This is a genomic window from Umbribacter vaginalis (genome assembly GCA_001552935.1).
GTDB lineage: Bacteria > Actinomycetota > Coriobacteriia > Coriobacteriales > Eggerthellaceae > Berryella > Berryella vaginalis.
In genome coordinates, this window is sequence record KQ959705.1 from 90,198 (window position 1) to 147,868 (window position 57,671).

46 protein-coding genes and 3 tRNA genes (1 of these 49 only partly in view) are annotated in these 57,671 nt (G+C 47.7%); 39 read left to right on the forward strand and 10 right to left on the reverse strand.

The window, feature by feature from the left end; translation table 11 throughout:
* The 8 genes from HMPREF3190_RS05055 to rarD form a co-directional block, all read left to right on the forward strand.
* On the forward strand, nucleotides 1-589 hold a 589-nt coding region (locus HMPREF3190_RS05055; protein WP_449676266.1), incomplete at its 5' end, for a ribosomal RNA small subunit methyltransferase A.
* A 580-nt stretch (nucleotides 590-1,169) separates the two neighbouring features.
* Complete coding sequence (locus tag HMPREF3190_RS07315; RefSeq protein ID WP_082715177.1) at nucleotides 1,170-1,691, forward strand: Veg family protein; 522 nt, start codon at nucleotides 1,170-1,172, stop codon at nucleotides 1,689-1,691.
* Nucleotides 1,692-1,846: 155 nt separating this feature from the next.
* Nucleotides 1,847-1,922 (forward strand) — tRNA-Ala (locus HMPREF3190_RS05070).
* A 421-nt stretch (nucleotides 1,923-2,343) separates the two neighbouring features.
* A complete protein-coding gene (locus tag HMPREF3190_RS05075) occupies nucleotides 2,344-2,598 on the forward strand; it encodes a hypothetical protein (RefSeq protein ID WP_066780993.1) in 255 nt (84 codons plus the stop codon).
* Between the two features lie 57 nt (nucleotides 2,599-2,655).
* Entirely contained in the window at nucleotides 2,656-2,880 is a 225-nt protein-coding gene (locus HMPREF3190_RS05080; protein ID WP_066780995.1) for a hypothetical protein, read from the forward strand.
* Between the two features lie 239 nt (nucleotides 2,881-3,119).
* On the forward strand, nucleotides 3,120-4,964 hold the full coding sequence (locus tag HMPREF3190_RS05085) for an NAD(P)-binding protein (RefSeq protein ID WP_449676268.1): 1,845 nt from the start codon (nucleotides 3,120-3,122) through the stop codon (nucleotides 4,962-4,964).
* A complete protein-coding gene (fdhF, locus tag HMPREF3190_RS05090) occupies nucleotides 4,957-8,160 on the forward strand; it encodes a formate dehydrogenase subunit alpha (protein ID WP_082715178.1) in 3,204 nt (1,067 codons plus the stop codon). Before HMPREF3190_RS05085 ends, fdhF begins: the two co-directional genes overlap by 8 nt.
* A 704-nt stretch (nucleotides 8,161-8,864) precedes the next feature.
* Entirely contained in the window at nucleotides 8,865-9,755 is an 891-nt protein-coding gene (gene rarD / locus HMPREF3190_RS05100; RefSeq protein ID WP_066780999.1) for an EamA family transporter RarD, read from the forward strand.
* A gap of 44 nt (nucleotides 9,756-9,799) precedes the next feature.
* Here rarD and HMPREF3190_RS05105 read toward each other — a convergent pair whose 3' ends face one another.
* Nucleotides 9,800-10,462, reverse strand: a complete 663-nt coding sequence (locus HMPREF3190_RS05105) for a phosphatase PAP2 family protein (RefSeq protein WP_066781001.1) — start codon at nucleotides 10,460-10,462, stop codon at nucleotides 9,800-9,802.
* A 45-nt stretch (nucleotides 10,463-10,507) separates the two neighbouring features.
* Here HMPREF3190_RS05105 and HMPREF3190_RS07665 point away from each other — a divergent pair, with 45 nt between their 5' ends.
* The 3 genes from HMPREF3190_RS07665 (at nucleotide 10,508) to HMPREF3190_RS05125 (ending at nucleotide 17,571) form a co-directional block, all read left to right on the forward strand.
* Nucleotides 10,508-10,804: a hypothetical protein gene (locus HMPREF3190_RS07665; protein ID WP_449676271.1), complete on the forward strand. Its 297-nt coding sequence runs from the start codon at nucleotides 10,508-10,510 to the stop codon at nucleotides 10,802-10,804.
* 52 nt (nucleotides 10,805-10,856) lie between these two features.
* Nucleotides 10,857-13,535, forward strand: a complete 2,679-nt coding sequence (gene leuS, locus HMPREF3190_RS05115) for a leucine--tRNA ligase (protein WP_066781307.1) — start codon at nucleotides 10,857-10,859, stop codon at nucleotides 13,533-13,535.
* Nucleotides 13,536-13,851: 316 nt separating this feature from the next.
* Nucleotides 13,852-17,571 carry a cell wall-binding repeat-containing protein gene (locus HMPREF3190_RS05125; RefSeq protein ID WP_066781006.1) on the forward strand — a complete coding sequence of 1,240 codons (3,720 nt, stop codon included), beginning with the start codon at nucleotides 13,852-13,854 and terminating at the stop codon, nucleotides 17,569-17,571.
* Between the two features lie 169 nt (nucleotides 17,572-17,740).
* Here HMPREF3190_RS05125 and HMPREF3190_RS05130 read toward each other — a convergent pair whose 3' ends face one another.
* Entirely contained in the window at nucleotides 17,741-18,574 is an 834-nt protein-coding gene (locus HMPREF3190_RS05130) for a YdcF family protein (RefSeq protein ID WP_066781007.1), read from the reverse strand.
* A 75-nt stretch (nucleotides 18,575-18,649) separates the two neighbouring features.
* Nucleotides 18,650-18,724, reverse strand: a tRNA-Val gene (locus HMPREF3190_RS05135).
* A 323-nt stretch (nucleotides 18,725-19,047) separates the two neighbouring features.
* On the opposite strand from HMPREF3190_RS05135, the gene cpaB reads away from it, so the two are divergent.
* The 13 genes from cpaB to HMPREF3190_RS07465 all read left to right on the forward strand — a co-directional run bounded on the left by cpaB (nucleotide 19,048) and on the right by HMPREF3190_RS07465 (nucleotide 31,232).
* A complete protein-coding gene (cpaB, locus tag HMPREF3190_RS05140) occupies nucleotides 19,048-19,884 on the forward strand; it encodes a Flp pilus assembly protein CpaB (RefSeq protein WP_066781008.1) in 837 nt (278 codons plus the stop codon).
* Nucleotides 19,885-19,919: 35 nt separating this feature from the next.
* The gene (locus HMPREF3190_RS05145) at nucleotides 19,920-21,773 is read left to right on the forward strand and encodes a nucleotide-binding protein (protein ID WP_066781009.1); all 1,854 of its coding nucleotides are present in this window, start codon (nucleotides 19,920-19,922) and stop codon (nucleotides 21,771-21,773) included.
* Nucleotides 21,774-21,780: 7 nt separating this feature from the next.
* Entirely contained in the window at nucleotides 21,781-23,109 is a 1,329-nt protein-coding gene (locus HMPREF3190_RS05150; protein WP_066781016.1) for a CpaF family protein, read from the forward strand.
* 95 nt (nucleotides 23,110-23,204) lie between these two features.
* A complete protein-coding gene (locus tag HMPREF3190_RS05155; RefSeq protein WP_449676274.1) occupies nucleotides 23,205-24,134 on the forward strand; it encodes a type II secretion system F family protein in 930 nt (309 codons plus the stop codon).
* 14 nt (nucleotides 24,135-24,148) lie between these two features.
* The gene (locus HMPREF3190_RS05160) at nucleotides 24,149-25,270 is read left to right on the forward strand and encodes a type II secretion system F family protein (RefSeq protein WP_066781020.1); all 1,122 of its coding nucleotides are present in this window, start codon (nucleotides 24,149-24,151) and stop codon (nucleotides 25,268-25,270) included.
* 171 nt (nucleotides 25,271-25,441) lie between these two features.
* The gene (locus HMPREF3190_RS07460; protein ID WP_156425728.1) at nucleotides 25,442-25,741 is read left to right on the forward strand and encodes a class III signal peptide-containing protein; all 300 of its coding nucleotides are present in this window, start codon (nucleotides 25,442-25,444) and stop codon (nucleotides 25,739-25,741) included.
* Nucleotides 25,741-25,953 carry a hypothetical protein gene (locus HMPREF3190_RS05170; RefSeq protein WP_066781027.1) on the forward strand — a complete coding sequence of 71 codons (213 nt, stop codon included), beginning with the start codon at nucleotides 25,741-25,743 and terminating at the stop codon, nucleotides 25,951-25,953. The genes HMPREF3190_RS07460 and HMPREF3190_RS05170 overlap by 1 nt, the downstream gene beginning before the upstream one ends.
* A 19-nt stretch (nucleotides 25,954-25,972) precedes the next feature.
* Complete coding sequence (locus HMPREF3190_RS05175) at nucleotides 25,973-26,503, forward strand: TadE/TadG family type IV pilus assembly protein (protein WP_066781028.1); 531 nt, start codon at nucleotides 25,973-25,975, stop codon at nucleotides 26,501-26,503.
* A gap of 8 nt (nucleotides 26,504-26,511) precedes the next feature.
* Entirely contained in the window at nucleotides 26,512-28,656 is a 2,145-nt protein-coding gene (locus HMPREF3190_RS05180; RefSeq protein WP_156425729.1) for a hypothetical protein, read from the forward strand.
* Between the two features lie 255 nt (nucleotides 28,657-28,911).
* Nucleotides 28,912-29,307 carry a hypothetical protein gene (locus tag HMPREF3190_RS05190; RefSeq protein ID WP_066781032.1) on the forward strand — a complete coding sequence of 132 codons (396 nt, stop codon included), beginning with the start codon at nucleotides 28,912-28,914 and terminating at the stop codon, nucleotides 29,305-29,307.
* Between the two features lie 264 nt (nucleotides 29,308-29,571).
* Nucleotides 29,572-30,243: a hypothetical protein gene (locus tag HMPREF3190_RS05195; protein WP_449676277.1), complete on the forward strand. Its 672-nt coding sequence runs from the start codon at nucleotides 29,572-29,574 to the stop codon at nucleotides 30,241-30,243.
* Nucleotides 30,236-30,739, forward strand: a complete 504-nt coding sequence (locus HMPREF3190_RS05200) for a DUF192 domain-containing protein (protein WP_066781036.1) — start codon at nucleotides 30,236-30,238, stop codon at nucleotides 30,737-30,739. The genes HMPREF3190_RS05195 and HMPREF3190_RS05200 overlap by 8 nt, the downstream gene beginning before the upstream one ends.
* Nucleotides 30,732-31,232: a hypothetical protein gene (locus HMPREF3190_RS07465; RefSeq protein WP_156425731.1), complete on the forward strand. Its 501-nt coding sequence runs from the start codon at nucleotides 30,732-30,734 to the stop codon at nucleotides 31,230-31,232. Before HMPREF3190_RS05200 ends, HMPREF3190_RS07465 begins: the two co-directional genes overlap by 8 nt.
* A 533-nt stretch (nucleotides 31,233-31,765) precedes the next feature.
* Here the strand turns inward: HMPREF3190_RS07465 and HMPREF3190_RS05215 are convergent.
* The 5 genes from HMPREF3190_RS05215 to HMPREF3190_RS05235 all read right to left on the reverse strand — a co-directional run bounded on the left by HMPREF3190_RS05215 (nucleotide 31,766) and on the right by HMPREF3190_RS05235 (nucleotide 37,634).
* A complete protein-coding gene (locus HMPREF3190_RS05215) occupies nucleotides 31,766-32,116 on the reverse strand; it encodes a winged helix-turn-helix domain-containing protein (RefSeq protein WP_066781041.1) in 351 nt (116 codons plus the stop codon).
* A gap of 468 nt (nucleotides 32,117-32,584) precedes the next feature.
* Entirely contained in the window at nucleotides 32,585-34,309 is a 1,725-nt protein-coding gene (gene thrC / locus HMPREF3190_RS05220) for a threonine synthase (protein ID WP_066781043.1), read from the reverse strand.
* A 192-nt stretch (nucleotides 34,310-34,501) separates the two neighbouring features.
* Entirely contained in the window at nucleotides 34,502-36,040 is a 1,539-nt protein-coding gene (locus HMPREF3190_RS07670) for an ABC transporter ATP-binding protein (RefSeq protein ID WP_449676280.1), read from the reverse strand.
* Nucleotides 36,041-36,093: 53 nt separating this feature from the next.
* Nucleotides 36,094-36,834, reverse strand: a complete 741-nt coding sequence (locus HMPREF3190_RS05230; protein ID WP_066781045.1) for an energy-coupling factor transporter transmembrane component T — start codon at nucleotides 36,832-36,834, stop codon at nucleotides 36,094-36,096.
* Between the two features lie 209 nt (nucleotides 36,835-37,043).
* Nucleotides 37,044-37,634 (reverse strand): MptD family putative ECF transporter S component, encoded by a 591-nt coding sequence (locus HMPREF3190_RS05235; RefSeq protein ID WP_066781047.1) that lies wholly within the window; start codon nucleotides 37,632-37,634, stop codon nucleotides 37,044-37,046.
* Nucleotides 37,635-37,953: 319 nt separating this feature from the next.
* Here HMPREF3190_RS05235 and HMPREF3190_RS05240 point away from each other — a divergent pair, with 319 nt between their 5' ends.
* The 15 genes from HMPREF3190_RS05240 (at nucleotide 37,954) to HMPREF3190_RS05320 (ending at nucleotide 55,489) form a co-directional block, all read left to right on the forward strand.
* Complete coding sequence (locus HMPREF3190_RS05240; protein ID WP_066781049.1) at nucleotides 37,954-38,205, forward strand: FeoA family protein; 252 nt, start codon at nucleotides 37,954-37,956, stop codon at nucleotides 38,203-38,205.
* Nucleotides 38,206-38,910: 705 nt separating this feature from the next.
* Entirely contained in the window at nucleotides 38,911-39,156 is a 246-nt protein-coding gene (locus tag HMPREF3190_RS05250; protein ID WP_066781054.1) for a FeoA family protein, read from the forward strand.
* A gap of 394 nt (nucleotides 39,157-39,550) precedes the next feature.
* The gene (gene feoB / locus HMPREF3190_RS05255; RefSeq protein ID WP_066781056.1) at nucleotides 39,551-42,097 is read left to right on the forward strand and encodes a ferrous iron transporter B; all 2,547 of its coding nucleotides are present in this window, start codon (nucleotides 39,551-39,553) and stop codon (nucleotides 42,095-42,097) included.
* A 194-nt stretch (nucleotides 42,098-42,291) separates the two neighbouring features.
* The gene (locus HMPREF3190_RS05260) at nucleotides 42,292-42,522 is read left to right on the forward strand and encodes a hypothetical protein (protein ID WP_066781063.1); all 231 of its coding nucleotides are present in this window, start codon (nucleotides 42,292-42,294) and stop codon (nucleotides 42,520-42,522) included.
* A 1,057-nt stretch (nucleotides 42,523-43,579) separates the two neighbouring features.
* Nucleotides 43,580-43,978, forward strand: a complete 399-nt coding sequence (locus HMPREF3190_RS05265; protein WP_066781065.1) for a metal-dependent transcriptional regulator — start codon at nucleotides 43,580-43,582, stop codon at nucleotides 43,976-43,978.
* 246 nt (nucleotides 43,979-44,224) lie between these two features.
* On the forward strand, nucleotides 44,225-45,490 hold the full coding sequence (locus tag HMPREF3190_RS05270) for a hypothetical protein (RefSeq protein WP_066781069.1): 1,266 nt from the start codon (nucleotides 44,225-44,227) through the stop codon (nucleotides 45,488-45,490).
* Nucleotides 45,490-46,779 (forward strand): Ppx/GppA phosphatase family protein, encoded by a 1,290-nt coding sequence (locus HMPREF3190_RS05275; protein ID WP_066781071.1) that lies wholly within the window; start codon nucleotides 45,490-45,492, stop codon nucleotides 46,777-46,779. Before HMPREF3190_RS05270 ends, HMPREF3190_RS05275 begins: the two co-directional genes overlap by 1 nt.
* Before the next feature lie 25 nt (nucleotides 46,780-46,804).
* Nucleotides 46,805-46,889: transfer RNA gene (locus HMPREF3190_RS05280), tRNA-Leu, on the forward strand.
* Nucleotides 46,890-46,978: 89 nt separating this feature from the next.
* Nucleotides 46,979-48,031, forward strand: coding sequence for a polyprenyl synthetase family protein (locus HMPREF3190_RS05285; RefSeq protein ID WP_066781073.1), 1,053 nt, complete (start codon nucleotides 46,979-46,981; stop codon nucleotides 48,029-48,031).
* A gap of 178 nt (nucleotides 48,032-48,209) precedes the next feature.
* Nucleotides 48,210-49,118 carry a peptidoglycan-binding domain-containing protein gene (locus HMPREF3190_RS05290; protein WP_449676284.1) on the forward strand — a complete coding sequence of 303 codons (909 nt, stop codon included), beginning with the start codon at nucleotides 48,210-48,212 and terminating at the stop codon, nucleotides 49,116-49,118.
* Nucleotides 49,119-49,130: 12 nt separating this feature from the next.
* Nucleotides 49,131-51,170 carry an ABC-F family ATP-binding cassette domain-containing protein gene (locus HMPREF3190_RS05295; RefSeq protein ID WP_066781075.1) on the forward strand — a complete coding sequence of 680 codons (2,040 nt, stop codon included), beginning with the start codon at nucleotides 49,131-49,133 and terminating at the stop codon, nucleotides 51,168-51,170.
* A gap of 7 nt (nucleotides 51,171-51,177) precedes the next feature.
* On the forward strand, nucleotides 51,178-51,885 hold the full coding sequence (locus HMPREF3190_RS05300) for a hypothetical protein (RefSeq protein ID WP_066781077.1): 708 nt from the start codon (nucleotides 51,178-51,180) through the stop codon (nucleotides 51,883-51,885).
* Nucleotides 51,886-52,290: 405 nt separating this feature from the next.
* Entirely contained in the window at nucleotides 52,291-54,177 is a 1,887-nt protein-coding gene (gene hcp / locus HMPREF3190_RS05310) for a hydroxylamine reductase (RefSeq protein WP_066781081.1), read from the forward strand.
* A gap of 111 nt (nucleotides 54,178-54,288) precedes the next feature.
* Entirely contained in the window at nucleotides 54,289-54,867 is a 579-nt protein-coding gene (locus HMPREF3190_RS05315; RefSeq protein ID WP_066781082.1) for a hypothetical protein, read from the forward strand.
* 130 nt (nucleotides 54,868-54,997) lie between these two features.
* Nucleotides 54,998-55,489, forward strand: a complete 492-nt coding sequence (locus HMPREF3190_RS05320) for a hemerythrin domain-containing protein (RefSeq protein ID WP_066781083.1) — start codon at nucleotides 54,998-55,000, stop codon at nucleotides 55,487-55,489.
* A 226-nt stretch (nucleotides 55,490-55,715) separates the two neighbouring features.
* Here HMPREF3190_RS05320 and sufU read toward each other — a convergent pair whose 3' ends face one another.
* Nucleotides 55,716-56,150 carry a Fe-S cluster assembly sulfur transfer protein SufU gene (gene sufU, locus HMPREF3190_RS05330; RefSeq protein WP_066781088.1) on the reverse strand — a complete coding sequence of 145 codons (435 nt, stop codon included), beginning with the start codon at nucleotides 56,148-56,150 and terminating at the stop codon, nucleotides 55,716-55,718.
* On the reverse strand, nucleotides 56,140-57,671 hold the 3' portion of the coding sequence (locus tag HMPREF3190_RS05335; RefSeq protein ID WP_449676287.1) for an aminotransferase class V-fold PLP-dependent enzyme. 34 nt of this gene lie beyond the right edge of the window; only the last 1,532 of its 1,566 coding nucleotides appear in the window; the start codon falls outside the window, past its right edge; the stop codon is at nucleotides 56,140-56,142. The genes sufU and HMPREF3190_RS05335 overlap by 11 nt, the downstream gene beginning before the upstream one ends.

Consider the following 57,671-nt stretch of genomic DNA (forward strand, 5'->3'; position numbering starts at 1 on the left):
CGCGAACACCGATGAGCTTCTCAATCAGCTTCCCAACAAGCTGATCAGCAATTTGCCTTACGCGGTAGCTGCCACGATTGTGCTTGATTATTTCACGCGATTTCCGTTGTTGCGCAGTGCTACCATTATGGTGCAAAAAGAGGTTGCGCAGCGTATGTGCGCGCAGCCGGGCACCAAGGCTTATGGGGCGTACACTGTTAAGTTATCCCTGCTTGCGCGGCCTGTTGGCATGTTTTCTGTGGCGCCGTCAAACTTTTTCCCCGCTCCTCATGTGGAAAGTACGGTCATTCGCCTTGATCGGTTGAGTGTGCATGATGCACCCTATCAGCCTTGTGAATTGCCTGCCATTCAGCGCGCAATTGAAGCGGCGTTTGCAAACAGGCGTAAAACTGTTTTTAATTCAATGCGTACTTTTTTTGCTGGGTGTAACAACAGTGCCAGCAAAACAGATGCGCGCGGTGTACTTGCAAATAACTTGTTAGACGCGTTGCATGTTGCCAACATTGCACCTGATGTTCGTGGGGAAACGCTCTCTTGCGAGCAGTTTATTACGTTGGGAAAAGCCTTGTTAAGCTGTGGTGTTGTTTAGTAGTTATGCTTCCTGCATTGTTAGCGCGCATTGCTACTTTTTATGCACGATTTTTAAGCTTGCACTAAATGTTTGTACACGGTATTATAAGTGCGCTCCTAGCGAGTATGCGCGCGCCTAGTGCTCCTAGCGAGCAGGTGCTGTTTTTTGATGTTCAGGTTAAAAATATCATTCATGAAATAATGCTGGTTTACAGTGTTGCAGGTTTACCAACACTGCCATACATAGCTGTACCTGCTCTATGATTATCTCAGTTCTATGCAGGTATGCTTCCAATATGTGCAGAGGAAGTGAAGTATAGGTACGCAATTGGTGCGCTCGTTAAAGGTAGGTATGTGCTCGTTTTAATGACGCGTTCATGTAATTATCGGCTTATCATACGATACAAGCATTTGTAAAAGCGCAGGAACAGCTTATATATGCGCAGCTGCGCACTCTTTGCACCTATTCCTTTCTTGTTTCTGTTCGTTGTTTGTGTTATGTGGTAAAATAATACGGCTATTTTTGTAGGGTAGCTCATAGTGTGTACACGCACTGCGCCTTGCATAAACATATCTCTTCTTGAAAGAAAGTTTTACCTATGAATTTGGAAGAACAAGCTAAAATTATCGACACTATTCACGATACACTTGCTACACATCTTGGAGAAAAACTGCAGGTACGAGCTAATATGGGGCGTTCAAAAATTGTAGAACTTGAAGGCACGCTTGCTCAAATTCATCCTCGTTTGTTTATTATTGACGTTGAGCGTAAGCGCGGACGTATCGCGCGCCAATCGTACCAGTATGTTGATATTTTGACTGGTATCGTGCAATTGTATCAAGATGATAAGGCGCTCTTTGAACCATTTGTTGACGATCAAAGCGATATGGGTTCGCATTTGGTACAGTCGCTGCTTGAAGCCGATTTAGCTGATGATAGTTCTGATTTGGATGATGAGCCTGATGAGGCTGATATGATGAGCGATACCGATGCACTTGATGTTGATGATAGCATTGATGACGATGCTGATGTTGATGTTGATGCGGATGATGATACCTCAGATGAGGATACGAGCTTTCATGATGATGCTTCTGCTCATATTCGTAGCAGAAAAAAATAAGGCTATTTTGCATACTTGCGCAAAAGGTAATTGACAAATTGCGCTGTAATGCAGAAAATACTAGTTACGCATTCGAGCATGCGTGCGTTTAATCGTCTGAGTGTTTATTATTTGGGTGTTTGAGCGTTGTTTTTGTAAGCTTGAATGTAGTTTGTGGGGATGTAGCTCAGTTGGGAGAGCATCACGTTCGCAACGTGGGGGTCGTGGGTTCGAATCCCATCATCTCCACCACAACTTCTTTAATCTTCTATTCATTTGACCTGCGTAAATATTATTTGTAACCATACTTTCTATCGTTGGATAACACTCATCGTAACTGATACTGGAAGTAATACTTAACGGACGTGCTCAAAGGCTTTACATGTGTGCCTATGCCTAATTTTTTAGTAAAACGTGCTTAAGACAACGCAAGCATACGAAGATGGTGCACGCGCTGTAATTGGTTTTACCAGGTAAAAGGCTATTTTGGCGATGTGTTTAGTACTAACAATATAAAAGGTAAAAATCCATTTTTTTGAATCTCAGGTTAGCAGAGCGTATAATCCGAGCAAAGTTTTAAGTGGTGTCAGATACGATTCAGTCAGAACTATGAAGACCTCTCATCTAAGAATCAGTGATAGAGCTAAAAATCCGTATGGGCGATAGGGTAGTCATGATTTCTTTTGAACAAGCAAAGAAAAAAGCACAAGATAGCGTGAGTAATTTTCAGGAATTTGATTTGTGTGTCGAGCACGATAACGCTTTCGTGTTTTACAGTGGCAGCGATTGCGAAGATGAAAAGCCTGTTATTGGTGGCTACACCTCACCCTTTATTGTTTGGAAAAAAGATGGGTCTATCGATTTTGGTTTTGCAGCAGCGATGTTTGATGATACGTTAGGCAACGAATTAAAAGAGACGAAGCTTTAACCATTAACCTTTGAAGGCACTTAGCCGAGAATGTGTTTTAAGGTTTAGGAGGTAATCATGGTTAATTATGAGCAAGCGCTATCTATTGCAAAAGACCTTTTAGGGAAAGTCGATACATATTGTGAGTATAAAGACTATTATGTGTTTTCCTATCACACTCCCGTAGAACAGATATCAGGTGCGAATGTTGTTGCTATAGAGAAAAAAACTGGGGAAGCCTATAGCTTTATTGGAGTAATTACAAAGCTTGGGAAAATACTTCGCGAAGGCAAGGTGCGCTAAGCTTGGAAAAACGCTTCGCGAAGGTAAGGCCTTGTTGTTCGGGCTGATGTTCGGCTTATTGCGCCTACACTCTGCTTCATCATAGATATTGCTTAGCAATCTATACCCATTTCTGCATACTACGCATAGGGTAGGTGACCACAAAATGCCAAATCGGCACCAATTCCGCGGTCGTGACCGTATTCCGCAGTTCAATATGGCACAATATAGCGCATAGAACCAAAAACCAGGGAGGGGGTTTGACATTGGCTCAGCTTTCTATTGCGCCACAATCGCCTGATGATGCGCAGATTGCGCAATTTTTAGAAGACTTCGAGCGCCGCGTTCAAACAACTCCTCCAGGCATGTGCCCTGTTCAGCTGCAACTTAACCAGGTGCAAGCCGGTGCCGCGCAAACGTGCGGCAAATGCATTCCGTGTCGCGACGGATTGCCCCAGTTAGCAGCCTTGTTGCACGACATTGTTGCGTGCACGGCTAGCCCCGAAACGCTTGATCAGGCGCGCGAGCTGGCGCAGCTTATCAGTGAAACGTCCGATTGCGCTATTGGGTATCACACAGCCGACGTGTTTCTGCAAAGTCTTCAGGCGCACGAATCGGAGTTCAACGCGCACGTTCAGCAGCATGCGTGCCAGCCTACTATCGAGCAGAAAGTTCCCTGTGAGGCACTTTGTCCTGCTCATGTTGATGTTCCAGCATATATTGCGCTGGTGGCACAGGGAGATAACGCCGCTGCGGTAAACATGGTTCGCAAAGACAATCCGTTCCCGACAGCATGTGCGCTGGTCTGTGAGCATCCGTGCGAAATTCGCTGCCGTCGGCGGCTAATCGATGCGCCTCTTAACATTCGTGGCATCAAAAAGTACGCGTGCGATAATGCGCGTTGCGATACGGTGCCTACTCCCGTGCGCAATGTTGAAACGGGGCGAAAAATTGCCGTCATTGGTGGAGGTCCTAGCGGGATGACCTGTGCTTATTTTGCATCGTTGATGGGGCATCGCGTAAGCGTGTTTGAGGCGCGCAAATCGCTGGGCGGCATGATGCGCTACGGCATTCCGGCGTATCGCTTTCCACGGGAACGTCTTGACGAGGATATTCGCGGAATTCTAAAGGTTGGCGGTATTGACGTTCACTATGAAACACCTGTTGATACGCCTCTTTTGCATGAATTAGCGCGCGATTATGACGCGTTGTACGTTGCCATTGGCGCGCAAGCAGGAAAAACGCTCGATTTGCCCGGTGCGGATGCGCAGGGTGTATTCTCGGCGGTGCAGGTGCTGGAGCGCATTGGCGATGGAGATTATCCAAACTACCAGGGGAAACGTGTTGTTGTTATTGGTGGCGGTAATGTTGCGATGGACTGCGCGCGTACGGCACTTCGTGCGAAGGCGTCTGCGGTAACGGTGGTGTATCGTCGCAGGCGAGAAGACATGACCGCACTTCCTGAAGAAATTGATGCAGCTGCTGCTGAAGGTGTTGAGTTGTTGATGCTGGCGGCGCCTGTTGAGATTTCCGTTGATGAACAGGGTGCATGCAAGGCGCTTATTGCGCAACCGCAGATGATTAGTACTGTGAAGCGTGGTCGCCCGGCGCCCGTTACTGCGCTGCGTCCGCCGCTTACCATTCCAGCTGACGTTATTTTAATTGCTGTTGGGCAAGATATTGTAAGCGCGCCGTTTGAAGCGTTCGGTATGACTGCTACACGCGGTCGTTTTACTGCCGATGAACATCTTTTGGCGCCAGGGCTTCGTAATGTGTTTGTGGGCGGCGACTGCCAAACGGGGCCCGCAACCATTATTCGTGCTATCGGCGCAGGTAAGGTGGCTGCTCGCAACATCGATCACGCGCTTGGGTACAGTCATACCCTGCCTTGCGACATTGTGGTGCCAACGCCCGCGCGCAACAATCGTACGGCAACGGGGCGTGTGAACGTGCCCGAGCGGTTGGTGCGTGATCGCAAGCACGATTTTCTTGAAGTTGAGCTTGAGAACACTGAGCAGGAAATTTTGCAGGAATGTTCGCGCTGTTTGCGCTGCGATTATTTTGGTTGCGGAACGCAAAAAGGGGGGAGGATTCGCTATGAATAACACTGTCTCAAAGGCAAACGAGTCGCGTGTGAGCAGCACTGGCGCGCTGTACAACGGTGTTGACGCAGTTGGTGTTGACGCAGCTGATGCTGGTGTCGCGGATGCGAAAACGTGTGCGGCTGATGCTGGTATCACAGGCGCGGCTGCTACTGGCGAAGCTGGTACTGCCAATTTGCCTGCTGATCAGGAAATACATGTGCGCGTAACAATTGACGGGCACGTGCTGGACGTTCCTTCCACAAGCACCATTGTAGACGCCGCTGAACGCGCGGGAATTTCCATCTCTACCTTGTGTTATTTGAAGAAGTTGAACGCGATAGGCTCGTGTCGCATTTGTAGTGTTGAAGTTGCGTTTGTGCGCGACGATACTTCCACGAATGCGCAACCTGAGGGCGTGCAGGCTTCCGTTCCCCAGCTTGACGAGCTGTTTGCGCACGCGCAGCTTATGCCAGCGTGCAACACTAAAGTGCAAAATGGGATGCATATCCGCACGCAATCGGCGCGTTTACAGAGGTATCGCCAGCAGCTGTTACGTTTGCTGCTGCGTACGTATCGTCCGAATCCGCAGCGTTTTGCGCACGATTTTGTGCCGAATGAGTTTGAGCAACTGTGCATGCGCGAGGGTATCGACATTTCGTATTTGTTTCCTGAACAGGTAGAACGTGGCGGCGTGCAGGTATGTGCCAGCGGCCAGCCCGAACTTACCACCAAGCAGGATAAACCCGCCTCTGAACAGAGCGAACCAGCGAAATCGTCCCACGAAGCCGCTTGCGTTCTTCCCTTTGAGCAGGACGCACATCCCCACGCTCACCACCAAGCTTCCGCAAAACGTCAGCCGTGCATTGACACATCGCCGTTTCTGTCGTTCGACCCCAACATTTGTATTCGCTGCCAGCGCTGTGTTGCCGCATGTAACGAAGGCGCGGGTAATCACATTTTAGGAACGCAGCATCACGGCACACGCACGTCAATTTTAGCGCCGTTCGGAAGCGATTGGAACACAAATACCTGCGAGAGCTGCGGTTGCTGTTCCGCGGCGTGCCCCACAGGCGCCATTTCTGAAAAAGCAACGCTGTCGTATGCGCACACAAAGCTTAAAAAAGTGCGCACTACCTGCCCACATTGTGGCGTTGGCTGCCAGTTCAATCTGATTGTGAAAAATGGTCGCATCGTCGATACCGAAGTGGTGTCAGGGCCTTCCAACCAGGGCTTTTTATGCATTAAGGGCCGCTCGGCGTCGTTTAATTTTGTGCATTCTGCCGATCGTCTTTCGACGCCACTCATCAAAGACAAGGCCACCAACACGTTTCGCAGCGCCACGTGGGACGAAGCTTTAAATTATGTAGCGGCGCGCCTTGGTAGCATTCGAGATGAGTACGGCGGCGATGCGATCGCATCTTTTGCCTGTTCACGTTCCACAAATGAAGACGTGTACATGATGCAGAAAATGACGCGAACGGTGTTTCACACGAATAATGTCGACAGTTGCGCGCGCGTTTGACACGCACCAACCGTTGCCGGTCTGGCAGCTACTCTTGGTTCGGGCGCAATGACAAATTCCATTCCCGATGTAACTGAACAAGCAGACGTCATTATGATGGTGGGAACGAATGCCGAGGAAGCGCATCCTGTACTGGGTATGCACATCCGCCGTGCCGTTGAGCGCGGTGCGCGTCTGATTGTTGTTGATCCGCGCACAATTCGCTTATCCGCGCGTGCTGATATTCATTTGAAGCTTCGACCTGGGACAAATGTTGCACTGTTCAACGGGATGACGAACATTCTTATTCAGCATAATTTGATTGACGAAGAATTTATCGCCCAGCGCACCGAAAATTTTGACGAACTGAAGCGTGTGGTTGCTGCGTATACGCCTGAACGTGTTGCCGAAATTTGTGGAATTGACCAGCGCATGCTTGTTGAGGCTGCACTGATGTATGGCCGCGCGAACACCGCTGCTATTATGTATTGCTTGGGCGTTACTGAACATACAACGGGAACCGCTGGCGTGCTTTCGCTGTCGAATTTGGCCATGGCAGCAGGCAAAATTGGGCGTCCAGGCTGCGGCGTGAACCCTCTGCGTGGGCAAAACAACGTACAGGGTGCATGCGATATGGGCGCCAACCCCGACAACTTCCCTGGCTATCAAAAGTTCACAACGCCGGGCGTGTTCGAGAAGTTCGAAAACGCGTGGGGCGTGTCGCTGAATCGTACGGTTGGGCATTACGCAACTGACCAGTTCAACCGCGCTCTTGAGGGTTCCCTGAAAGCAATGTATATCATGGGAGAAGACCCAATGCGCACCGACCCCGATATTGCGCATGTGATGAAAGCCCTGAAGGCGCTTGATTTTTTGGTTGTGCAAGAGCTGTTCATGACAGAAACAGCGAAGATGGCCGACGTAGTGTTGCCGGGGTGTAGTTATGCCGAAAAAGAGGGCACATTTACGAACACCGAGCGCCGCATTCAGCGCGTGCGAGCTGCGGTTCCTGTGCATGAAGGCGCGCGGCTTGACACTGACATTTTCATTGATGTGATGAACCGCATGGGGTATCCGCAGCCACATCTAACGGCAGCGGAAATTATGGATGAAGTGGCGCGTCTTGACCCTGCGTATGGGGGAGTTTCGCATGCGCGTCTTGACAGCGCTGCGTGCTATAACGATGGATTGCAGTGGCCTGTTCCTACGAAAACATCGCCCTCAACAGCAATTTTGCATGTTGGCGCTTTTACTCGTGGGCGTGGCCTGTTCAAGCCCGAGGAATATCGCGCACCTGCTGAAACAGCTGATGCGCGCTATCCGATTATCATGATGACAGGGCGCGTGTTGCACCAATACAATGCGTGTGCGATGACAGCGCGCACGAAAGGCATCAATGAGCTGGGCGATTCGTCGTTTATCGAAATCAATACCAGCGATGCCAGCCAGTTGGGCATTGAAGATGGCGACCGTGTGCGCGTGTGTTCGCGGCGTGGCTGCATTACGTCAAGCGCGCGTGTGTCAGACAAAACAACGCCCGGACATGCGTGGATGCCGTTTCACTATGAAGATGGCAACAGTAACTGGATTACAAACGGAGCTTTGGACGATCATGCTCGCGTGCCTGAATATAAAGTGTGTGCAATCAATGTTTCGCGCGCACCTCGTTCGGCGGCGCATGCTGGCGACAAGGCTCCATCCGTTCCCGCGCCATAAAAATTGTTCCCTCAACACTTTGAAGAAATGTCGATTTTCGGCAAAAATAACTTTGAAGAAATGTATGTTTTTGCCAAATGCTACTTTGAAGAAATGTCATTTTCGCATGTCATAACGGTGCATGTTCATGCATGATATAAGTGGCTTGTCGTTCATGCTTGAAACAAAGGGGAATATCATTGCTTTCCTATTCAGATATTGCATAAATGCATTGTTTGTGCACGAAATATAAGCTGGCTAATTGTGCTGTGAACAGGTATTTTTTTCCGTTGGGCAGGCGTGTACATTCATTTACTTGTCAACATTAAGGAGTGTTTGTATATGATAAAGGCGCACGGTCATACCTGTAAGAGACACATCCACCTGTATTTTCTATTAAGTGATCAGTATCTTTTATATGTCTAGAGGGGATCAACTCGTTTTTTCGCAAAAGTATGTTCCATTGATGTATTGCGTGTTTCTCGTGTATGAGCGGCGGAATTTATGTTAAAAAACGTTAAACGCTGTATGTAAGGCGCACCGCCTGCTGCTATCAACGAACATGTGCACTGCGACCAACGAGCATATACACCGCTTGTAACGCGCACTGACCGCTTCTTACAATGCACTTTTGCGCTGCGACCAACGTGTAGTACCCGCTGTTACCAATGAGAACGAAGTGACCTAAAACGCCAGATGAAACTAAACATATCGACCGTGGTTGCATGAGTAAGCAAGGTCTCATTGCTGGGTTTGCATGCTATTTTGTATGGGGCATTCTATCAATTTATTGGAAAAGCCTCGACGAAGTGAATTCCTACGAAATTATTGCGCATCGCATTTTGTGGTGCTGTGTGGTAACGTTTGTGGTGTGCAAGCTGCTTCACATTGACGTTCTGCGCCTGTTCAAGCAGAAACGCGCGTGGTGTATTTTGGTGCCTGCGGGCTTTCTTTGCGCTCTGAATTGGGGTTTGTACATCGCGGCCGTCAATGCTAATCATATCATTGAGTGCTCGATGGGCTCGTATTTAAATCCGCTGGTGAATATGTTGTTCGGCGTGCTGTTTTTCCACGAACGACTGAGTGTGGTAGAGATTATTGCTATCGTGCTATGCGGTGTTGGAATTTTGTATTTCACGGTTGATTATGGTTCATTCCCGCTGATTGCCATTGTGTTAGCGGTCACCTTTGGCTTGTATGGAGCGCTCAAGAAAAAAGGCGCGTATCCGCCTGTGAGTGCCATTGCGTTTGAGTCGTTTTCGGTAACGCCAATTGCGCTGGTTATTCTTGTATTTATGGCTCAGCAGGGAACATTGACGTTTTTATCGAGCCTTTCTACTCCGCACGATATAGTGGTGAACATCATGCTGCTGGGGGCAGGTGCTGTTACGGCGTTCCCGCTGATCCTGTTTGCGAGTGCTGCCAACTCAATTCCGCTTACGACCTTAGGTTTCTTGCAATACATAAGCCCTACTATTCAGCTAGGTATTGGCGTGTTTTTGTTTGGGGAAGAATTTAGTATGGCACATGCTGTATGCATGACGTGCATTTGGATTGGTTTGCTGCTTGTTGCACTTCATTCGCTGCGCAGAAGCAGAACGCGCTCGGTGGTGTAGCTGGCGCTCGTTGTACGTGGGAATGTGAGAACGGCTCGATGCCGTTAGAATAGCGTGAGCCACAGCGCGCACAGAATTGCTTCAACGATAAGCGCAAGAACAAATCCAGCAATAACATCTTGTATCATGTGAACAATCCCAAGCACGCGAACCGCACAAATTACCAGTGCAATTACGCTTTCTACCAGCGCAAATACCAGCATAACGTCAGCGTATTGTGCATTTGTAAAGAGCGCCATGCACACGCTGATACCCGCAATCGACCACGCGCTGAACGCGTGTTTTCCAGGAAACGACTTACCGCGTTTTACGTTTGCGCGCGTGGCGTCAGTGGTGGTGTCGGTGGCAGCGTCGCCAGAAATCAGCGGCGTTACATCGAGCGTTTCTGCAGGTCGGGGAGCATTTATAAGAGAGCGCAACGCCGTTCCAACAAAAAAACTGAGTGCAGGGATAACGATATAAGGCGCCAATAACGCCGGCTGCTTGCACAAAACAAAGCCTCCCGCTGCGTAAAGGAGTGCCTGCGCAATAGTGATACTTTTATCAAATACGTGTAGCGCATGTTGTTTAGAACGTGTGTTGAAAACGGAGCTTGCAAATTGAAATATTGTGTAATTGATATGGGGAAATGCTCGCCCACGCGCCACCTCATGCGCGCAGTTCGCACCTTTTTCGTGGAGCACATCGTGTTCGTTTTGTTCATTCATGATTGGTTTTCCTAAACTGCCCCGTGTTATTCGCTTGCGTTCCCGATGAAAATGATCCAATTCAGTATTTATATTCGTGCCAGCCCTGCAGCAAGCCCTCATTCGCACCAGCTCTGCATTAAGCCCGCACCCGTTCCCGCAGCCGTTTCCGCAACTGTTCCCGCAGCCGTTCTCGCAACTGTTCCCGCAGCCGTTCGCACAAACGTTGTCGTATTGTTCGCTTATAATACCAAGCCGCTGCACGACACCGTATTAGTATCTGTTACCAAGTTTGCACGTACATCAGTTTCTTTGCGCAATTTTTTTGACGCGCGAAATGTTGCGCCCATTGCGCGCCGTTAAGAGTACAATAATGCGTAATTATACAAGCTCAACCAAAGGAACTGTCATGCCCATGAAACCTTATAATCCTCATGAAATTGAACCTCGCTGGCAACAGAAATGGGCAGACGAGCAGCTATATTCTACCAAAACACCCGCGTCAGTAACCTCAAAAAAATATATTCTGGAAATGTTCCCGTACCCATCAGGTGATATTCACATGGGACACGTCCGCAACTATACTATTGGGGATGTTGCGGCTCGGTTTGCGCGCATGCAGGGAAACACAGTACTGCACCCGATGGGCTGGGATGCATTTGGATTGCCTGCGGAAAATGCCGCCATCAAGCGCAAAAGTCACCCTGCTACTTGGACTTACGCAAATATCGAAACGCAAAAAGCCTCCTTCAAGCGTATGGGCTTTTCGTACGACTGGGATAGGAGTGTTGTTGCGTGTGACCCTGAGTATTATCGGTGGGGCCAGTGGATGTTTTTGAAGTTTTGGGAACGCGGTTTAGTTGAGCGTCGCAAATCGCCGGTGAACTGGTGCCCGCAATGCAATACGGTGCTTGCAAACGAGCAGGTTACCGAGGGAAAATGCTGGCGTTGTTCCTCGGAAGTTGAAAAACGCGACCTTACGCAATGGTATTTCAAAATCACAAACTACGCTCAAGAATTGCTTGACGATTTAGATAAGCTTACGGGCTGGCCCGAGCGCGTAAAGCAGCAGCAAGCAAACTGGATTGGCCGCTCGGAAGGTGCTGAAATCGATTTCGTATTGTGCGATGAACAGGGCCAAGCTCCTGAAAATCCTACGGAGGACGACTTCATTACCGTATTTACCACCCGCGCCGATACGCTGTTTGGGTGCTCGTTTTTTGTGTTGGCGCCCGAGTATGAAGGCTTGGCTCAGCTGGTTGAAAATTCGCCCTACAAGCAGGATGTTTTAGCGCTTGTTGAGCAGTCGAAAAAGGTGTCGGCGCTTGAGCGCGCTCAGGGAAATCACGAAAAGCACGGCGTATTTACTGGACGGTACGTGGTAAATCCGATTAACGGCGATAAAGTTCCCGTGTGGGTAGCCGACTATATCGTGGCAGATTACGGTACGGGCGCTGTTATGGCTGTTCCATGTGGCGATAAGCGCGATTTTGAGTTTGCGCGAAAGTATAACTTGCCTATTATTCCCATTATTTTACAAGAGGACGACCCTTTGTATCCGCAGCTCAAAGACGAGCAGCGTCGTGTTGTGTGCAGTGTCGATTGGCAAGACGCGAACGAAGCAGAGGGCGTTTTGGTGCAGTCGGGGCCGTATACCGGTTTGCGCGGCGGTAAACATTCACGTGCTGAACAGGTAATGGTTGCCGCACTTCAAAGCATCGGGCGCGGACGTCGCAAAGTGGAGTATCGTTTGCGCGATTGGCTTATTAGCAGGCAGCGCTATTGGGGCAATCCGATTCCGGCAATTCACTGTAAGAAGTGCGGTGTTTTACCTGTTCCCGAGGCTGATTTGCCAGTTATGCTTCCGAAAGACATCAATTTAGCACAAGGTGAAACACTCGCAACGCATGAGAGTTTTGCTGCGTGCACATGCCCGAAATGTGGTGCGCCTGCGCGTCGCGAAACTGATACGATGGATACATTTACCTGTTCAAGCTGGTATTATTTGCGCTATACCGACCCACATAATACTCACGCGCCGTTTAATGCGCTTGACGCGAACCGCTGGATGCCAGTTGATCAATATATTGGCGGCATCGAACATGCCATTTTGCATTTGCTGTATAGTCGTTTCTACACAAAAGTGCTGCGTGATATGGGCTTAGTGTCGTTTGACGAGCCGTTTTTAAATTTACTGACGCAAGGCATGGTTCTTGACGAACACGGCGATGTAATGTCGAAGTCGAAAGGCAATGTTATTGCTCCTGAAGACATGATAGCTTCGTATGGCGCCGATGCTGTGCGCGCATATATCCTGTTCATGGCGCCGCCCGACAAAGAGTTGTTGTGGAACGAAGACGGTTTGGCTGGTTTGTACAAGTTTTTAAATCGCGTGTGGCGCATTTGTTTCGACTTGCTGCATCAAGCAGGCGAGAGTTCGCTTTCTAATGCAGCACAAGCGGGAAAAGCGACTGATGAGAAGCATGTTCAGGCCTTGGTTGACGAGCTTACGCGTAAACGCCATGAAGTTGTTCAAAAAGTGGCAACCGATTTCGAGCGCAACAGTTTTAATACTGCTATCGCAAGTATTATGGAGCTTTTGAACACCGCATCGGATTATTTGCATGATGTGCCTGCTGACCAGCGCAATAAGGCTTACGATCGCGAGATTGCATCGTGCATTATTCGTATTCTTGCACCTGTTGCGCCTCATATGTGTGAAGAACTGTGGGCTTGCGGTGGCTTTAGTGCGCAAGCGAGTGCGGGTGCGGCTGGCGGTGCTGGTACTGCTGGCGGTGCTAGTGACGCTGGTGTGGCTGGCAGTGCTGGTGTGCAAGCGAGCACACAAGGTGAACAGTGGTCGGTGCATGTGCAGCCATGGCCCGATTTCGATGCAAAGCTCGCCAAGCGTCAGCAGCTTGAATTAGCTGTTCAAGTGAATGGAAAAGTACGTGGTCGCATAACGGTTGATGCTGATAGCGCAGACGACGTTGTGAAAGAAGCAGCGCTTCGTGAAGTTGCTGCTTGCATTGACGGACGTCAGCCGAAGAAACTAATCGTTATCAAAGGCCGCTTAGTGAGCATTGTGCTGTAGCGCTGCGTTTCCGCTGGCGTGCGTATGCGCGTGGGTGGTTTCAGTGCCGTGTGCGGTGTCGTGCGCGTAGGTGGTTGCGGGGCCGTGTGTTGGTGGTGGTCCCGTACGCCGTGCGCGGTACGTTTTCGCTGGTGGTGGTCCCGTACGCCGTGCGTTTGCATTCTTTACAAGGTGCGGTTTGTTCTTGCGCTCTGCGCTGCTGCCTAGCGTTGTAACCAATAGGGCTGAGTATTTTACTTTGCTTATAGAAGAAGCTATACTATAAAAGTTATAGCTTTAGGTAATGAATTTAGCAAAATGTAAGGTGGGGTTTATAGTGAGCAAAAAGCGCATAGCACGTAACGTAGTTTCTGCTGGTTTGTGCGCTGTTCTGGTTGGCAGCGGTGTTGCAGTATCGAGCATTTCATACGTGGCGGGGGAGGGTATACCCTCTGCGCTTGCTAGCACACCAGATGAAAATACCCCCATTACCTTTAAGGATCCCAATTTAAAACAAGCTCTGTTAAGGTCATTAAAAAACCCGGATATGCGTGTTATTGCGTCTAGCGCTACTGAGATCACCTATGCGGATGCGAAAAAAGTAACTGAAATGACGGGAGCTTATAATTTATCCCACTCAGGGATAACTGATCTTTCAGGGCTTGAAGCATTCACAAATCTAGAAAAACTTGAGTTTCCGACCAATCAGATTACCGATTTAACACCCCTTGCAAAACTTACTAAGCTTAAACATCTTGTATTTAACAAGATTAATGAACATGGAACAAAGCCGCTTGACTTAGCACCCCTTGCAAACCTTACCAATCTGGAATATCTGGACATGGCAAAGAACCATATCGCCGATTTATCGCCTATCAAAAATCTTACTAAGCTTACATATTTAAATTTTATTCAGAACGACATTACATCTATTGAACCTCTGAGAAACTTAACATCGTTAACGCGGCTATATCCAAGAGCCAATAATATTAAAGATATTTCTCCGCTTCAGGGCTTAACCAAGCTGACAGAAAAACCGAACTTTAAAGGTATGAATATAGCGGTTAGCGTATCTGGTTCGTCTATCGATTTATCGGAACATATTAAACCGTGGGATGGTACTAAGATTACTGTAGTTGATGGCGCATATGATCAAAGTACCCACATTGGAAAACCTTCGGGAACTAAAAACACTGCAATATTTACGTTTTCAAATTACAGTACTGCTGAATTTACTGGTACGATTACCGTTACATTTACTGGCGAAAAGGAACTTACCTTTCCTGATGCAAATTTGAAAAATGCACTCCTTAAGCTCCTTAAATCACAGCATATTATTAAAGATGATGCTACTAAAATTACCGATGTAGATGCTTCTAAAGTAACCGATTTGTCAGGCCTTGCAGGTTCAGATGCCACTCCACTTAATGAAAAGATTGCAGATTTAACTGGGCTTGGATACTTTAAAAATGTAACCAAGCTTTCTCTTAACAATCAAAATATTAGCTCGCTTGAAAAAATTGCATCGTTAACAAAGCTTAAGGATCTTAATGTAAGCAACAATAAGATTAGCTCTGTTGCACCTTTGAAAGATCTTTCGGCGTTGAAAAATCTTAATGTAAGTAACAATATGATTAGCGATGTTACTTCCTTGAAGGATCTCTCAAAGTTGGAGAAACTCGATGTAAGCAACAATGCAATTGTTGATGCAAATATGTTTTCTAGCTTTACGCTTTCTGGTGAAGCGATTACCTTAACGGGCAATAAAATTGCTGTTCCGTTGCCAGATGCTGTTGCTTCTAAAGTTAACGACGCAAAAAATCAAAGTGTGTTGGTAGAGGCAAAAGAACTTACTGCTACGCTTGAAGGAAACTTGGTTGGCATTAATCCTGATCCTGATGTTGCTGATCTTGCGTGGACTACTGCTCAGCAAGCAGGCTCCGATATTGTTCCTGCAAAAGCGACACTTACCAAGATACCTGCTAAGCCGAGCGATGTTGCGTTTACTCTTAAAAAGAATAAGTGGGAAGCAACCTATCATGTGAATTTCCAAGCTGCTATTGACAAGCTGCATGCAAGAGTGGCTGCTGCCGGTGGTACGCCAGAGGAAAAAGCTCAAGTAGATGGTATGATCAATAAAGCGGGCACGAATTTATATAGCATTGAAGTTGCTATTTCTCTGCTTGGACATGTTCAATCAGGTGATACGCAAACTGACCCTACCATAGAACAGGGCTCCACCCAGTTAGAAAAGTTGCTTAATGGTGCTGATGGCATAAAAGCGACTGAAAATTATAAGCAGGCTGATGATAACTTAAAATCAGCTTATGACCAGGCGATTACAGACGGAAAAGCAATTTATGATAAGCTTTCGTCGACTCCTGAACAGGTAAAAGCAGCTGCTGAGGCGATAACAAATGCGCTCAGTGCTCTGAATGGTGATGCAAACGTCAAGAAAGCAAAAGATGATTTGCAAACCAAGCTTACTGCAGCTCAGCAGTCGATTTCTGACTTGCAAGGAAAGCTACAAACAGCACAACAGCAAGCTGCCGCAGCACAGGCTAAAATTAACGAGTTGAACCAGAAGATTGGTACCCTCAACGGTCAGATCACCACGCTTAATCAGCAGGCAGAAGCGCTTAAAACAAGCAATACGCAAAAACAAGCAAAAATTGGTGAACTAAGTGCACAAGTCAATCAATTAACGGAACAGGTTGCTCAGCTTACTACCGATAAACAGGGATTACAAAATCAGCTTACCGCTGCACAAGCGAGCGTTCGCGACCTTACAACAAAGCTTGATACCGCTAACGGGAAAGTTCAAACGCTTACTAATGATCTGAATACAGCTCAGCAACAGGCACGCGTTGACCAAGCAACTATTGCTCAAACTCAGCAGAAAGTTACTGAACTAACACAGCAGCTCAGCGCAGCCACAACCGAAAAACAGCAACTTGTTGCTGATAATACCCAAAAGCAAGCAAAAATCACCGAGCTTACGGGAAATATTACTTCACTGAATGATAAAATTGCAGCACTTCAAACTGAAATTGCAAATTTGAAAAAAGCTCAGGTTACGCCTCCATCTGGGTCGCATAATGAGGGTGGCGGTACTACTGGTCAGGGCACTGCTTCAAATCATGCTATTCAATCGCTGAAACGCGTATGGGGTATCACTGCTTATGACACGATGCGTACTATCAATAGCATTGCTTTTCCTGATAGCTCACAATATGCTGTGCTTACTACAGGAGAAAGCTATTGGGATGCTCTGTCTGCAAGCGGACTTGCTGGTAAATTGCAAGCTCCCGTGTTGCTTACACAAGGCGCATCGCTTTCCGAACAAACACGCCTTGAACTTGTGCGCTTAGGTGTTCAAAAAGTGTATATATGCGGTGGTGTTAACGCAATTAGTAAATCGGTAGAGGATGAGCTTGCCGCGCTTGGCATTGCTGTTGAACGCGTTGCAGGTGCACGGGCAAGTGATACCGCCAATGAAGTTGCGCAGCATCTTGAGCAGACTGACGAAGCATTTTTAGCAACAAGCTGGGGATACGAGGATGCCCTTTCGGTTGCTCCTTATAATTACGCCACTAAGAAGCCACTCTTTTTAACCGATTACACAACGGGATTGCTTGATGAAAATACCCTTGCAGCGATGAAAGCACAAGGTATTACGCGTATTCACATTGTAGGTGGTACGTCTGTTGTGCCACAGGCAGTTGAAGATCAGCTGCGTGAACAAGGCATTCAAATTGACCGTATTGCTGGAGAAACGGCTTATGACACGTCTATTGCGCTTGCCGATTTCTTGCTTACGAAAGGCATGCATGCAAACAATGTAGGTGTTGCAACAGGGTGGGGATTTGCCGATGCGCTTTCGGGAGCTGCACTTTGCGGCAAGAACAATTCAATTTTGTTACTCGCCGATGCTTCCAATGTGCGCGCTGTAAAGGATGTTATCGAGCCTCACAAATCTGACATTACAAATGCATACATCTTTGGTGGAGAAAAGGTTGTTGCATCGACGGTATATGAAGCGATTAGTGAGTTGTAGTTCCTGCTTGTAGGTGCGTTTGAGACACGGGCTACGGCTTGCATCTGATTGTTAATGCGTGCTGAGTGAAAACGCGTTCTCGTTCATAAAAAGCGGAAGAATCTATAAAAACTTGCAGTTCAAAAAGAGCTGCAAGTTTTTATAGTTGCAACAAAGCCCGTTGACATTGCTACTTTTTTACATGAAAAAGCGCTTGCAGGATGTCTTTTGTTCGTGCAGGAATTTCGCGCAATTCATAGAGCTGGGCCTTTTCGTAGACGCCTGTATCAGCGCTTAAGCCAACGCATTGTACGCCAAGCAGCGTACCTGTGCTGATAGCGCGCGCAAGATGGAATTTTTGACTTACAATAATGCACTGCTTAACGTGATAGCTATACGCAAGATGATACATGCTTGCATAGGTGGTGTATCCGCGTTCGTCAGTAACAATGCGCTGTTCAGGAATGCCATGTTCCACCAAATACTGCTTCATAACAGCAGGTTCATTATAGTGCGCTTCGCGACCATCACCACTGACGATAATTGTTGCATCGGGTTGTGCATGGTACATTGCTACAGCACTGTTCAGACGATCGCGCAAAATCGGTGAGGGTGTTTTGTTGGGATTGACTGACGCGCCTAACACAAGAATAACACGCGAAGATGAAAGGGTGCCTGTTTGCGCACTTGACATGGCATTACTTTGCTTGTTATGCGTTTCTGTAGCAAAAGGTGCAGGAGAGGATGTATGAGAGGGCGTATCGCGTTGCAGCACCTTATCGCTATGAGAGGTGTTGTTGAGTTGTGCGTTGTCGTTGATCAGGCTGTCGTTTTGCAAATTTTGTATCGTGTCAAGCGTGTAAATATGCGACAAGCTATAAAGTATAGCAGCGGCGTTTGTGGTAACTACAAGGGCACATCCAAGTCCCAACACGAAAAAGCAGGTGAGTACAACACGCCGTATACCTCGTAAAACAGGGGAAACAGGAGTACTTGCTAAGGTATGAGATTTCTGCTTACGCATAGTAAACTTACGCACCTCTATACTTATAATGCACATGCTAATAAAAAAGGCCACCAATGGCGGCCTGAAATTTCATGGTGGTCGATGCAGGATTTGAACCTGCGACCTTGTGCTTGTAAGGCACCTGCGCTCCCGCTGCGCCAATCGACCATGCGTCTTTCGACGGGTAGTTATTTTCTCATAAGCTCGCATGAAGTGCAAGCATAAATTCAGAATTTCATACTAGAATGTGTTATTTCGTAAGTGAAACATGCTAAAGTAGCGCATTCTTTCCATTCGATCGCAGCTGCATAGCGTCTTTTTGCTACCTGTTTGGCGCGAACATTGCGTCTTTTCCCACTTAAAAGCAGCCGTATGACGTCTTTTTGACGTGTTTTTGCCGCATATTGGCGTGTTATTGGCGTCTTTATGGCGTATTTTTCGCGTGTTTTCCTTGTCATACTTGCTGCAGGCGCTTAAGGAAAGGTCATATCGTGCTTAAACGAAAACAATTACTTCTTGCATTGCTATGTGCTGTCATTGCTGGTGTGTGCGCGTTTATGTTTTTTCATAATGTTCAACAATCAGCACAGGCAGCTCATCAGCAGCTTCTTAGTAAATACGGTGGTGAGCACGTTGCTATATGTATGGCGCGCCGTAATTTAGAACCTGGCGAAATAGTACATGCACGCGATGTTGAAGTAAAACATACACTTGCGTCGTTGGTTCCTGAAGGGTGTTTTACAACGCCAGACGAGATTGTTGATAGAACGCTTACCGCTTGTGTTGTAAAAGGAGAAGCTTTCGTTAAGCGCCGTTTTGCGCCTGATGATACTGCGCTGCGTGTACCGGTTGGATGCGTTGCAGTGAGCGTGCCGTTGCGTTCAAGTGCTGTAGCTCTTGATCTCGTAAAACCTGGAGTACACGTCAATGTGTATGCCACAGGAGAACAATCGAGTGTTTTGTTAGCACAGCGCGTGTTGGTACTTGCTTCTGCAAGCGTTAATCAGAAAAGCGATAGTGCTGGTGCGCTTGCTTCGTGGATAGTAGTAGCAGTTCCGCACAGTAAAGTACAAGAGTTCGTGTCGGCAAGCAAGAAAACGCAGATGACAGTTGTGTTACCAAGCTCTGATGAAGATACGAACGCGCCTGAACATGCTTCGACTAGAGAACCAGAAAACGCACGTGAAAATGCGTCAGAAGATACACGCGTCAACGAAAATGCGCCTTCGCGCGCAAACGCACCAGCATCCGTGTCCACACGCTCACCCGTGCCTGCCACTGGATTCGCACCTGCTCCTGCACATTCCGATCTACTCTACCAGCAGTAAGTACATTGTTTAGTTCTTAAAGAAAGGAAACGCTCATGAATGCAATCGCTCCTTTACTTTGTGCGTCACCTTGTACCGTTGCACGCTTGCAACATCACTATAAGGGGCGTTTGTACATGCAAGCTGGAGGCGTACGCATATGTCATTCTTCGCAGGAGTTATTTGCATTGCTGGAAAATTTTTCATGTACAAGTGTGTGGATACTCGATCCACGTGATATTGAGCCTATTAACGTTGCAGCACGCGTTAAGCACATGTACCCAGATGTGCGTGTTAATTTAGTGTCATCGCACGTAGGTGGTTCGTTAAGATCGCGTGCCTATGCCGCACATATTGATGCATTATGGGATTATGCGTTATTTTTCAAGAACTTAAATTCACGTTTGGGTATCACTGGTGCGGATCAGTCAAGCGCACCGACCAACAACAATCTTCACATTGAATATACCGATCAAGCAAGTGTATTAAGTAAAGATAGTATGCGCGTTGATTGTGCTAATCAATCGAGCGTATCGCTTAGCGACAGTGCGCACGAAGAGTTTCTGGATGGACCGTTACAGAGTAACACGCACACCGATGACAATATCAAGTGTTTATGTGACGAAGCACTGCCAGCTACCGAACTGCCTAGTTTTCCTGAAAACTTTTATTGTCCTGATGAAGAAAGCGTACAAGAACAGGGAGATACTACGAAAGAATGTATGCAAGAGCAATTACGCGATACTCAGCATGATATATCGATGCAACTGCCTGCATGTTCACAAACGAATACGCACAATATAAGCACAGTGTTTATGCCTGATCATAAGACTGTGCACTCAGCATCTGATATGAATTCCACACGCGTAGCACACGTATCGCAGAGCACACATCCTTCATCGTGTGATATTCATTTTTCAGGCAACGTAATATCTCTTATGAGTGGTACAGGCGGCTCAGGTAAAAGTACTCTTGCAGCGCTGTTAGCTTTATACGCAGCACGGAGTGGTAAACGTTGTGTTTTGCTTGACGCATCATTGCAGTTTGCTGATTGCGCAGCTCTTTTAGGTATTGACAATCCTACGAGCTACGCATCAATGTTGCGCGTACTTGGCATAGCCGATCCCGCATATCAACATGGGTGTACTTCGCAGAGTTCTCCCGATTCGTCTGTAGTGCCAACTCATATGCCTACACAACCTTTTCCGTTTACGTTTGCAACATCTCACGAGGTGTCGCCGTATGTAAGATCTGCAACGTCTTGTTTATCTGGCGACAAACCTGTTGCAATGTGTAATATGAAGCACGAGCACACTGCAACACCACATATCGAAACTGAGAAGTTTGCGCAGCATATGCAAGATGTAATGCGTAAGCGTATGCCGTTGTGTGTTACGTTGGGCGCATCTTTGGAATTGGCTGAGCTGTACGAACCTGTTCTTCCTGTATTGATTGAAGCACTCTCAGAGGTCTTTGATGTGGTCATTGTTAACACGTCAAGCTATTGGAGTGATTTCCATGCCTTGCTTTTAGAAAAAGCTACCCACTCGCTTATGATTATCGATCAGCGTGTACAGTCGCTTAATTCTGCATGTCAGGTTGTTGATTTGTGTACTCGATGCGGCATTCCAACGCATTCCATTCATTATATCTTGAATAAGTATACGCGCAAAGGGTATATGTCGGTCGAGCGCGTAAAGCACGCCTTAGGCGATGTTAAGGTGCACAGCGTTAAGTATGGCGGTGTCGATGTAGAGGAAAAGCTACTTGCGCGTGCAGGCGCAAGCGCGCTTGAACGTAAAAATCCTCTGTGGTGTGGCATCGAGATGCTTGCACGCGATATTATACCAACGCACGCTCCACATTCCATATCCTTGGATGATTCTGCGCTCGCTACTTTGGAAGAGTGAGGTTGATATGGGATTTTATGAACGCGCTCAAGCATATAAGCAGCAAAAATCTTCTTCACAACCAAAGAGCGATATGTCGCTTTACTATACCTTGCGTGACGACCTTGAAGAGCAGCTTTCAGTTGAGTATGTGATTGATTTAGCAAAGCGCAATAAAGCACAAGCTGAGCTAGAAGTAAAAAAAGCTTGTGAACAGCTGTTATTGCGTCAAGAATACACGGAACTTACCGCATCACAAGCACAAGCGCTTATTCAAGAGCTTGTCAATTCTATCTTTGGCTTGGGTATGATTGAGCCGCTGATACATGAACCGTCAGTCACTGAAATTATGATCAATGGTACACAAGCAATTTTCTATGAAGAATCAGGTGTTTTAAAGCGCTATCCGCAGACATTTCGTACAAAAGAAGAAATTCGCGCTGTTATCGATAAAATCTTAGGGCCACTTGGTAGGCGTGTTGATGAGCTTTCTCCGTTAGTTGATGCGCGTCTTCAACAGGGTTATCGCGTAAATGTTGCACTTAATCCTATTGCCATGAACGGCCCCGTTGTTACTATCAGGAAGTTTCCTGAGCACGTTATAACGCTTGACGATATGTGTAGGGCTGGCAGTGCTGAGTGGAGCGTTGCACGATGCTTGCAGTGGGCAATTGAAAGTAAGAAAAGCCTTGCAGTGTGCGGTTCAACAGGATCTGGTAAAACAACGCTGCTGAATGCGCTTTCTTGTTGCATTCCTAAAAACGAACGGATTATTACCATTGAAGATTCGGCTGAACTGCGATTCTTTGAGCATCCACACGTGATTGGTCTTGAGGCGCGTCCGCTGAACGCTGAAGGAAATGGGCTTATAACCATTCGTGATTTAGTTGCTAATGCGCTGCGCATGCGACCCGACAGAATTGTTGTAGGTGAGTGTCGCGGTTCTGAGGCACTTGATATGCTGCAAGCTATGAATACAGGTCATGAGGGATCGCTTACCACGCTGCATGCCAACTCTCCTCACGATTCCATTTCTCGACTCATTATGATGGTGCGCTTTGGTATCGATTTGCCTACTGACGTTATTAAAACGAGCATTTCTACCGCTTTAAAGCTCATTGTGCAGGTAAAACGTTCAGTTTCGGGCGGTCGTTATATTTCAGATATTGTTGAAGTGTTGCCTGCATGTGAACAACAAGCGTGCCCACTGCGTGAATTGTATGTGCGAAACAATATGAATGAACAGGGGAAATGGCTTGCGGTACCCTCATGGCTTACCGGTACACAACCACACCAAATAGCAAGCAAGGAGGTGGAGCAATGGTATCAGAAAACGGGTTTATCATATGCATGTTAGAAGCTATAAGTATCAGTTCGATAAGTATTGCGGCATTTATACTTGCTCGATCTGCGCTATTATTCCTAAAAAAACGTGCGAGTGCTCAGTGTTATGTGTCGTCGCATACACGCATACTATCGAATAGTGGCAACCAAGCATCAACAACGCATCAGGATGGTAATCCACTGCCACGTTCTGCCATAGTACAGCTTATAGAAATGTGTGCGCCATTGCGCCTTGTTCCTTTTTCGTATGTAGCATCTAAGCTGATCAAGCGTGCATCATGTGGTGACGTGTGCCGGTTTGTATATCGCATGCACCCATCGCTTCATTGCTTTACGAGTGCAGAAACTATGCTTACATGGCTGTGTGTCGCAGCGTTTGTAGTAGGTGTGATAACACTTGTTACAAGCGGTCAATGGTTAAGCAGTCTCATTAGTATATGTGCTGTTAGCTTATGCAGTTATTTCATTTTGAAACATACCTACGATAGTGATCTAAGGCGTCAACGCGAAGCTATTCCCCAAGTGCTCGAACTGATGTCGGATAGCTTTTCTTGTGGCTTTACTTTGTTGCAAACGTTTGAGAGTGTGTGTGCAAGCGATAACTGCCTGGTAAAAGATGTGTTTAAGCGCGCACTTAATGTGTTGCGTTTAAGCGGTGATACGTCGCGTGCGCTTGACGTGCTGAAAAGTTCACGCTTGGGAAACCATATGTCATTTGTTGCTGTTGCGCTTCAAATTCAACATATGTGCGGTGGTTCATCACATGGTATTGTTCAGGCAGCAATGAAAAGCGCTCAAAACGAGTTGGAACTATCGCGCAAACTGAGTACGCAAACAGCGCAAGCGCATTTATCGGCGCGCATCGTATGTGCGTTACCGTTGGTATTGCTTACATTGTTTACTGTCATCTCACCAGGATTTCTTGATGCATATTTTAAAAGCATGTCAGGTATTTTGATTTTTTGTACTGCACTTGGCATGCAAGCACTCGGAATGTTTTTAGTGCATCGCATTCTACAAATTCCCGAGTTGCGCTAGGAGTGTGGCACGTAATGGTTTCATTCTTAGAACAATATAGTAGCTTTGGTGAGCAAGATTCATTACTTGAGATAAGTATGTTGCTTTTAGCAGTATGTGCTGCAATGTGTTGTGCATTTTTCTTAAGCTTGTATGTAATGGCATACAAAAACGATATTCATAGCAGCGGTTCTTCTAACGTGTTGCGTAAGCGTTTACGTAAGCAGCGTTCTCAGTGTAGTACGCAACAAGCGCGCGTGTATAACCAGAGTAATACGATGAACCAAACACGTAATGCATCACCATGTAATGAGAATGGCTCATTAAACAAAACATCTGATGCTTCACAACAACGTGATGCGCATATATTGTATCGAGCATATCTTCCCACGGTGCTTATGTATGTGCAAAAACGAGCAGATACCTATCAAGACAGCGTATGTGTACACTTCGTGCAGTGTTTTATGCCTGCACTGTTTAATGCACATCGCAATCAAACGTTACATAAGCAGCTTAATCAAACATACATGCGTGGCAAACACGTTGTTTCTGCGTATTGGGAAACGTATGTGCGCTGCGGAATAGCAAGTGCATTAGTTGGGTTGTGTGTGGGGCTTATCGATTCGCCTTTGAGTGCAGTTGTTGGTGCTTGTAGTGGTGTTGTTCTTCACGTGTTGTTGTGGAAAAACGCGCTTAAAAAAGCGCAGCATCAAAAAGCGCAGCACGCTGAAAAGCACTTATCTGAAATGCTTGAGGTTTTATCGTTGGGATTGAAAAGCGGACTTACGTTTGATGTGAGTTTTAAGTTGTATGCAAGTAATTTTAGTGTTCCGTTCGCTCGTGATTGTTTACGTGCATATGAAAGCTGGGCGTATGGCATGCAAAGTCGGTCTCAAGCACTTCAAGCGCTGAGTGCTGCGTATTGTTCGCAAGAATTACAGCGCGTTATTGCAAGTATTATTCGTTCGCTTCATTTAGGGAATGCGTTGGCTGCTACGTTGCATTACGAGTCAAGTGTTTGTCGGGAAAAACGTTGTTTGCAACTTGAGAAAGTAGTGTTGAAAGCGCCTATAAAAATGATGATTCCAACAGGTGCGTTAATATTACCAGCCATGCTTATTTTGATTATGGCACCAATGTTTTTGAGTATGACATAAACGCTACGTTCTATAAGGACTATGACGGGTAACACTTGGAGCAATGGGTAGGCGTTTGTCAGGATGTTATGAACGAGGCGAATGTTAAGCGCGCGTGCGGGTGGTTTGTATAACAGCTTGTATAAAGCTTGTATGCAATAGAACTAGTACTACTGATGAAAGGAGATACGTATGTTAAAGCGTTGTTTATGGAATACAGAGGGTAAGGAAAGGCGCGTTGAACGGCCTACACGGAGTATTTCACAACAGAGTAGATGTATACAAAGGTATGCCGCTATAAATGAGTATATATGCAGGTGGTATGCGCGTTTAAGCACGCAAGCACAGCCACGTTTGCGCGGACAAGGCACTACTGAGTACGCCATCATTGTGGGCGTTATCGTTGTTATTGCCATTGTTGCGATTGTCGGATTTAAACCAAAAATTCAAGCGCTGTGGGATGCCATTTCTAATGGATTAGGATCGCTGTAATGGTGCATTTCAATGCTGGTCGTAGAAGTTGTTATGGGCAAGCGACACTTGAGTATGCGCTCGTCACAAGCGCCTTATTAGCAGTGTTGATTGCATTTGGCGTGATGTTTCATGCATGTAACGAGGGTGTATTGGTGCATTATGCGCTTGAACATGCATCACATCGAATGCATGTAGAAGATGATGGCACGATAAGCGTGTTGTGTTATTAGCAAGGAAAGGAACAGTTCAATGCAGTATGCACGGGTACAATGTGCTTCTTTATCAATCTGCGATCACCGCTGTTTACGCGTTTGTGGTCAAAGCTGCGTTGAAGCTGCTTTTCTTCTTCCAGTGCTGTTAGTTTTTCTTTTATTGTTATTGCAACCTGCGCTTATGTTGTACCATGCGCTTATTTTGGAAAATACATGTCAAGAAGCGTGTCGTGTGCTAGCAACGTGTTCAAATGATCAAGATATGCGAGCGCTTGACGGTTTCATCACTCATCGACTTCAAGCGCTCCCGGCGTGTTTTGCTTCCAGCGACGATGCTGATGCGCAGCCTGATTGGAGCGTTACTACGCAAGGCAATGCTGCATCGCGTGAAGTGGGCGTAACGATTGAGGGATACGTGCGTGCGCTTCCCTTAGTCGGCGGTTTGTTTGGTGGTAGGTTTGGCGCAAGCAGCATTCCCATTAAAATTTCGCGTACGCTGGTTGCGCATGCGTACTGGGAAACAAAACAAGGCATTGATGCCTCGAATAGTGTGGGAGCGTGGTACTGATGGGCGTTATGAACATGGTATGGAAGCGTCGTTTTGCATCACGCCAGCAGCATCAGCGTCGACAGATCTCTTATATACGGCATCTTCACAAGCGCGATGGCGGTTTTACGACCTTTGGTTGTGCACTTGCTATCCTTATAAGTGTGACACTTATTTTTTCTCAGCTTGAAATTTATCACGTAAATACAGCATGTGCAGCTACGCAAGAAGTTGCTGATATTGCTGCCTTAGGCGCAGCTCATGAAGTTGCACGCTTTGTAAAAGTGGCTCGCTTATGCGATTCGGTTGTCTTAACACTTTCGGTATGTGGTGCGACGTGTGCTGCTGTGGGGCTTATTTGTTTGTGTATTCCGCCCGTTTGCGCTGTGGGTACCACCTTGCTTAACGCAGCTCATAAATGTATTAGTATAAGCGATTCGTTTTCTAAAAAAGCATGTAAGGCGCTCGATTCGTATCAAGATGCACTGCCTTTTTTGTGTACGCTTAAGGTGTTACAAACGTCATATGCGAATAAGGGTGGCGTATACCACAATGCGTATGCTGGCATTGCGTTTTTACTGCCATCCGATGGAAAAACACTTTCTCATGAAGCGTCCTCATCAGGCATTGCACATGTAGACAAGCTCGAGGAGTATAAAAAGCCGCTTAAGGAAATGGGCGAAGCGATGGTTAAGAAGCAGCGCGCCTGTAAAGAGGCAAAATTACGCGCATTTCAGGCTGATTGTGGGAGCAGTGAGCAGGCATCAAGCATGTACGAACGTGCACAAGCATTAGGAGATGTTCCTGCGTATAGAAATCCGCACTATCATAGCGTTGATGCTTGGAATTTCGCGTGTGCATTGCAGCGTGCACAGGCATATTACGAAACACGCGAGCGCACGGAATACTCACATTCAAGTAATCCAGATGTGCAAGCTCAATCTTATGCTCGTCTGTGCTTTTATCGCTACATGGTTAACCAGCTTCAACAGTCATATATCAATGAAACAGATGATAGTTTTAGTGCATCCCTTCCTTTTATACCTCGTAATACACATCAAATGCGTTCAACATCGCTCTATACTGATGCGTTGTTTCCTGTGTTTAAAGATGAAGATGGCCATGATGTATTTTGTGCCTATCCCGGGGCGCCTGGATCACATGAGGCGTATCGTTATGGATCGCTTGAAGAATTTCAGCGGATGCATGCTTCAAGTTCACCTGCAGGGGTGTTACGTGTATCTGACATGGGAAAAGTAGCAGCTGCATCAAGTGCGATCAATAATGGCTTTGAATTCTATTTTACGCAATTTATCAATGCAACGCGTGATTATGAAAAGCATGCGCACGATCTTAAACCTCTGGAGCGAAAAACAAAACACAAGCTAGATGGTGCATTGAGTGAAGTAGTAAAGCTTATTAAAAGCATAAAAGGCCGAAGAATTTTCCCCTATCCACCAGGGCGTGATGGAGTGTGTTGTGCGCTCATCAACACGTCACGTGTGTCGTTGCATACGCTCTTTGCTAGTCCTTTTATCAAAAAAGACACCGTTATTAGGCAACGCTTTGCGCTTTCAGCCGCTACGTTAGTACGTGATGAAGATGCAACTCCGTCGTTTTCATCAGCTGTGCAAAGTTTTTCAAACAGAGCATCAAGTTTATTTGCAGGCGTTCCATTGGTGTTGAATTGCTGGTTAAGCCTGGTGAATTTATATGGAACTGGACAAGATATGCTTATTTCAGGAGTTGAGCACATGTTTGATGGTGTTCCATTGCTGAATACGTCAGGGATTGGGCGCTGGGCATCGCAGCATTTTAAGAGCCTTATCTGTGATTTAGGTTTTGACAAAATAGATATGGCCCCCTTACGAGCCGTGAGTGTGAATTCGCGCATGGTGCTGCAAAGTGCCACTAATGGAGTACCGCTGGTGTTGCGTCGCATAAAAGAAGCAATGTTTATTAATGAACATGACAAAATACGCATTTTGCGCGATATGTTTGAATCGAGTTCTGGTTCATATGCTGGTCATACGCCAGATGATACGCATGATAGCGGACGCATCGCTCCTTCGCCTGACGGCGGATCTTTCGATGCGGTGCGCGAACATCTAAAAGACGTTATCCCTGATAGCGACATACTTATAGCGTTGTTGTCGGAAGGCTTAAAAGGGTGATGTGCGATGGTAGAACAACGTTTGCACAGAGCATTTTTCTCGTGCTTGTTGGTGGCGGGTGGGCTGGAAACAGCGCTTGCGGCAACGGTGCGCGTGGCGGCGGAGTGGTGGGAAAACAAGCGTGGACGTGGACGTTCAAGCACGAGCGAATGTGGGCATTCCCGACCGCGAAGGCACACATGTGAATACATCATGCACACATCAAGGTACGCCTGTGGGTACGTCGCCTGCACACAAAGACGCGCATGCGGACAAATGACTATCGAGTGCGCTGTTTGTTTTCCAGTTCTTCTTGCGCTTGCACTGGTGAGCTATAACGCAATGAGTTTCATATGTGCGTGTAGCGAATTTGATCGGCAATTTTGTGAAGAAGTGCGCATTCACGCAACCTCGCTTGACGCGTACAGCACTGTTACAAGCGTGTGCGATGACATTAACGAAGCTATGAACACGCATTACGTGCTGCCTGAAAACCGTATTATAACAGCACGTGAACAGGGGCTTGGCATAGTACGGTTTACCGGGGAGATGATTTTCGAGCCAACGCTTTTCGGTAATCGCGTGTTGCAAGGTATGGGCTTAACGAAACTTACATCGTTGCGCCACAAAACTTCATTGGCGTGTTCGTGTATGCATCTTGACGCATGGTAGCTTAGGTATAAGGTGGCAGAAGTGATGGTGAAACCATATAAATATGTAATGCTACGGGTGAAACGTGCGCTTAAGGTGTTGCGTGCTTCACAAAAATTGAATGCTTTGTGCTTGCGTTACGCTTTACGTGCTCGTCACGAGCTTACGGCGCGTCATATTGAACCAGAGCAGATGACTTCCTATTCGCATGTCACTTCATGCACGCTGACTGATCGTTCTCGTCATACGTGCAATATAGTGTGGATAGCTGTGTGCGCGTTCGCAGTGACTTTGCTTATAGTTTATGCGTACGGAAATGGATTGTTCCAGAGTAATAAGCAAAAGTTAGAAACACATTCATCGAATGCGCTTGCGTTTATTTCTGGTAGTGCACAAGCAACAATGCAGGCATATCAAGCGTATGTTTCTAGTAAAGATGCGTGTGAACAGGCTGTTTATAATGCGATTACACTGCCGCCTAGTGCTTATGGATATTTATATCACAATCAGGTTGTTTCTTTCTGTATGCCCTGCTCTATTACACACGCAATGCAACAGGTGCGTGCTTGTGTTGCGGATGCACATGGAGAAATAAGCGAGTTTGCACTTGACAGCGCTTCGCCGAATGTGTTGCTTGTACGTGTTCCTTTTCCGCAGGAAAAAGCACAGTCATTAAGCAATCCGCAGCACCAATTGCATACATTGTTGCACGATGAGTACCCAGGCAAATCACAGGAACAATTGGGCTTGTCACAATATGGTTGTTCATATCCATCATCCTCAAAAGGAATGCATCATTCAAGTGGCTTATACGCACATAGTACGTGCGATACAAGCGGCATTCATGCAGATAGATGCACTGGTATGCATCTCATTCTTATAGTGTCATTTACACCATGCGGTGATCACTCGGTTGTAGTAATGCAAATTCGTACGTCAGGAGGAAACTATGGCTAACACAGCATGGTTAGATACGCATTCAAGTTGGTCGTTACTTACAGGATCGTTTGGGAAAACATATAAGCGTGTTTGTGAATTGCAAGCTCAGCAACGAAGTATGTTATTACGGTACGGTACTGTTCACGAAACGAAACCGCTCATTATTGCATCGTCATTTAGAAGTCGTTTGCGAGGTTTGTTAGCTACTCAGCCGCATGGCAGCATCTTAATGCTTTGTCCGTGTAAATCGGTACATACGCTTGGTATGAAACATGCAATCGACATTGCTTTTGTGTCTGACACAGGCAAAGTAATAAAAAGCAGGAGAGGAGTATTACCAGGAAAACCATCACTTTCAGCGAGACACAGTGCGTATGTACTAGAACAGTTTTTCGATCCCACATCGTGGTGGTTTAACGAAGACGATTATGTAATAGTGCGCACTTTTCATGCAGAAAGAGTAAGCGCACAGTTTGCCTGCGCTTCGATGAAAGAAAGGAAGATATATGACTAACACACTCTATTGTGATGATTACAAGAAACAGTGTCCTGTTTGTGGAGCATTTACCTTTGAGAGCGCTCGTTTGTGCTATGGCTGCATGCATAGGTTTAATGATGATGCAAGCGTACATGTGTATTCTCTTTCGGCTACGGGCACATCATCGCTTGAATGCATATCTGAGTCAGCACCTGCTTCATCACCTGCTGTAATGGGTGCATTTGATTCTTCGTGTGTATCTACTTCATCACCAGCGGAAACGTGCGCACGTTCCTCATCAGCTGCGGGAACGGGTGCTTTTGCTTCACCATCTGAGGAAATAAGCGCATGTGCTTTTTCGCATGTAGCTGCCTCGCTACCTACAGCAACGAGTGCACTTTCCTCATCACCTGTTGCGATGGACACGTCTGTGTATACGTGTGTACCTGCAACTACATCTACGGATGCGTATGTGCAACGCTTACCGTGTGAACCGCGCAACTATTTTTCAAGTTATAAGACATATTGATGGAGACGCTATGCTTGCATGTGGGTATCTATTATATGGGGTTTGTTGTTTCTTGCTTGTTGTGTGTTGCATGGTTGATGTGAAGTGCTTGTGTATCCCTATATGGGCATGTTATAGCATCGCCGTGTGCGGCTCGATTGCGTATGTGCTGCTATATTCGTTTGACACGTACTGGTATGGCATTGTGTATGGTGCAGCTTGTGTGTGCGTGTTACTTGTGACGCGCTTTGCGTTGCAGCTGCTTTACGCTGTTCGACATAACAGCTCGTTACGTGTCGTACAACAGTCGTATATTCCCTTTGGAACAGGAGATATACGACTCATTTTCGCGCTGAGTGCGTCAAGTGGAATGTTTGTGTTCGTAGGCTTATGCGCTATGTGTTGTATAGGGGTGCTGTTTGCGTGTGCTTGTATCGTAAAAGCGCATATCAAAAAGCAGGATATGCGCAACGTGTTTCCTTTTGCGCCGTGTATTAGCGTATGGCTTCCGTGCGTGCTTTTAGCGATGCATGCGTTTCCGTAACGAGAACTTTCTAATGGGAGCCGTAATACATTTTCTCGAACGTTTTATTGGCATAAGCGCTTACTTTGCGATTTATATCGTTCCATGTTTTGAGAAGTTGCTGACCCTCTTCAGTAAGGGTTGAGCCATGTGCACCATCACGATCAATAAGCACTACATTAAGGCGCTGTTCGGTATTTTTCATGATGCGCCATGCTTTGCTATATGCCATATGCATATTTTTAGCTGCAGCATTAAGTGAACCATAGGTAAGAACGCCCTGACACAATTCAGCTACCCCTCGACCATACATTGATCCGTGGTTTTCTCCTTCAAGAGAAATTGCAATACGTACTACAGGCTTAAGGTGTTGTTCGCTCATATCATACTCGTTTCTTGTAAGGGGGAACAGTAAAAACCCAGATAGTTGTAACATTATAGGTGCATGCACCGTGCATGCGCTATAGTGTATGGCGCAGCGTGTGCTTATACACTTTGTATTGAGTACCTGTGCTTAGCTTCGTTTACCTTACCCCCTCACATGTAAAGGTAAACTATCTATCGGAATTATTCTTTCTCAAAAATTATAGTGAGTAAAGAGATGTGGAATTATTCATTATTGTATCTACCAATCTATCACGTTTCGTGATAAATGGTACTTAATAGCCTTATAAACAGGAGTTACAGCAGCGCTAGGCGTGTAAAATTGTGAAGATTTTTGCATTTAGTATTATTCACCCAGTTGGTGTACCTGTGCAAAGAACATACACCAAGAGGCAGTATATAAGCTTTCTCGTGTAGCATTTAAATCGAGCTCGCACGGAAGCTCTATAAATTCCAGTTCGCGTAGCTATTTACCACATGCTAATTCTCGCTGGAACTGTTCAAGTGCAGCTTGTATGTCGGCGGTATTTCTATCAAGCTGTACAGCTGCATGCGTCGTTGCTAGACGTTCTTGCGTAAGCGCAGGTGGAATAGATAACCCAAACTTCTCGGCAAGAAGCGCATTCAGTTGAAAACTGCTACATTGCGCAATGGCACTGGGAAGTGGCTGGTCGTTGGCTATGTTGTGTAAAGCTCTATACATGCTTGCAGAAAATTTTGCCCACGATGCTGTTGATACAATAAGCATTGGCGTGCTGCTGTCGCCAAGACGCTGTGCAACTTCAAATGCAACAGCACTATGCGGATCCATCGCGTAACGATATGTTTCAAAAATGTGCTTCATAGTGCGCAAACAGTCGTCGTTGCTTACCCAGTCGCCTGCAAACGTGTCGCGTAAAGCATCAAAGGTTGTACGATCAATTTTAAATGCCTGTTTCGTTTTAAGTGCTGCCATCCATGCACGTACTAAACGTGCATTGCGCTGTGTTAACTCAAACAGTGCGCGTTCTAGGTTCGATGAAACTAAAATATCCATTGACGGCGATGGCGTGCTCACTAACGGGCGCTTTTCAAGAGAATATGAGCCCGTTGCCATAAACTGTGCAAGGACATTATTTTCATTGCTGGCACATATCAGCAAACGAATGGGAACGCCTATCTGTTTAGCGTAATAACCTGCAAGAATGTTCCCAAAATTTCCCGTAGGAACACACACATCAAAACAACCGCACTCTTGCAGTACACCCTGTTCACGCAGCTGATGATAGGCTGAAACGTAATATACAATTTGTGGCAATAAGCGTCCCCAGTTAATGGAATTTGCACTTGAAAGATATGTATTATAGTGGCTTTGAAGTGTATGATTCCATTCCGGATTACCGAACAGCTCTTTAACGGCACGCTGGCAATCGTCAAAATTACCTCTAACGGCAAAAATGCGCGCCTGATTGCTGGCATGTGCCTGCATTTGCGTGCGTTGCATTTCGCTTACATGCTGGTGAGGATATAAAACTGCCATCGATATATTGTGTGCGTGTGAAAATCCGCACAGCGCAGCACTTCCTGTATCGCCTGATGTTGCAACCAGAATAAGGCGTTTTGATCCTGCTTGCGCGCTTGATTGGGAACGTTGCGAGGCCGCTTGAGAATGGAGCGAGGCCGCTTGGGAGCGTGTTTGCGCGCTTGTTGACGTGTCTATACTGCCACTGGTGCCGCAAGCTGAAATCCAAGCACCACCAGCACTGACGCCGCCTCCTGCGCCATCCGCGCACCCTGCACCCGTGCCACCAGCACCGTTGGCCTTGATGCCTTCTTCAAAGAAAAGCGGCAGCGCTTGCAGAGCAATATCTTTAAATGCGCTGGTAGGTCCATGCCATAGTTCAAGAACGTGTGTGTGGTTGTTAAGTGAATGAACAGGCACGATGCGTTCATCATCAAATTGTTGACCGTACGCTTGTGCACATAATGCATCAATCGCCTCATCAGCAATATTGGGCTGAAATGCCTTAAAAATGCGCGCTGCAACAGCATGATAGGGAAGTGATTGCATTGCTTGCAACTCTTCAAGCGAAAAATGAGGAAGGTGCTTAGGAACAAATAGGCCTCCATCAGGCGCAAGTCCTGTTAATACGGCTTCGGTAAATGAGTAGGAGCGCGAAGATAATCCGCGTGTATCAGTGTACTGTATCATGAAGCACCTCAATCGCATTCGTTGGCTCGCGTGCATACGTGTAAGCACATTGGGAACCGATAAGTATTATGCAAGCGTCAATAGCATGTTCACGCACGTGGTGCAATAATACACTGTTTTGGCTTATCTGCCCATGCGCTCGTTAATATTTTTCAGCTGCACCTTTGGTTCATAGCCATTGATGCTGGTAAACTACAGCGTTTTCATGTGGAGAATATCATCGCAGCAGCATTCAATAAATTCGCTGTCATGCGTAACCGTAATAATAGTTCGTCCACGGTGTTTTAAGTGGTTCAAAATGCGCGCTACTATTTGCATATGCCGTCTATCCAATCCACTTGTGGGCTCATCGAGCAGCAGGATTGGCGCTTGTGACGCAATTGCGCATGCAAGCGCCAAGCGCTGTTTTTGTCCACCAGAAAGCGACATGGGATGTCTGTTATATAAGGAGTCTAATTCAACGTCAAGAAGCGCTTGCTTCGCTGCATGTTCATTGGCGTGCGATTGGCTGATTAACACTTCATCGAGCACCGATTCGGTAAAAAGTTGATGATTCACATCTTGCATAACCATAAATATCGTACCAGCACGTTGTTTGCATGTATACGGCGTACCGTCGACAAGCATAATCCCCTGGTTTTTTCGAATACCGCAGATAGTTTCCAAAAAGGTAGTTTTACCAGCGCCGTTACCGCCAACAATGGCAGTTACATGGCCTTTTTTAAATTTCATATCCTTGATAGAGAATAGTGTTTGGTTTTTGCGGTATGAGTAGCAAAAGTTTTTGAGGAAGATGAAGTTGTTGTGTTGCAGTGCTTGATCGTGATTAGTCCCACCACCCGCGTCAACTCCAATACCCGTGTCACCGCTGCTACCAGCGCCGCAGTTCTCACGAGCAATGCCACTGTTGTCACCACCGCCAGCATGCAACGTATCTAAACACAGAGGAGATACGCGCTTCAACGATCGTAAGCCGCAGTGCTTTGCATCATCGTCTGTAAAATGTAGCATTTCGCGCTTCGTAAGTTCTCTAGCAAGCGTTCCTTGTTCCAAAATAAAAGTTCTATCTGCTAAATCCCACACATAATTAATGCGATGCTCCGCAATTAAAATTGTTTTGCCTGTTTGTTTCCAATAAGCAATAAGCTCTCGAAGATGCTCCGCTGCTTCATAATCCAAATTTGCCGATGGCTCGTCAAGCAGTATTATTTCTGGTGCAAGCACATCAATCGATGCACAGGCAATTTGTTGTTTTTCTCCGCCTGAAAGCTCAAAAATATTGCGATCCATCAATGCTTCAATATGAAAATTTTGCACGGTTGCACGTATACGATCTATAATTTCACGCTCTTGAACAGCAAGATTTTCCAAACCAAATGCCAGTTCACTGGTAGTGTCAACCGTAAAAAACTGTGTACGATGATTTTGAAACACGCTTCCTATCACACCAGCTTTATCTTCAATGTTGCTGTTTTGCGCGTTTTTGCCGTGTACCCATACACGGCCCGTCACGTGTCCGCGATAAAACTCGGGTATCAAGCCATTCAATAGCCGTAGGATAGTTGATTTTCCGCTTCCTGAAGCCCCTGTTAAAAGCACGCATTCACCAGTATTTATACGAAAAGAAACGTTGCTGAGACTTTGTGTATCTGGTGTTGCTTCATACGAGAAGCTTACCTTATGAAATTCAATCAAGCACATAGCATCATCACCCAAAGCACCATCACCCATAGCACATCACGACACATAGAGCGTCACAACACATAGCATCACAACCCCCGGCATTACAACCAATAGCAGCACAGCACATAACACCACAACCAATATAATATTGCCACAAGTACCAGCACAAATACAGCATAATCTGCCCAGTTAAACCCAACTTTGCAGATGTTCGTTCTCTTTTTGTATCTTCCAAGCCCACGCGTAAGCGCTGCGGCCGATAGTTCCTCACCGATTTTTGCAACGCAGGTAATGAGAGGCACAATGCGATATTCCACCATCTTCGTAAGCTTGCCATTCCTAAGCCCGATGCCCCGCATTTTCATAGCTGCACGGATTGACGCATTTTCTTCACGAATAGTTGGGAAGAGGCGAAACATAACGCACATCGGAATGGTAAGCGCATCGGGCATATGTAGCTTATCCATTGTTGCTTTAAATTGGCTTACCGTGGTGGTGTCGATAACATATGAGCCCATCATATAAGCAGGTAGAAATCGATTTATAACTACAATTATGAAAAGGAGTACATTTGTTAACACGCCGTGTGCAACAGGGAATAGGAAGCGTTCACATGCGTACATGATACCTACAAGGAGCGCACCAATTACGCAAGGTGTGTATCGTTTTGCACTTAATAACAGCAAAAATGGCAGGAGTGCAAACACAGCACGAAACCAAAATAGCTTGCTTCCTCCTGCGTCTGACAACACAAGAACTGCTTCCACGAACACAAGGAGCAGTTTTGTTCTGGGGTCAAGTAGGCTTTTTGTAGGGTGTGGTATCCATGGAGTTTCGTTCATGGTGCGTCACTCATACTCTATCTTGAGGCTCGTGTATCTTTTTAAATGCAACACATGTAACCTATTCACGTTACCGTGCTTGTGCGCATGTAACACATTCAGTCTGTTCATATTCCACATTTTACTGCTCAGCATGTTCCATTTAGTCATGGTAATACGCCTTTGCGCATGCGATACGTTTTTACTCTGTCATGCTGATACGGCTTTGCTTATGCAATGCCCGCGCGTTCAAAATGCTTCTTTAACAGAGCTTTGCCGATGAAACCTCCAATAATTCCGCAGATGAATGTAGCAATGAGCAACACAAAGAACAACCAGTTTGGCGTAAGGCTTGTCACTGCATCGATGTAGTCTTGTCCGAAGCTTGTTCGCGTTGCAAAATACTGCGCCCTTTGGAAAAATAACGGTAGGTAATTGCCGCATGCCCACAGCGAAAATACCCCTGTCGTTACGATAGCTGCGCGCATGCTTTTATACGTGCCGCTGCGATACACCAGTTCTGCAATAATGCCCGTAACAACCGCAAAGGGAATTGGCATCCACGTCATGCCTGTTAAAAACATCAAAATACCCAAAATTACACTCATGATGAAAATCATGCCAGGTTTGTGTACTTTCGTAAGGAACAACATAAACGGAATCCCGCCGATCACGCCAACCATACATGACAGCAGAACAAGGAGTACGGGGATAAGTCCAGTCATCGCCAGTACGATAACAATAACGAAATAAATTGCCGTATAGATGCCGATATTGATAAGATCTCTTCCGTTGAGCTTAGCTGTTGATGGGTTACCCATAGAAGATCAATCCTCTCTTAAGGTCGTTCTGTTAGCCAGTACTAACTTATTTACTGACATAATACCGCGTATTTATACATTCTGTTGAAGCATTTATAAATTTTTTGATTGTGCGCCAACACAAAGAAAATAAAGTAACGTTATCTACAAATAATTCATAACTTTATTTTGTATTTTTAACAGGCTTTTTATTAGCAATAATCAACAAACTTCTAATTGTTACCTGAAATTAATTCATTTTTTTGCAATAAGTGTTTACTATGTATATTGACGTTTGGGCGTCATAAGGCGAGAGTTGAGTAGAAGGGGTTTGGGAATCTTGAGCACCGAAACCGCATACGTAAAGCCATTAACATTTGCTTCACTCGGTGAGTGTGTTGAGGTGCGTTCAATTAAATCGACAAAGCCAGAGTTGTTACATTTTCTTGAGAATTTGGGATTTGTGGAAGGGTCTCATGTTCGAGTAGCAGCTGACAACCAGGGAAATCTTATCGTCGAGATTAAAGGTTCACGTGTTGCACTTGATAAATCTGTTGCAGCGCGTATTTCTGTTGTTAGTGTAACCAAGTAATGTATTGCATCTCGTGAAGCAACCATTAAAGCGCTTAATGCGTTAGGAATGTTTTGCATACGCGTGTGCATGTTTTCAGCTGGCGGCGATTGGTATCTGTGTTTCAGAACATGTATATGTCATACGTGTGGTAAGCACCACAGACAGCGTACCATGCATATACACCACGTACAGCACATGGAGCAGCTCCAGTACATGCAACACGTAGCATAGATTGAACAGGTATAACACATGTAGCACGTACTGCCACTACTGCACAAACTGCACAAGGTGTATGGTGTGCAATCTGCACAAAGCAATCTGCACAAAGCAAGCTGCACATCGCGACTGTGTGAACGTTGCTTAAAGCGAATACGCCACAAAGCGCAAACGCACATGAGCGCACAACGTACACAGAGAACATGCAGTATGGATGCCATCAGCACATTTTGGCACTTCGATTTTACGACTTCATTCCATTCATCAATATTTCGACCTCGCACCCATGATTATGAGCAAGCGATATAGGTTCGTGTGTTCGTTTCGCGTGGGCTTTTATTGGATTATGGTGCGCACAGTTTATTGGCGCATACTCATAACTCAATTGACAACCCTCGTGCAATGCCTGCGAGCAATGTGGAGTGCAAAACTGCTGTGGGTTTGGGAAAAGGCAGTTTCTATCGCTTTCATAATTATGATAATACCTAATGAGGAAGGAATTCAGGTATGGAAAAACACGATAGTGAACAAAGCAAAACCTTGCGTGATGTGCCTATTGGTGGCAGCGCAGTGGTGAAGCGTCTTACTGGCTCGGGCGCAATTAAGCGCCACATTATGGATATGGGTATCACAAAAGGTACCTCACTGCAGGTGCGCAAAGTAGCACCTTTAGGCGATCCTTTAGAGATTACCGTTCGTGGGTATGAATTGTCACTCAGAAAAAGTGAAGCTGCCTGCATTATTGTTGAATAGCGCATCATGTGCGCAAACACGCACCGTGCATGTGGCACGAGATATGCGTACTTGAACTGCGGCACAAGCACGTACCAAGGATGTAGCAAGCATGAACCAAGCACGTGTGTATGCTCAACATTCGAGCCGTAGTTTGTGTTTTGCATGTATGCAATAAGCTATGCGTTTTGCGCTTGTAGAAGTTCTCTTCAACCGTTTACCACAATAAACATAAGCCTCATTCCCATAGTTACCAGAGGTTTATATGCATGCACTCCCCGAAAACATCTGTTATAGGCACGGTGCTTTACCAGTCAAACCTTGTTGCACGGCGCGTTACAAAGCGTTGCTACACATCACATGGTGAACATTGTGCAGCTTAAACAGATGACACACATCCCATGAAAGGAACGAAATGGACATTCGAATTGCACTTGCCGGTAATCCGAACTGCGGTAAAACAACGCTGTTCAATGCACTTACCGGCGCACGCCAGCGAGTGGGGAACTGGCCTGGCGTAACTGTTGAGAAAAAGGAAGGTACGTATAAGGGCGATAAAAGCGTCATTATTACCGACCTGCCGGGCGTGTACTCGCTTTCACCGTTTTCTCCAGAGGAAATTGTAACACGCACGTATTTGTGTGACGACAATCCACAAGTGGTAATTAACCTGGTAGACTCCACGAATCTTGAGCGTAACCTGTACCTTACAACTCAGATTATCGAACTTGGTGTGCCTGTGGTAGTTGCCGTGAACATGATCGACCTCATGCGCAAAAAGGGCGACGACATCAACCTCGAGAAGCTTTCACGCCGCTTGGGCTGTCCTTGTATTGCCGTTTCGGCATTGAAGCAAGAAGGCATAAGCGAGCTCATCAAAACTGCTGTTGAAGTTGCTAAAAATGGCAAAAAGCCTGAAAGCACCCTTCATTTTACCAACGATGCACAGCAGCCTATCGAGGCAATCAGCAGCATCATTGCCGATAAAGTACCTGCTGAATCACTGCGTTTTTACGCAATTAAGTGCCTTGAAGGCGAAGATCGCACGTTCGAGAAGTTCTCTATTTCAAAAGAAGACCGTGCGCGTATTGACAGCATTCGTCAGTCGTACGAGCAAAACGTTGATGACGACGCCGAGTCGGCTATCACCTGCGAGCGCTACGACATGATCAGCGATGTTGTTGACGAATGTCACAAGCGTTCGTTCAAGGGCACAACGCTTACCGAAAAAGTTGACCGTGTGGTTACCAGCCGCATCTTTGGTTTGCCAATTTTCGTGGCTGTTATGTTCCTGGTGTACTATATTGCCATTTCAACCATAGGAACTGGCGCAACCGACTGGGTGAACGACAAGCTGTTCGATGAAGGCTGGCTTATCACGAACACCGAGCAGTACGAAGAGGACAAGGGCGACTACGAAGACGCTCAAGACCAGATCAAGCACTATATTGAAGCTGCTGAAGAAGCGGGCGTTGAAACCGACGACGTAAAAGAAGCGCTTGAAGAAGAAGATAAAAGCGATGAAGACAAGGCAACAATTGAAGAATTTGCCGACAGCTTAAAGGACAAAAACATCGCTATTACCTACGATAAGAAAGACGATGACACTAAAGAAGTGTCGCAAGTAAGCGTTGATTACGATGCATTCCGCGAGGCGCTTGACGTTGAAGAGCCCGATCCGGCTGAGTACGGCTTGTTCATGCCTTCAGTTCCATCGGTGGTAGGCGATTGGCTTGACGACATTGACGCAGCTGAGTGGGTAAAAGGCTTGGTTCTTGACGGCGTTATCGCCGGTGTTGGTGCCGTGCTTGGCTTCTTGCCGCAGATGGCAGTGCTGTTCTTGGAGCTTGCTTTGCTGGAAGGCTGCGGCTACATGGCGCGTATCGCGTTCTTGATGGACCGTCTTTTCCGCCGTTTTGGCTTGTCGGGTAAGTCGTTTATTCCAATACTTATCGCGACTGGTTGTGGCGTACCTGGTGTTATGTCAACAAAAACTATTGAAGATGAACGTGACCGCCGTCTTACGATTATGACGACAACCATGATTCCGTGTTCTGCAAAAACGCCTATCATCGCGCTGATTTTCGGCTCGATTGCGGGCGGCGACGCTGCTACAACGGCATGGGTTGCACCGCTGTTCTACTTCTTGGGCATTTTTGCCATCGTTATTTCAGCTATCATGCTGCGCAAAACGCGTTTCTTTGCTGGCGAAGCAACACCGTTCGTTATGGAGCTGCCTCCGTACCACGTGCCATCAGCCCGCAACGTTGGCATGTCGGTGCTTGACCGCTGCAAAGCGTTCGTTATTAAAGCTGGTACCGTTATTTTCATCTCGGCTATTGTGGTGTGGTTCCTGCTGAACTTCGGCATGTATGACGGCTCATTTGGCCTGCTTGATTCGAAGATGGACGACTACATGCAGTACTCGATTATGGCTGTGATTGGTAATGCGTTCGCGTGGATTTTCACGCCGCTTGGATTTAGCGACTGGCAAACCGTTGTTACTACCATCACTGGTTTAGTTGCAAAAGAGAACGTTGTTTCAACGGTTGGCATTATCACCTCTGTTGGTAGCGAAGCTTCTGAATCTGACCCCGATTTGTGGACGTCATTTGCTGGCCTGTTCAACGGCAACGTTGGCGCAATGATTTCGTTCTGCGCGTTTAACCTGCTGTGCGCACCTTGCTTTGCTGCGATGGGCGCTATCCGCAACCAGATGGCTTCTGCGAAGTGGTTCTGGGCAGCCATTGGATTTATGTGCGGCTTTGCGTGGGTTGTAGGCTTCATCATTTATCAAATTTTCTCTGCAGTAACGGGTTCTATCCAACCTATCGGACTTGCTATTGCGTTTATTTTCCTTGCACTGATTGTGTTCCAGGTAGTTCGACCAATGCCTCAACGCTCAGGTGCATCTGCTGACGAACGTTCAGCAGCAACTTCGGTTCCTCTGGCGTCTGAATAGGCGCTTGTGGATAACTTGCACGAAGTGCCCACGTCATGTGGGCACTTCACTCGCTCATCGTGCACGGTGCGAGGGTAGTGTTACAGCGAACGTGTTTGAGTTCGTGCGAGTGTTCGTGAAAGAGTTCGTGTTTGAGTTCATGAGAGTGTTCGAGTGAATGCTCGAGAAAACAACTAAGAGAATGTGGGGAACGTATGCAAGCGTTACATCTAACACCAGGCACTTTGGTGGTTCTTATTGTTCTAGCTGTTGGTTTATTCTTAGCTATTCGTTTTGTTGCGCGCAGAGGCTCATGCTCCTCATGTCCGTCTGGATCGTCAAAAAAAGGCGGCGCGTGTGCGTGCTCATGCAGCAAAGTAAACGACATGGTTGAGCATATAGATGCTGTAGTAGAAAAAGATGCGGCAGTAGGAGAAAAAAACTAGCATCCGTTTGCACCCGCAGGTTTTTGCGCGCATTACACCTTGGCGCATATTTTTAAATCCCTGCGAGCACCCGCGCGCATCATGTCTCCGCTCATATTCACGTCTTCCTTAACACCCACAAGCACGTGTGTGCATTTATATGTGTGTATTTATATTTGGCGTGTTTTTATTCGTGGGGAACGGTTCTGTGTCACGTAGTTGCACCACAGTTGCTACACCACGGTTATTGTGCTCTTCGCGCCTTTAACATCGCGTGTTCCGTGCCACATTGTTGGGTAACGGTCGTTGCTCGCTTAGCGCCTTTTGCACTCCGTTTTACGCAGCGTGTTTCAGGCTTTCTTTGTTCCACGTGTTCTGTACCGCGTTTTACACGACGCTTCGCGTGTCATGCGTATGTATGACATATAACGCAGGTAATTCACTAAAAAGCGTTTTTAATTATGTAGAAATCGTGATTTGAAAGTTTACCTAATTTTACTCTTGACGAACCGCATAAGTAAACCTAAACTAACCATTGTCAGAATTTATTAAGCACTAAGGCACCATCTCGAGGCGCTTTGATGCAAAGCTTGTTACAATAGCTCGCTGTGTCGCGAGATTTTCTGACTTAATTTGCTGACCCGGTGATGGATATTTTTCTCGTCTGATTATCCGTCACATCAGATAAACTAACGGGGGACCCACCCCCCCTCTCTCTTCCCCCGTTAGTTTTTTATTTCACTCTTACCTTTTCACCTTATTTATTTTGGTACTTCGATTTTGTGACGCATTTTTTTGCTTCGTCTTTTGCGACAGTTTTTGTTGCATCGTCTTTCAACGTCCACTTCATTATTTTTTTACCCTGTCAACGTTGTCAATTCTTTACACCGTTAGCTGCGTCATCTACTTGCATCATTTTTTCTATTAGCCTTTTTGCTACAGCACGCCTTTCTCTACCTACGCCATCGTCCACTTGCGCGATATTTTTAACATCTCGCTGGCATGGTATACCCAATTCAGGCGCGCCGTGCTACAATAAAATTGCTCTTTTGCAGGTTACTAACTGAGGGATAGAACGATGGATAAAATTTCAAAATCGCACGAAGATTATCTTGAAGCTATTGTAATGCTGGGGGGAACAAGTACGGTTTCTGTTCGTTCAGTTGATATAGCAAACAAGCTTGAAGTATCAAAAGCTTCCGTGAACAAAGCCATTTCTATGTTGAAGGAAAAGGGCTTAGCTGACCAGCCATATTATGGCGATATTACGCTTACAGAAGAAGGCTACGAGTACGGCAAAGCGGTTCTTGAACGTCATCATTTGCTGTTTGCGTTTTTGACACAGGAACTGGGTATTAGCGAGGAAGTAGCCAACGAGGAAGCATGTTTGATGGAACACGCCATCAGCGATTCTTCGTTCGTCAAATGGATTGAATACATCAAAAAACGCGGCATTACGCTTCCATATAGTCACTAGCCGCGTTGTCGTACGTATATGGTCTACTGCGCGCCTGTGTGCGCGTGCTGTGCCATGTTACCTGCCCGTGTAGCTATGGCGCACGCGCCCGAGTCGATAGCAATCATTGTTTGACGATACGTGCCTATGTGCACAAGGCAGCGCTGTTTTTGCGCGCACACGTGCGTGCGCAGCGTGTGTGCTGCATATGCTGTTTGGGTACACTATTTCTATGGTCATTTTAAGACATGAATGGAGTTACATCGCATGACGCACTCTTTCAAGCATCACGACAACGATGCTCATATAGTGCGCCCTGTTCAGCGCGAACATTTTCAACGCAGCACATCTCAGTACAACGTGCCTCAAGACAGCGCGCCTGAGCGTTCGTCTTCTAGAACATTTGCACGCTCTCTTAATCAGTCATACAATCAGTCATCGTCCAGAACATGTTCACAATCATCTGTGCAGACATGTGCGACTTCACGTAAGCATTCATCTGAGTATTCAGTGTCGCTTTCGCATGGCTATTCAAGCAGAGATGCGCACGATAATACCTTCGTGTATGATGTTGTTGCTCGTGATGATGAATCATCCGATTCGGTTGCATCTGATTGCGCCCCGCAAGGATTTATGGAGCGTTTTCAGAACATGCTCTCGCGTCGCCGCAAACAAAAAGCACGTGCGTTATTTAATAAGCGTTATGGTGAAGAAAATGTATCAGTAGGCGCCGCATCAGGTTCTTTATCAGGTGCTGCGTCACGTTCCGCATGTACATCCGCCACTTCCGCACCGTCTGCCGGCACAGCGCAAACTGGGGTTTTGCATTCAAATGCTGCCAGCGCGCACAGCCGCGCTCCTAAAGCAGCCATTTACGAGGGGTCATCTCGCCGCGCTCATAAAAATACCGCTTCGTTTGAAGATGCTCGTAAGCGCCCCGCGCCATCGCGCTATAGCCAAGCAACGCTGCTCGATCGCGTGTTAGAGCGCTTGCATTTATCAGGTAAAAAGGCTGTTGTAATTGGTGTTGTGGTGTGCGTGTTCGCCATTATCATCTTTTTATACGAGCCAACGCGTAATTATTACCAAGGCTTACGCATGAATCAAGCGAAACAGATTGAGTTGGCAGCGCTGCAGGATAGTGTGCAGCATTTGGAGGCAAACACTAATGAAATTCGCGGTGATGAGGGCGCGCGTATGCTTGCGCGAAAACGCGGCTATGCTGCAAATAACGAAACATTAGGCCAAGTAGATGGCTTGTCTGACGATTATTCCGATCAGGAAGCAAATAAGTTGCGTGCTTTACATCGCAATGTGGCGCGCGGATATGCACCACCTGACACGTGGTATTCGCCTGTGCTCGATGTGTTGTTTGGCGTGAAGAAAACACCTGATAGCAGATCAAGTGATACAGCTCAGGGGAACAGCGCACTTGAGGATAGCGAGCAAAACGGGAACGCTGCGAGTACGAACGGGAACGGAGCACAAAATAGCAGTATGAAGAGTACCAGTCGTGGAAGCGAGCAGTCGTGATGAAGAAGGGGAGCGCCAACCACGCTACCAGCGCGAACGCCGCATCAAGCGTCAACGCTGCAGCAAGCGCGAAGGCAGTCAGCAGCGCCAGCTGCAACATAGTCGCCACCAGCACGACTTGTGACAACGCTGCCGCAAGTGACACTTCCACGTTCGCCACTGTCTGCGCTAACCCCACCACAGAGCCGGGCTTGTATGCCGCAATCGATTGTGGCACGGTAACGGTGCGCATGTTGGTAGCGCGCATCGAAACGTCGCAGTACCTGCGTGTTCTTCATCGTGCGTACGCCATCGTGAATGTGGGCGAGCACGTTGACGCAACACGGTGCATATCCAACGCTGCACTGCAACGACTTTCGGCAACGCTGCACGATTTTCGCACTCAACTTTCGGCTTATGAACAGCAGGAACACGAACGTGCGCGCGTGCGCGCGTGCGCAACGTCGGCAGCGCGCGATGCAAGCAATAAAGACGATCTGTGTCGTGTGTTTCGCGAAGCTGGCTTCGAGCTTGATATTATTAGTGGTGATGAAGAAGCGCGCTTATCGTTTGCGGGCGCGTGTGCAGGATGGCAAGCTTTGCCCGCATCGCGCGATGCTGCTGTGGCTCAGCAAGCACTTCTTGTGGTGGACATCGGCGGCGGCTCAACCGAGCTTATTGCAGGAATGCCCGGTAGCGCGCCTTGTTACGTGCACTCGTTTGACATTGGATGCCGCCGCGCTACCGAAAAAGTGCTTGGTTCAGAGCGAATTTCGCTTGCATCTCTCGAGCGTCTTAACGCATGGATTGACGAGCTTATGAGCCCCTATTTTGAACAGCTGTATCGCGATGAGCGTTTTTACCCCGACGCGTGCGAACAGGAACGCTCGGCGCACGTTAACGCACCAGCTCCTGCGCCTGTTTCAGTATCTGTCGCACCCGCCCAGCACCCAGTTCCGTGCTTCCCGCTTCTTGGCGTAGCGGGCGCCGCCACCAGCGCCGTGAGCATGCTGTGCTCCATGCACCACTACGACGCAGCGCGCGTGCACGGGTTCCCCGTTTCTGAAGCAAATGTGGCTGCCCTGATATATGAACTTGCTAATATGACTCTTGAACAGCGCAAACAGCGTGTCGGTCTTGAACCTAAGCGTGCCAGTGTTATTGTTGCAGGACTAGCAATTATGCAGCGTATCATGTATCATACGCACCACACGTGTTACTATGCATGTGAATCTGATGTGTTGCAAGGTGTAATTTTTACATTGGCGTCAAATAGTTGTCGCTATAACCGTAATTGTTTGGTACAGTAAGCAATGCAGGTTGACCGTTGTTTATGGGAGCGTGGCGGAATTGGCAGACGCAACGGACTTAAAATCCGTCGTCTTCGGACATGTGGGTTCGAGTCCCACCGCTCCTACCACCTTTTCATCATCATCCATCGATGCTAAGCCGTTTTCGGACATCTGCTCGTAGAATTGCCTCATAAGAAAGTGAAGCCGTGGAGCTCAAATGCTTAATATCGATGATTTAATTGCTCATAAAGGCATTCCTCATACATTTGAAGAATACTTAACACACTATGCGCCTGAAATTGGCGAAGCTATCAATTCGTTTATTCCGCATGCTACGCATCCCGACATGGATACCTATCTTTACCAGCCACTGCGCACGTACAGTGCAAACGGTGGCAAGCGTCATCGACCGCTTATTTGCTTTATTGCTGCGCGGGCGGTAGGTGGAACAGCTCATTGCGCGCTGAGTGCCGCCGCTGCCATTGAGCATTTCCACACAGCTGCCCTTATTCATGACGATATTGCCGACGATGCGCACCTGCGCCGTGGTTTGCCCTGTTTGCACATTTCAGAGGGCTTGGGTTTGGCTATCAACATGGGTGATTTAGGGCTTATGCTGGTAAACGGCACCGTTATCGATGATGCATCGCTTGACGACCACACCAAAGTGCGTGTTCTTTCTGAGCTTATTACCATGACGCGTCTTACCATTGAAGGCCAGGCGCTTGACATAGGCTGGGCACGCGACAACCGCTACGATCTTACCATCGATGACTATCTGGTAATGGCAACGCACAAAACTGCACATTATTCAGGTGGTGTTCCGCTTGCCATTGGCGCTATCGTTGGTAAGGGCACCGAAAAGGAAATTCAGGGCCTGCGCAATTTTGGTCTGAACACCGGTTTAGCGTTTCAAATTCAAGACGATTTGTTGAACCTTATTGGGAAAGCTGAAAGCACGAAAAAGGGCTTTCGCGATGATATTACCGAAGGAAAACGCACGCTTATGGTAGTGCACGCGCTCTCTGAGTTGCCGCCGTCTAAAAAGCAGCAGCTCATCGATATTTTATCGTCGCACACTACCGATCAATCGCAGCTTGATGCCGCCGTTTCGCTGATGCAAGAGGCTGACAGTATCAATTTCGCACGGCGCTATGCCGAACAGCTTACCAGCAAAGCGAAAGAAGAAATTGCCGACATTCTTGAGCCGTCAATACATCGCGATTTGTTGGTGTCGATGGCAGATTTCTTTGTCAATCGTCTTGCTTAATGTTACGCTATAAGCAGTTTATGAGTTGTGCATCGACGTGCTCGCACACGTAGGCGTGCAGGCAGCGCGATGCTACAGATTTACGCTGCTGAACCCGCCTACGCCAATGCGCGGGCACTGCAGATGTGTAATGATAAGTAGTTATACGCAACAATAAGCAATACGAGGGGAGCGCCTTGTGAATATTATTGAACCACAGAGCAGCGGCGATGCTGTTGAAGATGTGCAAATGCGCCTCGTGTCGCTTGGCTTGCTTACCGATGACAACGTTACGGGCACGTTCGACGAAACAACTGCCCGCGCGATAGCAGCGTTTCGCAGCTCTATGCACTTGCCGCAAGGCACAACCGTTGACGAAAAAGTGTGGAATGCTCTGGTAGATGCATCGTATCGTCTGGGCGATCGAACGCTTTTTTTGCGCTTGCCATATTTTCACGGCAACGATGTTGTTGAACTGCAAAAAGCCTTAGGCGCGCTTGGTTTTACGCCTGGTAAAGAAGATGGTATGTTCGGGCCTCACACAGAAGATGCGCTGCGCAAATTCCAGTTGAATTTGGGGCTTCCGTCCGATGGCATCGCAGGTGCGTATACGTATCGCGCCCTGCACAATTTGCATTTTTCGTGGGAAGGCAAACATCCGCTTAAAATGCCTGTTACGATGGGCTTTGCGCGTGCATCGGAAGCGCTGGAGCGTTCTTCTTTTTGCTTTTTTGGCACCTGCGAATTTACGCGCGATGTTGCGCGACGCATGGCGAACTTAGCAACCGCTACCAATCCGCAAGCGCATGCCGTTTGCGCTGATGAGCTTTCTGTTGCGCCGCCAAGCGACATGATTTTGGTGCACATTGTGTTGTGCGACGAGCCGCAACCGTCCGACATTCCCCAGGTTAGCTACGATGAAACGCTCGCGCCTGAGCGCTTTGCCTCGCACGTGGAAGTTGCCCTGCGAGCTGCCGCTCAAAAGCAACACAAGCGCGTCGCTTTGGTTCTTCCCGGAACATGTTGGATGCAAGCTGGCGAGCAACGTACCGCCCAGCATTACGCAATTTCCCTGCTCGACGCCTTATGTGCCGCCTTGTGCGCGTAGAATGGCACTGTCATGGCGTATCTGCTTGGCTTGGAAAAAGCGAGTTTGTCGTTTGCGCTGAAATGCGTTCTCGATAAGGTGTCGCTTGGTGTTGAAGACGGCGACCGCATTGGTATTGTGGGGCGCAATGGTGATGGCAAAACCTCGCTGATACGTGTTCTAGCTGGTAAAATACAGCCCGATAGCGGTCGGTGCATTCCCGTGAACAATCTGCGTATTGGTTTGGTAACACAAGACGACACACTGTGTGGCGCAAGCTGCGTGCGTGACGTGCTGTTTGGCACGCGTCCTTTGTACGAGTGGGCGAAAGACATCCGTGCGCGCGATGTGATGGGCGGCTTGTTGCGCGATATTCATCCTCAAGCGTTGCTGAAAAATTTATCGGGTGGCCAGCGCCGTCGCGTGAATTTGGCGCGTGTGCTGATGCAATCGTGGGACGTGCTTATTTTGGACGAGCCCACCAATCACCTTGACATGGCAGGCATTCGCTGGTTGGCGTTCCACCTTAAACAGCGCTTCAAGCAGCAAAAAGGCGCCTTGCTGGTTGTCACGCACGACCGCTGGTTTCTTGATGATGTGTGTACGCGCATGTGGGAAGTTCATGACGGGCGCGTTGAGCCATTTGAAGGTGGCTTTTCTGCGTATATTTTGCAGCGTGTGGAACGTGAACGAGTGCGCGATGTTACCTGGGAGCGTCAGCAAAATAAATTGCGCCGCGAATTGGCGTGGCTTGCGCGCGGTGCGCGAGCGCGTGCGACGAAGCCAAAGTTCCACGTTGCGCAGGCAAAAGCGCTTGCAGGAGCACAGGCACCCGAGCGCAGTTCGCTTACTCTTAATCGTATGGCAGCAACACGCCTGGGAAAAGAAGTGATCAGCTTCCAAGGCTTAAGCGTGTCATATCCAGCACCTTCACCACACACACCGCCACACACGGTTCTGAACGACATTACGTGGAGCATCGGCCCCGGCGATCGTATCGGAATTGTGGGGGATAATGGATGTGGGAAAACAACCTTGTTACAAACGATGCAAATCCAGCACGAACATATTCCAAGCGCACTTGCATCTGCTACCATAAGCGGGAAGGTAAAAATTGGGAAAACAGTTAAACGCGCCTTCCTGTCGCAGCATTTAAGCATGCTTAACCCCTTTGAAGACGAGTGCGTGCGGGCGGTTATAAGCCGCTATTCGCGCCGTATTATGCTTGATGGCGTGGCGAAAACGCCGTCGGATTTGCTAATGGATTTGGGATTCGAGCAATCGATTGTGCAAAAGCGCATCGGTTCACTTTCCGGTGGCGAAAAACGTCGTTTGGCGCTGATGCTTATTTTGCTTGACGAGCCGAACGTTATCATTCTCGATGAGCCAGGTAACGACCTTGATGTTGACATGCTGGCTGCTCTTGAGGATATGCTGAACGGCTGGCCAGGCACTTTGGTTGTAGTGACGCACGATCGCTATCTGATGGCTCGCACAACCGACAATCAGTACGTGCTTTCTGAAGGCAGCCTCATTCATCTTGCCGGTGGCGTGGAAGCGTATTTTGATGCGCTTGACGTGCGTGAAGTAAGCGACGATGCGCTGTGTGCCTTGTGGTTTTCTGCGCCTGGTACGCGCGATTGGGAACAAGCTGCAGGTGACGGTGCGCGCGGCGATGCGCGGGAAGCGTTGGGTGTTGGTGCTGGTGGGCAACGTTCCAGTGCTTCGAGTGGTGCCGTTGGTGCTGGCGCGCGTGGTGCGAACGGTGCGCGTTCTTCGCATGGAGAAACGCCTGATGGAAGCACTTCTGTCTCAAAATCAGCAGCCGCGAAACAAGCTGCCGCGAAACCAGCGGTGTCGCACTACCAGCTTAAAAAGCAATGTGCATCGCTCGAGCGCAAAATGGCAACAGCGCACAAAAAAATTGACGCGCTTCGCCTTGAAATGCACGAGGTTGCACCAAGCGATTTTGAAGCACTTGGTAAGCTGCAAGTGCAGCTTGATGAACGCTTAACGGAACTGAATTCCCTTGAAGATGAGTGGCTTGTGCTCTCCGAGCAGCTTGAGGGATAGGAATCGTGTGACTACGCAACAACAGGTAAAACGAACGAACGCATCAGTGAACAAACCGCACAACAAAACATCAAATGAACCGCACAACAAAACATCAAACGAATTGCATAATAAAATACCGAACGAACCGTCCGATCAGCTGCCAAACGCTCCCGCGACGCGTATTACGTATCGCGATTGCTTGTGCGATGCAACGCCGCACACGGTTGACCCCGTTGCGCAGCTGCTGTTCACGGTGCTGATTATTGGCGGCATGGTAACGTTTATGGCAACGTTTAACGGTCTGCGCCAGTTAGGAATCACATTTTTTATTCATTCACACTGGTTTTACCCGCTTATTTTTGTGTGTGCTTTGTTCGTGCGTCTTGCTATCGGTGCGCGCATTTGCACATTCATTATCGATAAACTCATAAAACCCCAGATGAACGGCATACTTCGCGCGGCCTTAACATCGCTTATTAACGTTGGCATCATGACGCCGATTATGGTAACAATCGTAACTTTGCTGCTGACGGGCACGAACAATCTTGCGCTGAGCCTTGCTATCAATATTCCGTTATCGGTTGTTGTTGCGTTGCTTGTGAACTATTTTATTGTAGTGCCCATCGTGCGTTTGGTTTATTTCAACGTGATACTTACTTCGCCACGTGGCTTGAAGCTGTTGCGATTTTTGCAGCATTACGCTCCTGCGTTTTTGGTACTTTTGGGCTGCTAGTTTTGCCAGTTCACGCGCTGTTTACCACCGCGCGCACAACGGAGAAAACCAGCACCAGCGCGCACCGTTCACCCTCCAGTACCCGAAAATTCACCCATTTATCTGCGTTTTCGTTTGCTCAGATCCGTTCCATACACGTATCAACACCAGTCCGCTGCTCGTGTACATTTACATTCGCATACATCACGCACCCGTTCCCACAAAATTCGCACCTGCGCCAGCGTGAACTTTACTCACGTTCCCCGCACTCACCCTCACGCGCAACATACAAACTTGCACACGTTCCCACTGAAAAAAATAAAAAAACTGCCGTATATGTTGCAGACGCAACAGCGCGCCCGCAAACGCCCCGATAGAATGAGCATTGTGATCATGAACACAAGAGAGAAAATGAAGGGTGGGCTCATGAAATCGTCAATGTTTTGCTATCAATGTCAGGAAGCTGCGAAAGGTGTCGGGTGTACGATTGCTGGCGTATGCGGAAAAACGCCCGAAGTCGCCCACATCCAAGACGTGTTGCTGTATGCCGCGCGTGAGCTTTCGTGCGTTACAACAGCGCTGCGCAGCGCACACATTGCGGTGCCGTCGCAGGTAGACGAGCTGGTTACCAGCGCACTGTTCGCTACTATCACCAATGCCAATTTCGACAAAACGGCACTTACCCAGTGTGCAACTCATCTTATTGAAGTTGCTCATACGCTTAACAGCCAGCTGGGCGAAAGCGCCCTTACATTGTGGGACGGCAACTTCGAGAGCGATGAACTTGCACGCTTGGCACACGTTGAAGCTGTGGAAAATCCCGATGTGCGTTCCGTTCGCGAACTGGTTACCTACGGGCTGAAAGGCTTGGGTGCGTATGCTCATCACGCGCGTGTACTGGGCTTTTCTGACGCTGCAATCGATACGTTCTTGCAACAAGCGCTTGCTGCAACCAGTGACATCACGCTAACTATCGATCAGCTTCTGGCGCTTGCTATGGAAGTTGGCAGCTTCGGCGTTAAGGTGATGGCGCTGCTTGATACCGCTAACACCACGCGTTTTGGCAATCCGCAAGCAACGGAAGTGTCGCTGGAGGTTCGCAGCAATCCGGCAATTTTGATTTCTGGCCACGATTTATCCGACTTAGAACAGCTGCTGGAACAAACGCAAGGCACGGGCGTTGATGTGTACACGCATTGCGAAATGTTGCCTGCTCATGCGTACCCTGCGTTCAAAAAGTACGACAACTTGGTTGGCAATTATGGCGGCGCGTGGTGGAATCAGCGCAGCGATATTGAGCAGTTCCATGGACCGGTGCTGTTTACAACGAATTGCATTGTTCCTCCACGTGAAAGCTACAAAGCGCGCATTTTTACAACTGGTTGCGCAGGTTTTGAGGGCTGCACGCATATTGAAGCCGACGAACACGGCCACAAAGATTTTTCGCAGCTGATTGCTATGGCGCGCCTGTGCAGCGCTCCTGAGCCCATTGAATCGGGCAGCGTAATGTGCGGATTTGCTCACAATCAGGTGCTTTCGCTTGCCGATACCGTTGTGGATGCTATCAAGTCGGGTGCGGTACGCCAGTTTGTGGTAATGGCTGGCTGCGATGGACGCAGCAAACAGCGCAGCTACTACGAAGATTTCGCGAAAGCGCTGCCGCAAGATACCATTATTCTTACTGCTGGATGCGCAAAGTATCGCTATAACAAGCTGAATTTGGGAACGATTGGCGGCATTCCTCGCGTTCTTGATGCTGGTCAGTGCAACGATTGCTACTCGCTTGTTGCGGTGGCGCTTAAGCTGCAAGAAGTGTTTGGCTTGTCGGATATTAACGACCTGCCTATCATCTACAACATTGCGTGGTATGAACAAAAAGCCGTCATTGTGCTGTTGGCGCTGCTGTCGCTGGGTGTGAAGAACATTCATTTGGGCCCAACGCTGCCTGCGTTTATTTCGCCCGCTGTGGCCGACGTGCTGGTTAAGAATTTTGGCATTGCAAGCATTTCGAGTGTTGAGCACGACATGAAGGAATTTTTCTGCAACGATGCAAGCGATGCGAACTCTGAAAGCGCCGCGAACGGTGAAAGTTCCGATGACCAGGTGTTCATCACAGGTGATATGCTGGTTGGGCAGATTTTGCGCATGCACGAAGGCGCCGCTGCCATCCTTGAGCAAGCTGGCATGGGTTGCTTGGGTTGTCCAGCGTCACAAAGCGAATCGCTTGCCGAAGCTGCCATGGTGCACGGTCTTGAGCTTGCTCCCATTCTTGAAAAGTTGAACGATTCTGCTGCACGCCCCGCAAGCAGATAGTTCCTTGATGATTGTTTACATGTGGTGTACTCTTTGATGCATGAGCGTGTTACAATACGGTAACAGAGACGAGATCTCAAAAAACGGTTTATATTGAAGGGGAGTATAACCATGAGTCAAGAAATTGGAGCAATTCACTATCGTATGTTTCAGAAAGTGCGCGCGCTGAACGATTTTGCCGAGCGCCTTGCGAACATTTCTGAGGAAAAGCACCTGGTACCAGGCACATTGAGGAAAGTACTTGACGAGTATCCTATGCCATGCGGCTTGCTGGAAAATCATATTGTTGATGGCAATATTCACGCTTCGCTTGAGCGCCTTATAGCCACCGCAGAAGAGAAGCTTGCGTTTGCATGCACCGCGCTTAGCGCGCATCTTGAGAATATGTTGCCCGACGTGGAAGCACTTGGCGCATCATATGTGAAGAACACGAATTTGCCTGAAGGAGCAAGCGTTCGCAGCGTTTTTGAAACGCTCGATGGTTTTTGGGTTGATGGCATGCCATGCGATCATAAGCTTACTATCGATAGCGAAGATGATGACCAGCTGGTATTCAGCTTTGATGCAAGCATTCATCCTGCTGAGCATTACAGCGACTTGCGTGCTGCGTGGTCGTGCGGTTTTGTAACGAAGCTGGGCTATCACTTCGATCGCGTTGCGGAAAGCACGTTCAAGATTTCGCGCGCATAAGTTGTGTACGGTTTGTGTGCGGATGCGTGCAAGCAGCGTATAAGTTTCACCATATCAAAAGGGGCAGAGCGTTTTTCGTCTGCCTCTTTTATTTTTTTACAAGGTAAGTGTGACAGAAAAGGAGCGTGCTATGCATGCCATTGAAGTATTGATGGAAGAACACAGCCGCATTCTTGAGCGTGCGCAAGCGCTTGAGGATATGTGCGTGCAGCTGATGGAACACAACGCGTTTGACGGCGCACAGTTTGCCGACACCATTCGCTTCATTCGTGAGTTTGCTGACGCAACGCACCATATGAAGGAGGAAGATATCCTGTTTCGTGTGATGCTTGAGCAGCTGGGTAAACCAGCCGAGAACTTAATTCGCCACGGCATGCTTGTTGAGCATGACGAGGGTCGTCATTATGTTACTGAACTGGAAAAAGCATGCCATGCGTATACGGAGGATGCGTCTGTGCATCATAAGTTGGAAGTAATTAGCTGGGCTATGGCGTACGTGCATATGATTCGCTCGCATGCGCAAAAAGAAAACGACGTGGTGTATCCGTTTGCCGAGCGCATGCTTTCAGAGCAGGCGAAACAGCGTATCGATGCCGAGTTTGAAACCTACGCTGTGCAATAAGCACCTACGCTGTGCCAGAGCCTAACCGTTGCGCTTGAAGTGTTGGTACGCGAAATGTGGAGCGAAACGTGTGCGGGAACGTACACGTGAAGCAGGCGCGTGAAGTGGGAACACAAAGCAAATACTGGTAACGCCTGCATTCGGAATAGCCTTGTGAACCAAGTATGCAAAGCAACGTTGCAAAACAAGCGCACGTATTCCCACGTTTCTAAGCTCGTGAAACGGGCTAGTTGAGCTGGTTTTTCTCGAGTAAGCCGTGAAGCGTGCGCCATGCAAGCTCGGCGCATTTTACGCGCGCAGGCATGCGGCCAATGCTTTCCAGTTCTGCTGCTTCGTCAAGTTCGACGCGTTCGCTTTCGCTCAGTTCATCGCCCTGAATCATGCGCACGAACAGATCAATCAAATGCTGCGCCACTTCGATGCGTTCGCCTGTGATAAGCTCGGCCATAATGTCTGCCGACGCCAGCGACACCGCGCACCCATGACCCGTAAACGCTGCTTCCTCGATAACGCCGTCCTCCACGCGCAGCTTGAGCGTCATTTCATCACCGCAGCTGGGGTTTATGCCCTCTTGCGTGTAGTTCGCGTTCTCAAGATCGTATTTGTAGTCGGGGTGCGTGTTGTGCGCCATCAGCGCTGCCGTATAAATATTAGTTCCCATTAAAGGTTTCCCACACTCTCTGTAACCCGGTAATAAGTGCGTCGCAGTCTGATTTGTCGTTGTAGAACGCAAACGACGCGCGACAGCACGATTCGATGCCCATCCACGTAAGCAGCGGTTGCGCGCAATGATGACCTGCGCGAATGGCAACATTGTTCATGTCTAGAATGCTTGACACATCGTGAGGATGAATGCCTTGCACGTTAAAGCTAATTACGCCATGATGCTCGCGTCCGCACGGCGAGCCAATAAGCTGCACATACGGCAGATGCTTCAGTGCATGCCACGTGTAGTGCACCAGCGCCCGCTCGCGCTTCATCATAGCTGCATAGCCAATTTCTTCCACAAAGCTAAGCGCGCTTGAAAGCGCATAAATGCCTGCTGCATCTTGCGTGCCCGCTTCAAATTTTTCGGGAAGGGGAGCCCACGTTGCGCTTGTTTCAGTAACGCTGTCGATCATTTCTCCGCCCGTCAAAAACGGAGGCATCGCTTCAAGAAGCTGGCGTTTTCCCCACAGCACGCCAACGCCAAGTGGCGAGAAAAGCTTGTGGCCCGAAAATACGAAAAAGTCGCAATCAAGCTGGCGCACACGAATGGGCATGTGGGGAATTGATTGTGAGCCGTCAACGATAATGCGCGCGCCAACAGCATGTGCAACTGATGCAAGCATTTTGATGTCGTTGCATGAACCAAGCACGTTCGACACGTGCGTAACCGACACAATTTTCGTGCACTCGTTGATGCAGCGCTGCGCTTCGTCTTGCGTAATAATACCGTGCTCATCAGGTCGCATGTACACCAACCGCGCGCCTGTTTTGCGGCATACTTGCTGCCACGGGATAAGGTTTGAATGGTGCTCCATGATACTGATGCACACTTCGTCATTTTTGTGAAGAACCAGCTCACCGTAGCAATACGCAAGCAGATTAAGCATTTCGCTTGCGTTGCGTCCAAAGATGATTTCCTGCGCTGCATTCGACGTGTCGAAAGTGCCCGAGGTGGCGGAGGTGTCCGAGGCGCCAGAGCCGTTGAAGCCGTCGCGCTTCTCATCGGCGGCATTTTCGCTGCTTGCAGAAGGTGTTGCGCCAATAAAGCGTGCAACATGTGCACGCGCATCTTCGATGGCTTGCGTTGCTTTAATAGACAAGTCGTACAAGCCACGCAAGGGGTTTGCGTTCATGCTCTCGTAAAAATGGCGCTGAGCTGCAAGAACGCAATCGGGACGCTGTGCTGTGGCCGCGCTGTCAAGAAACGCAAGGTGCGGGTTTGCTACCAACAAAGGAAAACGCTTTTTGTAGGGGTTTTCGGCAATAAGCTGCGCGTCAGCTTCAAGGCAGCTACCGTGGCCGTTGCGGTGATGGTGGTGCCCATGTGCTTGAGCGCTGTTGATAAGCATCGTGCCTTGGCTTTGTTCGTGTTCAGGCGCGTGTTCAGGAGCGTGTTCTTGCACGCGTTCAGGTGCTCGTTCGCCAGCGTGTTCGCGCGCTTGTTCGGGCGCCTGTTCTTGCGCGGTGATTTCGC

Excerpts from the sequence above, each read along its gene's own strand:
- HMPREF3190_RS07315 (WP_082715177.1), top strand. The coding sequence starts at position 1,170 with ATGAATTTGGAAGAACAAGCTAAAATTATCGACACTATTCACGATACA.
- HMPREF3190_RS05075 (WP_066780993.1), top strand. The coding sequence starts at position 2,344 with ATGATTTCTTTTGAACAAGCAAAGAAAAAAGCACAAGATAGCGTGAGT.
- HMPREF3190_RS05080 (WP_066780995.1), top strand. The coding sequence starts at position 2,656 with ATGGTTAATTATGAGCAAGCGCTATCTATTGCAAAAGACCTTTTAGGG.
- rarD (WP_066780999.1), top strand. The coding sequence starts at position 8,865 with ATGAGTAAGCAAGGTCTCATTGCTGGGTTTGCATGCTATTTTGTATGG.
- HMPREF3190_RS05105 (WP_066781001.1), bottom strand. The coding sequence starts at position 10,462 with ATGAATGAACAAAACGAACACGATGTGCTCCACGAAAAAGGTGCGAAC.
- HMPREF3190_RS07665 (WP_449676271.1), top strand. The coding sequence starts at position 10,508 with ATGAAAATGATCCAATTCAGTATTTATATTCGTGCCAGCCCTGCAGCA.
- leuS (WP_066781307.1), top strand. The coding sequence starts at position 10,857 with ATGAAACCTTATAATCCTCATGAAATTGAACCTCGCTGGCAACAGAAA.
- HMPREF3190_RS05130 (WP_066781007.1), bottom strand. The coding sequence starts at position 18,574 with ATGCGTAAGCAGAAATCTCATACCTTAGCAAGTACTCCTGTTTCCCCT.
- HMPREF3190_RS05145 (WP_066781009.1), top strand. The coding sequence starts at position 19,920 with ATGAATGCAATCGCTCCTTTACTTTGTGCGTCACCTTGTACCGTTGCA.
- HMPREF3190_RS05150 (WP_066781016.1), top strand. The coding sequence starts at position 21,781 with ATGGGATTTTATGAACGCGCTCAAGCATATAAGCAGCAAAAATCTTCT.
- HMPREF3190_RS05160 (WP_066781020.1), top strand. The coding sequence starts at position 24,149 with ATGGTTTCATTCTTAGAACAATATAGTAGCTTTGGTGAGCAAGATTCA.
- HMPREF3190_RS07460 (WP_156425728.1), top strand. The coding sequence starts at position 25,442 with ATGTTAAAGCGTTGTTTATGGAATACAGAGGGTAAGGAAAGGCGCGTT.
- HMPREF3190_RS05170 (WP_066781027.1), top strand. The coding sequence starts at position 25,741 with ATGGTGCATTTCAATGCTGGTCGTAGAAGTTGTTATGGGCAAGCGACA.
- HMPREF3190_RS05175 (WP_066781028.1), top strand. The coding sequence starts at position 25,973 with ATGCAGTATGCACGGGTACAATGTGCTTCTTTATCAATCTGCGATCAC.
- HMPREF3190_RS05180 (WP_156425729.1), top strand. The coding sequence starts at position 26,512 with ATGAACATGGTATGGAAGCGTCGTTTTGCATCACGCCAGCAGCATCAG.
- HMPREF3190_RS05190 (WP_066781032.1), top strand. The coding sequence starts at position 28,912 with ATGACTATCGAGTGCGCTGTTTGTTTTCCAGTTCTTCTTGCGCTTGCA.
- HMPREF3190_RS05200 (WP_066781036.1), top strand. The coding sequence starts at position 30,236 with ATGGCTAACACAGCATGGTTAGATACGCATTCAAGTTGGTCGTTACTT.
- HMPREF3190_RS07465 (WP_156425731.1), top strand. The coding sequence starts at position 30,732 with ATGACTAACACACTCTATTGTGATGATTACAAGAAACAGTGTCCTGTT.
- HMPREF3190_RS05215 (WP_066781041.1), bottom strand. The coding sequence starts at position 32,116 with ATGAGCGAACAACACCTTAAGCCTGTAGTACGTATTGCAATTTCTCTT.
- thrC (WP_066781043.1), bottom strand. The coding sequence starts at position 34,309 with ATGATACAGTACACTGATACACGCGGATTATCTTCGCGCTCCTACTCA.
- HMPREF3190_RS07670 (WP_449676280.1), bottom strand. The coding sequence starts at position 36,040 with ATGGGTGATGGTGCTTTGGGTGATGATGCTATGTGCTTGATTGAATTT.
- HMPREF3190_RS05230 (WP_066781045.1), bottom strand. The coding sequence starts at position 36,834 with ATGAACGAAACTCCATGGATACCACACCCTACAAAAAGCCTACTTGAC.
- HMPREF3190_RS05235 (WP_066781047.1), bottom strand. The coding sequence starts at position 37,634 with ATGGGTAACCCATCAACAGCTAAGCTCAACGGAAGAGATCTTATCAAT.
- HMPREF3190_RS05250 (WP_066781054.1), top strand. The coding sequence starts at position 38,911 with ATGGAAAAACACGATAGTGAACAAAGCAAAACCTTGCGTGATGTGCCT.
- feoB (WP_066781056.1), top strand. The coding sequence starts at position 39,551 with ATGGACATTCGAATTGCACTTGCCGGTAATCCGAACTGCGGTAAAACA.
- HMPREF3190_RS05260 (WP_066781063.1), top strand. The coding sequence starts at position 42,292 with ATGCAAGCGTTACATCTAACACCAGGCACTTTGGTGGTTCTTATTGTT.
- HMPREF3190_RS05265 (WP_066781065.1), top strand. The coding sequence starts at position 43,580 with ATGGATAAAATTTCAAAATCGCACGAAGATTATCTTGAAGCTATTGTA.
- HMPREF3190_RS05270 (WP_066781069.1), top strand. The coding sequence starts at position 44,225 with ATGACGCACTCTTTCAAGCATCACGACAACGATGCTCATATAGTGCGC.
- HMPREF3190_RS05275 (WP_066781071.1), top strand. The coding sequence starts at position 45,490 with ATGAAGAAGGGGAGCGCCAACCACGCTACCAGCGCGAACGCCGCATCA.
- HMPREF3190_RS05285 (WP_066781073.1), top strand. The coding sequence starts at position 46,979 with ATGCTTAATATCGATGATTTAATTGCTCATAAAGGCATTCCTCATACA.
- HMPREF3190_RS05295 (WP_066781075.1), top strand. The coding sequence starts at position 49,131 with ATGGCGTATCTGCTTGGCTTGGAAAAAGCGAGTTTGTCGTTTGCGCTG.
- hcp (WP_066781081.1), top strand. The coding sequence starts at position 52,291 with ATGAAATCGTCAATGTTTTGCTATCAATGTCAGGAAGCTGCGAAAGGT.
- HMPREF3190_RS05315 (WP_066781082.1), top strand. The coding sequence starts at position 54,289 with ATGAGTCAAGAAATTGGAGCAATTCACTATCGTATGTTTCAGAAAGTG.
- HMPREF3190_RS05320 (WP_066781083.1), top strand. The coding sequence starts at position 54,998 with ATGCATGCCATTGAAGTATTGATGGAAGAACACAGCCGCATTCTTGAG.
- sufU (WP_066781088.1), bottom strand. The coding sequence starts at position 56,150 with ATGGGAACTAATATTTATACGGCAGCGCTGATGGCGCACAACACGCAC.